At 42.9% G+C, this 57,671-nt stretch carries 51 protein-coding genes and 1 tRNA gene (1 of these 52 cut by a window edge); 19 read left to right on the forward strand and 33 right to left on the reverse strand.

Annotation, left to right across the window (positions count from 1 at the left end; translation table 11 throughout):
- Both AC19MV_RS05165 and AC19MV_RS05170 read left to right on the forward strand, forming a co-directional pair.
- Positions 1-125, forward strand: partial view of a hypothetical protein gene (locus AC19MV_RS05165; protein WP_160052593.1) — the 3' portion only. It extends 211 nt beyond the left edge of the window; only the last 125 of its 336 coding nucleotides appear in the window; its start codon lies beyond the left edge, outside the window; its stop codon occupies positions 123-125.
- 111 nt (positions 126-236) lie between these two features.
- Complete coding sequence (locus tag AC19MV_RS05170; RefSeq protein ID WP_498306134.1) at positions 237-1,064, forward strand: potassium channel family protein; 828 nt, start codon at positions 237-239, stop codon at positions 1,062-1,064.
- Positions 1,065-1,482: 418 nt separating this feature from the next.
- Here the strand turns inward: AC19MV_RS05170 and mrcB are convergent, their stop codons facing one another.
- From mrcB to pepB, 4 genes are all read right to left on the reverse strand, one after another.
- Positions 1,483-3,780, reverse strand: coding sequence for a penicillin-binding protein 1B (gene mrcB, locus AC19MV_RS05175; protein WP_498306136.1), 2,298 nt, complete (start codon positions 3,778-3,780; stop codon positions 1,483-1,485).
- 77 nt (positions 3,781-3,857) lie between these two features.
- Entirely contained in the window at positions 3,858-6,464 is a 2,607-nt protein-coding gene (gene hrpB, locus AC19MV_RS05180; RefSeq protein ID WP_498306138.1) for an ATP-dependent helicase HrpB, read from the reverse strand.
- A 68-nt stretch (positions 6,465-6,532) separates the two neighbouring features.
- Positions 6,533-8,842 (reverse strand): putative bifunctional diguanylate cyclase/phosphodiesterase, encoded by a 2,310-nt coding sequence (locus tag AC19MV_RS05185; protein WP_432399922.1) that lies wholly within the window; start codon positions 8,840-8,842, stop codon positions 6,533-6,535.
- A gap of 720 nt (positions 8,843-9,562) precedes the next feature.
- On the reverse strand, positions 9,563-10,837 hold the full coding sequence (gene pepB / locus AC19MV_RS05190; protein WP_498306140.1) for an aminopeptidase PepB: 1,275 nt from the start codon (positions 10,835-10,837) through the stop codon (positions 9,563-9,565).
- Between the two features lie 145 nt (positions 10,838-10,982).
- On the opposite strand from pepB, the gene sfsA reads away from it, so the two are divergent.
- The 8 genes from sfsA (at position 10,983) to AC19MV_RS05230 (ending at position 18,085) form a co-directional block, all read left to right on the forward strand.
- Entirely contained in the window at positions 10,983-11,687 is a 705-nt protein-coding gene (gene sfsA, locus AC19MV_RS05195; protein WP_498306142.1) for a DNA/RNA nuclease SfsA, read from the forward strand.
- A gap of 139 nt (positions 11,688-11,826) precedes the next feature.
- A complete protein-coding gene (gene dksA, locus AC19MV_RS05200) occupies positions 11,827-12,270 on the forward strand; it encodes an RNA polymerase-binding protein DksA (protein WP_188737863.1) in 444 nt (147 codons plus the stop codon).
- Positions 12,271-12,398: 128 nt separating this feature from the next.
- Positions 12,399-13,286 carry a tRNA glutamyl-Q(34) synthetase GluQRS gene (gluQRS, locus tag AC19MV_RS05205; protein WP_498306143.1) on the forward strand — a complete coding sequence of 296 codons (888 nt, stop codon included), beginning with the start codon at positions 12,399-12,401 and terminating at the stop codon, positions 13,284-13,286.
- A gap of 246 nt (positions 13,287-13,532) precedes the next feature.
- Positions 13,533-14,843 (forward strand): polynucleotide adenylyltransferase PcnB, encoded by a 1,311-nt coding sequence (locus AC19MV_RS05210; RefSeq protein WP_498306273.1) that lies wholly within the window; start codon positions 13,533-13,535, stop codon positions 14,841-14,843.
- 5 nt (positions 14,844-14,848) lie between these two features.
- On the forward strand, positions 14,849-15,334 hold the full coding sequence (gene folK, locus AC19MV_RS05215) for a 2-amino-4-hydroxy-6-hydroxymethyldihydropteridine diphosphokinase (protein ID WP_498306145.1): 486 nt from the start codon (positions 14,849-14,851) through the stop codon (positions 15,332-15,334).
- Positions 15,335-15,400: 66 nt separating this feature from the next.
- Entirely contained in the window at positions 15,401-16,195 is a 795-nt protein-coding gene (gene panB / locus AC19MV_RS05220; protein WP_498306146.1) for a 3-methyl-2-oxobutanoate hydroxymethyltransferase, read from the forward strand.
- A 71-nt stretch (positions 16,196-16,266) separates the two neighbouring features.
- Positions 16,267-17,121, forward strand: a complete 855-nt coding sequence (gene panC / locus AC19MV_RS05225) for a pantoate--beta-alanine ligase (RefSeq protein WP_498306148.1) — start codon at positions 16,267-16,269, stop codon at positions 17,119-17,121.
- 445 nt (positions 17,122-17,566) lie between these two features.
- Positions 17,567-18,085, forward strand: a complete 519-nt coding sequence (locus AC19MV_RS05230) for a DUF4124 domain-containing protein (protein WP_432399930.1) — start codon at positions 17,567-17,569, stop codon at positions 18,083-18,085.
- A 21-nt stretch (positions 18,086-18,106) separates the two neighbouring features.
- Here the strand turns inward: AC19MV_RS05230 and AC19MV_RS05235 are convergent, their stop codons facing one another.
- Positions 18,107-18,304 (reverse strand): YheV family putative zinc ribbon protein, encoded by a 198-nt coding sequence (locus AC19MV_RS05235; RefSeq protein WP_498296643.1) that lies wholly within the window; start codon positions 18,302-18,304, stop codon positions 18,107-18,109.
- Positions 18,305-18,449: 145 nt separating this feature from the next.
- On the opposite strand from AC19MV_RS05235, the gene AC19MV_RS05240 reads away from it, so the two are divergent.
- Positions 18,450-20,363, forward strand: coding sequence for an ABC transporter ATP-binding protein (locus AC19MV_RS05240; RefSeq protein WP_498306150.1), 1,914 nt, complete (start codon positions 18,450-18,452; stop codon positions 20,361-20,363).
- A 48-nt stretch (positions 20,364-20,411) separates the two neighbouring features.
- The gene (locus AC19MV_RS05245) at positions 20,412-20,873 is read left to right on the forward strand and encodes a TIGR02444 family protein (RefSeq protein WP_498306152.1); all 462 of its coding nucleotides are present in this window, start codon (positions 20,412-20,414) and stop codon (positions 20,871-20,873) included.
- An 85-nt stretch (positions 20,874-20,958) separates the two neighbouring features.
- Here the strand turns inward: AC19MV_RS05245 and AC19MV_RS05250 are convergent, their stop codons facing one another.
- From AC19MV_RS05250 to AC19MV_RS05270, 5 genes are all read right to left on the reverse strand, one after another.
- Positions 20,959-21,723 (reverse strand): hypothetical protein, encoded by a 765-nt coding sequence (locus AC19MV_RS05250; protein ID WP_498306154.1) that lies wholly within the window; start codon positions 21,721-21,723, stop codon positions 20,959-20,961.
- 74 nt (positions 21,724-21,797) lie between these two features.
- The gene (locus tag AC19MV_RS05255) at positions 21,798-23,864 is read right to left on the reverse strand and encodes an alkyl sulfatase dimerization domain-containing protein (RefSeq protein WP_498306156.1); all 2,067 of its coding nucleotides are present in this window, start codon (positions 23,862-23,864) and stop codon (positions 21,798-21,800) included.
- 121 nt (positions 23,865-23,985) lie between these two features.
- Entirely contained in the window at positions 23,986-24,882 is an 897-nt protein-coding gene (locus AC19MV_RS05260; RefSeq protein WP_498306158.1) for a LysR family transcriptional regulator, read from the reverse strand.
- A 136-nt stretch (positions 24,883-25,018) separates the two neighbouring features.
- The gene (locus tag AC19MV_RS05265) at positions 25,019-26,605 is read right to left on the reverse strand and encodes a GMC family oxidoreductase (RefSeq protein ID WP_498306160.1); all 1,587 of its coding nucleotides are present in this window, start codon (positions 26,603-26,605) and stop codon (positions 25,019-25,021) included.
- A gap of 27 nt (positions 26,606-26,632) precedes the next feature.
- Positions 26,633-27,145: a TAT leader-containing periplasmic protein gene (locus AC19MV_RS05270; RefSeq protein WP_498306162.1), complete on the reverse strand. Its 513-nt coding sequence runs from the start codon at positions 27,143-27,145 to the stop codon at positions 26,633-26,635.
- Positions 27,146-27,257: 112 nt separating this feature from the next.
- On the opposite strand from AC19MV_RS05270, the gene AC19MV_RS05275 reads away from it, so the two are divergent.
- From AC19MV_RS05275 to AC19MV_RS05285, 3 genes are all read left to right on the forward strand, one after another.
- Positions 27,258-28,271: a hydrolase gene (locus AC19MV_RS05275; RefSeq protein WP_498306164.1), complete on the forward strand. Its 1,014-nt coding sequence runs from the start codon at positions 27,258-27,260 to the stop codon at positions 28,269-28,271.
- A gap of 2 nt (positions 28,272-28,273) precedes the next feature.
- The gene (locus AC19MV_RS05280; RefSeq protein ID WP_432399940.1) at positions 28,274-28,522 is read left to right on the forward strand and encodes a YheU family protein; all 249 of its coding nucleotides are present in this window, start codon (positions 28,274-28,276) and stop codon (positions 28,520-28,522) included.
- 132 nt (positions 28,523-28,654) lie between these two features.
- The gene (locus AC19MV_RS05285; RefSeq protein ID WP_432399941.1) at positions 28,655-29,551 is read left to right on the forward strand and encodes a phosphoribulokinase; all 897 of its coding nucleotides are present in this window, start codon (positions 28,655-28,657) and stop codon (positions 29,549-29,551) included.
- A gap of 246 nt (positions 29,552-29,797) precedes the next feature.
- On the opposite strand, the gene AC19MV_RS05290 is transcribed toward AC19MV_RS05285, so the two are convergent.
- Positions 29,798-30,577: a tetratricopeptide repeat protein gene (locus tag AC19MV_RS05290; protein WP_498306166.1), complete on the reverse strand. Its 780-nt coding sequence runs from the start codon at positions 30,575-30,577 to the stop codon at positions 29,798-29,800.
- 313 nt (positions 30,578-30,890) lie between these two features.
- Here AC19MV_RS05290 and crp point away from each other — a divergent pair, with 313 nt between their 5' ends.
- The 4 genes from crp to AC19MV_RS05310 all read left to right on the forward strand — a co-directional run bounded on the left by crp (position 30,891) and on the right by AC19MV_RS05310 (position 33,973).
- Positions 30,891-31,526, forward strand: coding sequence for a cAMP-activated global transcriptional regulator CRP (gene crp, locus AC19MV_RS05295; protein WP_130598440.1), 636 nt, complete (start codon positions 30,891-30,893; stop codon positions 31,524-31,526).
- Positions 31,527-31,639: 113 nt separating this feature from the next.
- Entirely contained in the window at positions 31,640-31,987 is a 348-nt protein-coding gene (locus AC19MV_RS05300; protein ID WP_432399943.1) for a PepSY domain-containing protein, read from the forward strand.
- Positions 31,968-32,642, forward strand: a complete 675-nt coding sequence (locus tag AC19MV_RS05305; protein ID WP_188953670.1) for a response regulator transcription factor — start codon at positions 31,968-31,970, stop codon at positions 32,640-32,642. The genes AC19MV_RS05300 and AC19MV_RS05305 overlap by 20 nt, the downstream gene beginning before the upstream one ends.
- Positions 32,639-33,973: an ATP-binding protein gene (locus AC19MV_RS05310; protein ID WP_498306168.1), complete on the forward strand. Its 1,335-nt coding sequence runs from the start codon at positions 32,639-32,641 to the stop codon at positions 33,971-33,973. The genes AC19MV_RS05305 and AC19MV_RS05310 overlap by 4 nt, the downstream gene beginning before the upstream one ends.
- Before the next feature lie 134 nt (positions 33,974-34,107).
- On the opposite strand, the gene AC19MV_RS05315 is transcribed toward AC19MV_RS05310, so the two are convergent.
- From AC19MV_RS05315 to AC19MV_RS05420, 22 genes are all read right to left on the reverse strand, one after another.
- The gene (locus tag AC19MV_RS05315) at positions 34,108-34,908 is read right to left on the reverse strand and encodes a DUF1338 domain-containing protein (RefSeq protein ID WP_498306170.1); all 801 of its coding nucleotides are present in this window, start codon (positions 34,906-34,908) and stop codon (positions 34,108-34,110) included.
- Positions 34,909-34,983: 75 nt separating this feature from the next.
- The gene (astD, locus tag AC19MV_RS05320; RefSeq protein WP_498306172.1) at positions 34,984-36,444 is read right to left on the reverse strand and encodes a succinylglutamate-semialdehyde dehydrogenase; all 1,461 of its coding nucleotides are present in this window, start codon (positions 36,442-36,444) and stop codon (positions 34,984-34,986) included.
- 9 nt (positions 36,445-36,453) lie between these two features.
- Positions 36,454-37,473, reverse strand: a complete 1,020-nt coding sequence (astA, locus tag AC19MV_RS05325; RefSeq protein WP_432399948.1) for an arginine N-succinyltransferase — start codon at positions 37,471-37,473, stop codon at positions 36,454-36,456.
- A 119-nt stretch (positions 37,474-37,592) separates the two neighbouring features.
- Positions 37,593-38,810: an aspartate aminotransferase family protein gene (locus AC19MV_RS05330; RefSeq protein WP_432399950.1), complete on the reverse strand. Its 1,218-nt coding sequence runs from the start codon at positions 38,808-38,810 to the stop codon at positions 37,593-37,595.
- Positions 38,811-39,146: 336 nt separating this feature from the next.
- The gene (locus tag AC19MV_RS05335; protein WP_498306174.1) at positions 39,147-40,289 is read right to left on the reverse strand and encodes an HDOD domain-containing protein; all 1,143 of its coding nucleotides are present in this window, start codon (positions 40,287-40,289) and stop codon (positions 39,147-39,149) included.
- Between the two features lie 102 nt (positions 40,290-40,391).
- On the reverse strand, positions 40,392-42,875 hold the full coding sequence (locus AC19MV_RS05340) for a S9 family peptidase (RefSeq protein ID WP_498306176.1): 2,484 nt from the start codon (positions 42,873-42,875) through the stop codon (positions 40,392-40,394).
- 143 nt (positions 42,876-43,018) lie between these two features.
- Positions 43,019-43,588 carry an anthranilate synthase component II gene (locus AC19MV_RS05345; protein WP_498306178.1) on the reverse strand — a complete coding sequence of 190 codons (570 nt, stop codon included), beginning with the start codon at positions 43,586-43,588 and terminating at the stop codon, positions 43,019-43,021.
- A 74-nt stretch (positions 43,589-43,662) separates the two neighbouring features.
- A complete protein-coding gene (locus AC19MV_RS05350; protein ID WP_498306180.1) occupies positions 43,663-44,133 on the reverse strand; it encodes a ClpXP protease specificity-enhancing factor in 471 nt (156 codons plus the stop codon).
- Positions 44,133-44,762 (reverse strand): stringent starvation protein SspA, encoded by a 630-nt coding sequence (sspA, locus tag AC19MV_RS05355; RefSeq protein WP_432399958.1) that lies wholly within the window; start codon positions 44,760-44,762, stop codon positions 44,133-44,135. The genes AC19MV_RS05350 and sspA overlap by 1 nt, the downstream gene beginning before the upstream one ends.
- 95 nt (positions 44,763-44,857) lie before the next feature.
- A complete protein-coding gene (locus AC19MV_RS05360; protein WP_498296658.1) occupies positions 44,858-45,556 on the reverse strand; it encodes a cytochrome c1 in 699 nt (232 codons plus the stop codon).
- Positions 45,556-46,770 carry a cytochrome b gene (locus AC19MV_RS05365; protein ID WP_498296659.1) on the reverse strand — a complete coding sequence of 405 codons (1,215 nt, stop codon included), beginning with the start codon at positions 46,768-46,770 and terminating at the stop codon, positions 45,556-45,558. The genes AC19MV_RS05360 and AC19MV_RS05365 overlap by 1 nt, the downstream gene beginning before the upstream one ends.
- Positions 46,770-47,360 carry a ubiquinol-cytochrome c reductase iron-sulfur subunit gene (gene petA, locus AC19MV_RS05370; RefSeq protein WP_432399964.1) on the reverse strand — a complete coding sequence of 197 codons (591 nt, stop codon included), beginning with the start codon at positions 47,358-47,360 and terminating at the stop codon, positions 46,770-46,772. Before petA ends, AC19MV_RS05365 begins: the two co-directional genes overlap by 1 nt.
- A 407-nt stretch (positions 47,361-47,767) precedes the next feature.
- Positions 47,768-48,646, reverse strand: a complete 879-nt coding sequence (gene hflC, locus AC19MV_RS05375) for a protease modulator HflC (protein WP_432399966.1) — start codon at positions 48,644-48,646, stop codon at positions 47,768-47,770.
- 2 nt (positions 48,647-48,648) lie between these two features.
- Positions 48,649-49,809 carry an FtsH protease activity modulator HflK gene (gene hflK / locus AC19MV_RS05380; RefSeq protein ID WP_432399967.1) on the reverse strand — a complete coding sequence of 387 codons (1,161 nt, stop codon included), beginning with the start codon at positions 49,807-49,809 and terminating at the stop codon, positions 48,649-48,651.
- A 33-nt stretch (positions 49,810-49,842) separates the two neighbouring features.
- A complete protein-coding gene (gene hflX / locus AC19MV_RS05385) occupies positions 49,843-51,150 on the reverse strand; it encodes a ribosome rescue GTPase HflX (RefSeq protein ID WP_432399968.1) in 1,308 nt (435 codons plus the stop codon).
- Positions 51,151-51,169: 19 nt separating this feature from the next.
- Complete coding sequence (gene hfq / locus AC19MV_RS05390) at positions 51,170-51,427, reverse strand: RNA chaperone Hfq (protein WP_011638750.1); 258 nt, start codon at positions 51,425-51,427, stop codon at positions 51,170-51,172.
- An 84-nt stretch (positions 51,428-51,511) separates the two neighbouring features.
- The gene (gene miaA, locus AC19MV_RS05395; protein ID WP_498306182.1) at positions 51,512-52,438 is read right to left on the reverse strand and encodes a tRNA (adenosine(37)-N6)-dimethylallyltransferase MiaA; all 927 of its coding nucleotides are present in this window, start codon (positions 52,436-52,438) and stop codon (positions 51,512-51,514) included.
- 1 nt (position 52,439) lies between these two features.
- Positions 52,440-54,314: a DNA mismatch repair endonuclease MutL gene (gene mutL / locus AC19MV_RS05400; protein WP_498306184.1), complete on the reverse strand. Its 1,875-nt coding sequence runs from the start codon at positions 54,312-54,314 to the stop codon at positions 52,440-52,442.
- A 1-nt stretch (position 54,315) separates the two neighbouring features.
- Positions 54,316-55,656, reverse strand: a complete 1,341-nt coding sequence (locus tag AC19MV_RS05405; protein WP_498306186.1) for an N-acetylmuramoyl-L-alanine amidase — start codon at positions 55,654-55,656, stop codon at positions 54,316-54,318.
- A 7-nt stretch (positions 55,657-55,663) separates the two neighbouring features.
- A complete protein-coding gene (tsaE, locus tag AC19MV_RS05410; RefSeq protein WP_432399972.1) occupies positions 55,664-56,122 on the reverse strand; it encodes a tRNA (adenosine(37)-N6)-threonylcarbamoyltransferase complex ATPase subunit type 1 TsaE in 459 nt (152 codons plus the stop codon).
- A 173-nt stretch (positions 56,123-56,295) separates the two neighbouring features.
- Positions 56,296-56,751, reverse strand: coding sequence for a hypothetical protein (locus AC19MV_RS05415; RefSeq protein WP_432399973.1), 456 nt, complete (start codon positions 56,749-56,751; stop codon positions 56,296-56,298).
- A 734-nt stretch (positions 56,752-57,485) separates the two neighbouring features.
- Positions 57,486-57,561 (reverse strand) — tRNA-Gly (locus tag AC19MV_RS05420).
- Positions 57,562-57,671: the final 110 nt, after the last annotated feature.

Consider the following 57,671-nt stretch of genomic DNA (forward strand, 5'->3'; position numbering starts at 1 on the left):
TAAGCGGTGAAGACTACGTGTTATTAGCGCAAAAGTACGGTTTAGACAGCGACTCTCAATTAGAGATCAAAAAGCGTGTACTCGATGATTTAGTTCACTTTGTTGATAAAAAGTCATCAACGTAATATCCGTTATAGGTTATGTCGCTTAAAAACAACGCACTAGGCTCACGTCTTGTGCGTTTTTTGTTATGATAACGTTTATAAGTTAATAACAATGAATCAAAGCAGGCATTCATGTTTGAATCTAAACGTTGGGCACTGAAAAACGTCGATGGTCCCAGTCCATTTGAGCTAGCCATGATGGTGCTGTCATTGGTGTCTGTGGTCATTGTATTGACCATTACTTTTGGCCGTTTAGATGCTGAAACTAATAAAGTGTTGCTGTATATCGACAGTAGTATTTGTATGATTTTCTTGAGTAAGTTTTTTCATGGCTTATACAAGGCGCGTAATAAAATCTACTATATACGCCACCACTGGATTGATTTTGTCGCCAGTATTCCGGCCATTGAAGCGCTGCGTTTTGCGCGAATATTTCAAATTCTGCGTGTCATCCGTTTAATCCGCATGAGTCGCTCGTTATTGATCCCCCTGCTTCGTCAACGCAAACAAGCGACGTTAGCCAGCTTACTTGTGGCGATGGTATTAATTCTAGCTACCGCTTCGGTATTGATATTATTAGTAGAAAGCGCCGAGTCTAATGCCAATATTCAAACCGCAGAACAAGCCATTTGGTGGGCATTAGTGACCATATCCACGGTCGGCTATGGCGACTTTTATCCGGTGAGTACCATAGGCCATGTGATTGGTGGATTAGTGATTGTCAGTGGTGTGAGCTTTTTTGGGGTAATTTCAGGTTATATGGCATCGGTGTTTGTCGCACCTGATGAAAATGAACGCCAAGAAGAACAAGAAGCAAAGGAAGCGCATAAAGAACAGATCAACAGTAAACTCGAAGCCGCACTAGAACAGATGCAACAAAATCAATTGCAGATGGAACAGAATCAACAACAAATGCTCGAAGAAATCACCAAGCTCAGACAGCAGCTCGATAAGCATTAACGATAGCGTAATCGCACACCGTTTAATCCATCTGTTCATGACAGACAAAAAAGCCCAAATTCATATGAACTTGGGCTTTTGATTATGTTCGACTAATAATACCATTGCGCATTAATAAGTGACCACTCAGAATGCATCCAGCGGTTTTTGATTAAGGCGTCGCTATGTAGTAATGGTTCCCTTTCAAATAGCGAGAACACAAAGCAAAAGCGGCTGGGGCATTCCTTTCAGGCGAGTTTTAAAAGGGCTTACACTGCGTTGCATGACTTCGAAAGAGAACAACTATTCATTCAGTCATTCGCCTTGTTTAAGCCCTTTTAAATTCTCGCTGAGAGATCATTTACTAACGCGCAATGGTATAAGACATCAATTAACTAAGACGTAAGTTAATTGAGACGTAAGTTAATTAAGACGAAAATTAACCGCCCACCAGCTTTTGCCACCAGGATAATGGTTCACCGCAATTTTCTGCCGGGCGGTAGCTGGCCTCTAATGCAGGCAAACCAATAATATTGTCACAGTTGCCTTGCTTAGCCATACCGGTTGTACGATCAAAGTAGCCATTAATCACCCCATTGACTGGGATCATTCGCAAACTCAGCGGAGGACGTTGCTGTAAGAACGCCTGATACACCGCCATTGCGCCGCTACTACCATATAAGCCTGTTTTGCTGTTGTCATCTTGACCAACCCAAATGGCTGCAACGTTTCGCTCATCAAAGCCTGCAAACCAAGAATCTCGACTGTCATTACTGGTACCGGTTTTACCCGCTAAACGTACCCCGGGGAATGCAGCGCCTAAACGCTTAGCCGTACCAGAACGCACGACATGATTCATTGCATATTGCACTAAATAGTCGGTAGCTGGCGCAATGGCTTGCGAACTTGGTGCCCGGCTAACTTCTAATGCCTGGTTTTGACTGTCTAACACAGCGGTAATCGACGTTAACTTACGATAGCGACCTTCGTCAGCCAAGGTTTGATAAACCTGTGCTACCATTAATGGTGAGCCATTCACGGCGCCTAATAACACTGAAGGGTATGGTGACACAGACTCTTCCCATCCCGACTTTTGCAAGGTAGACACCACATTATCAACACCCACTGCTAACCCGACATTCACTGTTGGTACGTTCATTGAGTCTTTAATCGCGGTCAATAATGGCACTTGGCCGCTAAACTTTTTGTCGAAGTTTTTAGGTGACCAAGTTTTGCCTTGCTCATTTTTCAAAGTAATGGGTTTATCGTCAATCGGCGTAGCCAACGAAAACTTATCACTTTGATTTAATGCACTAGCATAGACAAAAGGTTTAATTAACGACCCTATAGGACGGCGAATTTCAACTGCGCGGTTAAAACCTTCATAACTAGGGACTTTGTCGCCAACCATCGCCGCAATCCCGCCGGTATATTTGTCGGTGACAACCATACCTACTTGAATATTTTTAGCGCGCTTATCTAATGATGCCAGGGTGGATGACACTGCTTTTTCGGCAGCCTCTTGCGCCATAGGATCAAGCGTGGTGTACACTTTAACCCCAGATTGCTGCAACAGCGAATCACCGTAACGCTCACGTAATTCTTGTTTTACCACAGCAAAAAATGCCGGTAGTTTTTGATGTACTGATTTTTGCGAACTGCGTAAGCCCAGCGGTGACTCCGCTGCAGCCTTATATTGCGCAACAGTCAATTTGTCATTTTCCATTAATAGGCGCAGTACCAAATCACGACGCTCCTGAGCACGCTCTGGATAACGCCAAGGGTTGTAGTAAGACGGCCCTTTGATCACAGCCACCAAAAATGCTTGCTGCGACACAGTTAACTCACCCACTGGACGACCAAAATAAAACTGCGAGGCAAGCCCCATGCCGTGTACACCACGGGCCTTATCTTGGCCCATATACACTTCATTCAGGTACGCTTCTAAAATCTCATCTTTGCTGTACCTAAAATCAATAATCAGCGCCATTAATGCTTCACGCACTTTGCGAACAATAGAGCGCTCACTGCTTAAAAAGAAATTTTTGGCTAACTGTTGCGTTAGGGTAGAACCACCTTGAACCGTGCGTCCTGCACTAATATTCACTAACGCTGCACGAGCAATCGCCAACGGATTAACCCCGTAGTGATCATAAAAGCTGCGGTCTTCAACTAAAATAAGGGCATCGACAATACTCGCAGGCATTTCTGGCGTGCGTACAAATAATCGGTCTTCACCGTCGCCCGCAATAATGCGATCAAGCAGCACAGGCTCTAAATGAAATACTGCTAACTCACGTTTATCAGACATGCGCTTAACTGAGCTGACGCCGTTTGAGTCGAAACTTATCATCACTCGCTGTTCGACTTGATTGCCCTCAGGGTGTAAAAACGGGCGACGCCATAATTCAATGCGAGTGCTAGATGCTGAGAACTCTCCAACTTGACGAGGATCTGCCACTTTGCGATAACCTAATAGCTTCAATTCGGCCATTAATTGCGGGTGGTTAACCGCTGCACCTGGGTACAACGCCATTGAGCGACTGAACATTTGTGCAGGTAGATGCCACTTTTGCCCTTCAAACTTTTGCGCAATAATTTGATCTAAATAGATCGCATAAAATGTCACTACGGCTAACCCGACAATAGCGAGTTTCCATGTTAACGACCAGAGCGAACGCCACCATGATGTGGTGGCTTTTTTAGCGCGGGGTTTCTTGGCTGTTTTTTTTGTCATAAATCAATTATTCATCTAATTTTGCACGGTAACCGATGCGTCTTATTTTATAAGCGATGAGTTTACAAGCAACGGGCTTATAAACCTGGCGTTTTCTTTTTAGTAAATTTGGTGGCGACAGTGTTCACAGGGTCGTCTGGCCATAAATGTCGAGGATAGCGGCCACGCATTTCTTTTTTTACGTCAACATAAGGTCCTTGCCAAAAACTGGCTAAGTCTGCGGTCACGGCTAATGGACGCTGTGCTGGAGACAATAACTCCATGGTCACCGTCATTTTGCCATGCAAAATGTTGGGACTTTGCGCTAAACCCAACGCCTCTTGTAAACGCACACTTAATAATGCTCGGCCTTGCTGCTCATCATTATGATAAAAATGCCCTTCTGCATCGAGTGGCATTTGATACCTTATTGGTGCCCGCGTGCCTGTTGCCATTGGCCAGTGAGTGGGCACTAACTGATCGAGCAAGGTTTGCTGCTGCCAACTTAAGCGGTTTTTCACTAAGCCATAGGCATCAATTTTAGCCAACGCTGTCAGTGAATTAACCTGTTCAATGTACGGCCCTAGCCAATCAGACAAGGTGGCCAGTAAATGCGCGTCCGTTAAGCAAGGCCAGTCATGTTGTGGGGCATAATATCGCGCCAATTCGACTCGGTATTGTAACTGGATTAAGGTCTCTTCGCGATTAAGGATTGTTAACCCTTTGACACGAACTTGTTCTAACAGGGCTGCGGTAATTTGGGCTCTTTGTGGTGCTATACCGGTTTCTGTTTTAATAATAATCTGGCCGACTTTAGTGTGTTTTTCGGCAAAAAACCGCCCTTTTGCCTCATCCCAACCGCCTTGCATCTGTCGAGTGACTAACTCGCTGAGTTCATCATCAAATAAACGCTCATCAAATCGGGCGGCTAAATACACCTGGCCGGCATTGCGGCCTTGATTCTCTTGAAAGTCAGCAATCACTAACCAAGATTCGTGTGCCAGGCTGTCGTCAGCAGCGATGACCACGCCGGTACCGTTACTCAATAAAAACCCATCATGACCACGTGCTTTAGCAATACGGTCGGGGTAAGCAAGCGCTAACAAATAACTGATGTCTCGAGTTGAAGCATGGCTTATGGCGTCTTGCACTTGGCCTGAGACGCCCAAAGATTGCTGCCATTGGCGTACTTGTTGTTTTATTTGCCCATGTTGGGCTTCGACAAGGTAATGGTAAATATCTGCGCCTTTTTTGGGTAAGCCGCGCGCTTCAATAATACCCGCTAGCACACAAGCCAACACACACAACTGCGGCTGAGATTGTTCACTGGCAATGTGTTTGGCTTTAAGTAACATGTGAGCCAAACGAGGATGGCAGCCTAAGGCATAAGCCTCATGGCCCAATGGTGTTAATTTTCGTTGGGGATCTGTTAACGCAAGCTGTTGCAATAGCTGCCATGCCACTTGCTCATGGATAACTGGCGGTGCGGTCAGTAGCGCTAATTCGTTGAGCGCCTTGGCTCCCCAACTAGCACAATCTAATACCATTGAGGTGAGTTCGCTTTGGCTAATTTCGGGCTCATCGACTTTACGCAAGCGGCCATGCTCTTCTTGACTCCATAAACGCACACAATAACCCGGCGCTAAACGCCCTGCACGACCACTTCGCTGCACGGCCGATGCTTGGCTAATGCGCTTAAGCCCTAAACGCGTCACACCGGTTTTAGGATTAAAGCTGGCTTCGCGGCGATAACCACTGTCGATAACCATCGTGATGCCTTCGATGGTGAGACTCGACTCAGCTACGTTAGTGGCTAAAACGATTTTGCGTTTCCCCGGTTCGGTCAACCCAATCGCGCGATCTTGCTCTGCTGGGCTTAAGTCACCATACAAAGGGCAAATTAGCCATGTGGGATCTAAACGTTCGCGAAGCAAGCGCGCCAGTTTGTTGATCTCCCCTTTACCGGGTAAAAATGCTAACACACTGCCGAGTTGATATTCAGCTAAGCTGGCATCATTCACAGTGTCGTTAATCACCCTTGCCATATGCATTAACCATGGTTGCTGCGCCGGACAAGGTTGATATTGATGTTGTACCTCAAAGCTACGCCCTTCACTGCTAATTTGCTGTGCAGTAGGCATTAATTCTGCCAAAGGTAAGCCAGATAAGGTGGCAGACATGGCAATAATGGTTAAGTCATCTCGTAGGGATTGCTGCACTTCAAGCGCAAGGGCCAGGCCAAGATCTGTGGGTAAATGACGCTCATGGATTTCATCAAAAATAATCACAGCAACCCCGGTAAGCTCAGGGTCGTGTTGGATCATGCGGGTTAAAATGCCTTCGGTGACAATTTCGAGCCGGGTATGTTTGCTCACTTTCGTGTCGCCACGAACCCGATGCCCCACATCCTGCCCAACCGGTTGTCCTAATTGCTTAGCAATAAATTGCGCCACGTTACGTGCAGCCACTCTTCTTGGTTCAAGCATGAGTATTTTGCCACTGATTTCGGGCCACGCTAACATGGCTAATGGCAATGCAGTTGATTTACCCGCACCGGTAGGCGCTTCTAGAATAAGCTGTGAGTGGTTATTGAGCGCGCTGCGAATATCATTTAAGACAGCATGAATAGGCAATGTGGCAGAACCCGCCTGCTGGGTGGTTAATGATGTGTCAGGCTTAGCGGTGTCAGATATGGTCAACGGCATGTACTATGGCTGTGATTTTACGCAGTATTTTATACTAATACCGCGCACATACACATAGGTTTCGAGCGCTAGATCTCTAATGCCTTTCTCTCTTCTTCAGTGATAATACTCGTCGCATCTGTTAACCAAGGGGTACGAAGACCACTGTCGAGTTCGGCGAGACGAGTCGGTTTATTAATGGCGTAACCTTGAGCATAATCGACACCGATATTTCTCAGATATTCCCCAATGTCAGTGTTTTCAACAAACTCGGCGATCACTTCAAAGTTCATGTCTTTACCCAATTGGCAAATCGCTGACACAATGGCTTTGTCGCTGCGATTGCTGCATAAATTCACCACAAACTGCCCATCAATTTTTACGTAATCAACATTAAGACATTTTAAATAGGCAAAACTGGAAAAACCAGAACCAAAATCATCTAGGGCCAATTTACAGCCAAAAGGTTTCAGTAAATCGATGAGTCCTGTGGCTTGATCTAACTGGCTAACGGCGGCGGTTTCAGTAATTTCGAAACACAATTTATCAACCAACTCAGGCTCAACCATCAGGCGCATCTCAAGCCAACTCATAAACTTTTGGTCGGCTAATGACATGGCCGATAAGTTAACCGACACCATCGACAGTTGCTGCCAAATATTGAGGTTTTCGCCACCCCATTTTAACAGATTATCTATCACCCAGCGGTCTACTCGCGGCGCCAAATTATAACGTTCTGCGGCAGGTAAAAAGACCCCAGGTGACACATAAGTACCATCACTTTGAACCATGCGCAGCAAGATTTCCATGTGTATGCCGCTTTCTTGCTTATCGAGGGGTTCAATGAGTTGGTAAAACAATTCAAATTGATTCAGCGCCAATGCACCGGCAATGTCGACAGACGCTAACATTTGGTTATACATAATGTGCATTTGCGGATCGTCTGGATTATAAAAATGCCAACGATTACGGCCATCTTCTTTTGCTAACTGACACGCTGCATCGGCTTTGCTCATTACCCCATAAATGTCGGTGTCAGCATAGTCAACTTGAGCAATACCAATACTGGCGCTGATATTGTGTTTAATGCCTTTCCACACAAACTCATGGTCAAACAATTGTTGGCAAATTCGTTTGGCAACCTGCTGCGCCGAAGACTTGTCTGAATAATGCATTAACAAGCCAAATTCATCGCCGCCTAAACGCGCCACAATATCGCCTTTGCGGAGTAATTGCTTTAAGCGCACAGCGACTTGTTGCAGTAATTGGTCACCTGCTTGATGGCCGCTAAGATCGTTAACCACCTGAAATTGATCGAGATCGAGAAACGCAATGCAGGCCGGAACATGGTCTTCATCTTTTAACAGTTCTTCGAGCATGTTTTCAAACTGCACTCGATTGGGTAAGCCCGTTAAAACATCATAATTTGAATGAAAAGACAGTTCATCAGCCAAACGGTAACGCTCGGTCACATCTTCAACCATCAGTAATAATTGTTGCTGGCGGTTTAACGCATGACAAAAACTGAATTTATACCAGTGACTTTTGACCCCGTTACGTAAAGGGATTTCGCACCAGGCCTGACGTAAAATGCCTTCGCGGACTATGTGTAAGGTATCGTTAAGCAGCGGGTGGTCTTCATCGCGCACGATATGAAATAGATTATCCCCCAGCCTTATAGGCAAAATACTTTGCCAAATATCATTTTGCAACACGACATTATTGTGTAAATCAATCAGGGCGCAGGCCATTGGCAATAACTGGAACAACTCTTGATATTGTTTATCTTTATTATCGAGCACCACCGCTAAACGGCGTAATTCTAGTGCCGACGCTAATTGATAGGCGGTATCATCAAGTAATTTAGCCACAAACGCGCAAGGATCGGGTTGATCATCGGCTACCGATTTAAGCTCAGTGACGCACAGAGCACCCAATATCACTTTAACATTACCCACACGCAATACAGGGCTGAGAGCAAAATGTTTGCAGTCGATATTGAGTGATGTAAAGGTGTGTAATAACGACGACAGATAGGGTTTATCTTCAAGCAGAGCGATATTGTCTTGCGATGCGTTGTAAAGGATGGATTGGGTATTTTCCAATAAAGAATCACACAGGACTTGATGGCTATTGATGCCTTGATTAAATAATAATTGTGCCTCGGGTGAAGCGGTAAAATGACTAACACATTGTAGTTCTGTGGTGTCGATGATGTCACTGTCGGGCGCAAACACATTGTCATATTGGCTAGTTAGTATGAATGCAGCACTGCAATCGAGTCTGTTACAGACAAGCTGAAGCGCCCGATTGAGCAGATCTAACACCGAGGTATTATTCCCTTCAATAGGTCCATTTGTGAACACACTTTTCAATAGTTGTTGGGTGCTATCTGCCATTCATCAACTCAATCAAGGTTTGCAATTCAATTTGCTTAGGGATAAAAATATGCGCTATTTTATCGTTAAGTTTGTCATTAACACTAATCTAAGTGTAGTTTAGTCACTCACAATTAACGATATTTGTTTATATCATGCTGTATTAATAATCTATTAGGCTTTGGGATTCAACTCATTACTAATTAAGGGTTAGTGAATGCATACTCGCTATTTGCAGCAATGACTTGTTGAATTTGATTTAGAGAAGACACAAAAGAAATCAAATATCAGCGCTACTGCATGGGTTTGAGCCATCTTTCCTCTTCGGTAACTCAGTGCATCTCCAGCTTGATTTTTACATGACAAGCGGCTTTTTAAGTCTCGTAGATCGGACCAGTTAGCCTAGCGTTATTGAACAAATAAGCGCTATACCTAAATGATATATCACCAATAGTTAGAGTCATTAGCATTACCGCAAGCTCTTTAAGTATTATCGCTACACGCAACCACTGGTACATAAGTAAATACCAACATGCGCGACACGTTAGCTTAATTTGCCATATTAACATGACGAATTTACTCATATTGCGATGCACACCAAAATTACAATGTGAACCTACTCATAAGCTGCTTAATGACCGACGATTTATTCCTTAAATCTTGACAACTGTAGTAATAAAAAACCGCACATAATGAACGTCATTATCTGCGGCTGTCTTTGAGTTTGTTATCGCTTGAAGGCTAGTCTTTTAGTAGCTCTGCAATTGTGAGTACACCATGAGTAGTTGCACCTGCAGCCCATAATGCTGAAGCAGAAGACTCAAATGCGCCAGCGAGGTCAACGTGTAACCAATTAGCTTGTGGTGACACAAAGCGCCATAAGAAACCAGCTGCATTAGATGCGCCACCCGCGCCGCCACCTTTAACAGGACGACTGTTTGCCGTGTCTGCATAAGCCGATGGGCACATATCTTTGTGCCATGGATCTAATGGCAGTGGCCATACATTTTCAGATACTGCAGCTGCACGTTTTTGAGCAAGTTGTAGCGTGGCAGTTTGTGGCGAGAAAATCGCATTGTAATTTGACCCCACAGCCATAACTGCTGCACCTGTTAAGGTTGCTGCGTCAATAATCAATGGCGCGCCAGTGTCAGAAGCGGCCTGTAAACCATCGGCTAACACTAAACGACCTTCAGCATCGGTATTAACGATTTCAACTGTGGTGCCATTTTTATAAGTTAAAATATCACCTAATTTAAATGCACGGCCGCTTACCAGGTTTTCTGCGCAACATAAAAACAGTTTTACACGCTTATTTAAGCCCGCTTTCATCGCTAAGCCTAATGCCGCGGTAACTGTTGCCGCCCCGCCCATGTCGCATTTCATTGCCAACATGCCTTCTGATGACTTAAGGCTATAGCCGCCTGAGTCAAAAGTAATCCCTTTGCCCACTAATGCAACCGATACCGGAGCATCTGCTGCAAGCGGATTAAAATCAAGCTCAAGCAATGCCGGTGGACGCTCACTGCCGCGACCGACCGCATGAATACCAACCCATTTCTTTTCTAATAACTCTTGGCCTTCAACAATAGTAAAACTTACCTTGTCGCCACCGATGTTTTTTATCCAGGCTGCAGCTTGCGTCGCTAATCCCACTGGCGATAAATCTTCTGGGGTATCATTAATTAACTTACGCGCAAATTGAGCCGCTTCAGCGCGCTGAGTTAAGGTCGCTTGATCTACATCACTGCCACACCAAAGCACTTGATAACCCGCTTTAGCAGTGGCAAAACCTTGTGCAAAAGCCCACTGAGAATGCAGATTCCATAAGTCGCCAGTAAGCTGTACAGCGTTAACGCCTTGATTACGTATTTTTCTCGCGGCCATTTGCACCTGACGCAGCTCATCGCTGCCAGATAAATGGATCAGTGTTTGCGCGCCTTGATAAGTCACATCTGCTTTGCCCCAATGCGCTGCTGGTGCGTCATTAGTAAGCGTTACCGTCATAATATCCATAGTCATTCCTTGTTGTGCGCCAGGCGGCGCAAATACCCTAGCCTAAACACGAGCTAATGGCAGTAGTGTAGACAAAACACAATCGATAAACCAAGCTAAAATTTGTTAACATTGTTGTAAATCAACCCAAGACATAGTTATACACATGCTATTTGAACCAAAATTAGAAACAGGTGTATTGTTAAAACGCTATAAACGCTTTTTGGCCGACGTTGCCCTACCCGACGGACAGGTCATCACTATTCATTGCCCTAACACTGGCTCAATGAAAAACTGTTTGTTTCCAGGAGAGCCTGTTTGGTTTTCAACCTCAGATAACCCTAAACGAAAATATCCCCATACTTGGGAGATTATGCAAACAGATCAACAACATTTTATTGGCATCAATACTGGTCGCGCCAATGCATTAGCTGAAGAAGCAATTAACCAACAGGTTATTACTGAGCTTCAAGGATATGACACCCTAAAGCGCGAAGTAAAATATGGTCATGAAAATAGCAGAATCGATATCTTGCTCACTAGCCAAAACCGCCCAGAGTGCTATATTGAAGTGAAAAGTTGTACCTTGCTAGAAGACCAAGTGGGCTACTTTCCAGATGCCGTCACAACGCGGGGACAAAAGCATCTACGCGAACTTATCCAAATGGTCACCATGGGCCACCGAGCGGTATTATTGTTTGTGGTGCAGCACAGTGGCATATCGACCGTAAAACCCGCGCGACATATCGACCCACAATACGCAGACTTACTTGAACAAGCCGTTGTTAAGGGTGTTGAAGTGTTAGCCTATAAAACAGCACTTACCGCACAGGGAAGCCAAATAGTCGAACCCTGTAAAGTGATGCTTTAGATAAAAAAACACTGAAATACTACGTAAAAAATTTGCCTAGCTATAGAGTTTCTGGTATAGATAGCGGCCGTAAAAATAAGACACAGCGGCCGTAAATTTAAGACGCCCTTAAAACGCAAGAGATTACAGGAGATGCGTTATGCCTGAAGGCACTAAAAAACTTGGCGTACTCGCTATTGCTGGTGTAGATCCTTACCAGGAGTCAGCTGGTGAAGAGTATATGAATAGCAAGCAACGAGGTCACTTTAAACGGATCCTCGAAGCATGGCGTAACCAATTGCGTGAAGAAGTCGACCGTACGTTAACTCACATGCAAGATGAAGCTGCTAACTTTCCTGATCCTGTAGACCGTGCAGCCCAAGAAGAAGAATTCAGCTTAGAATTACGTGCTCGTGATAGAGAACGTAAACTGATCAAGAAGATTGAAAAGACATTACAGAAAATTGAAGAAGATGATTTCGGTTTCTGTGATTCTTGTGGTGTCGAAATCGGCATCCGTCGTCTTGAAGCTCGTCCAACAGCCGATCAATGTATCGACTGTAAGACGCTAGCAGAGATTAAAGAAAAACAGATGGCGGGTTAACCCGTTATTCATAAGGGCGAGATTATCTCGCCTTTTTGTTTTCTAAAATCTAAAAATAAATAACATAGTCACGTGCCATGATAAGTTGGTGTCGTCTATGTAACTTAGCGACTAAAAAATTCACCGCTATGAGCACTACTCAATATATCGGCCGATTTGCGCCATCCCCTTCAGGACCTTTACACTTTGGTTCGCTTATTGCTGCCCTAGGCAGTTACCTTCGCGCCCACAGCCAGCAAGGCCAATGGCTCGTCCGCATTGAAGATATTGATCCCCCACGTGAAGTTGCCGGTGCCAGCGATGATATTCTGCGCACACTTGATGCCTATGGCTTACATTGGCATGGCACTGCGTTATATCAACATCAACGTTATGACGCCTATCAACAACAAATTGATCAGTTAATTAGCCACGATAAAGCCTATTTTTGCCAATGCACTCGCAAAATTATTCAAGCCAGTGGTGGGCTATACGACGGCCGATGCGGAAAATGCCAACCAAGGTTATCTCAAGGTGCAATTCGGATCCGCAATCAGGAAAAAGTCGATAATTTTACCGACTTACTTCAAGGCAAGGTAAGCGTCGATAGCCACTTTGCTGCCGAAGACTTTATGATTAAACGCAGTGACGGTTTATATGCTTATCAACTTGCCGTAGTGTTAGATGACGCTTATCAAGGTATTACAGAGGTTGTTCGAGGCTGTGATTTACTCGAAGCGAGCTGCCGACAAATCAGTTTATTCTTGCAACTAGGCCTAAGCACACCTAACTGGCTGCATTTGCCATTAGCCTGTGCCGAAAAAGGCTTTAAGTTATCAAAGCAAAATCATGCTCCGGCGATTGACACTCAACGTCCTCAAGCCAGCATTAATGCTGCATTAGCATTTTTGGGTCAAGCGAGTGTCGATATCGATTCGGTCGAAGTGATGCTGCAACAGGCAGTGGCACAATTTTGCTTAGATCGGATCCCAAAACACAAAGAAATCGTATTAGCAGCAACAAACCTGGCAACATAGTCGATACAGAGTTCATAAATGCAGTCGTGGTTGTGGATTAAGGGCTTTTAGCCGCTTAGCACATATACTCATTTATCAACATTTAATGTATTATACCCGCCAGATTTTTAATCAATTTATTCAAGTATTACGAGGTGTATTATTTTTCGCCGTATTAGCCAATTCTGTAAACAGCTATTTGAAGACAACAAAGTAGCTCCAGTCCTTGAAGAGCCCATTCAAGAAGATGGCTTACGTCTGGATATCATCTCCAGAGATGGTCATTCAATCTCACGTCGCCAAATTAGTGAAAATGCACTAAAAGTGCTTTATCGTCTGAATAAGTCTGGCTACAAAGCTTACTTAGTTGGCGGCGGCGTACGCGATATTTTACTTGGTTTACAACCCAAAGATTTTGACGTTGTCACCAATGCGACTCCAGAAGACATTAAGAAGTTATTTCGCAATTGTCGTTTAGTTGGCCGTCGTTTTAGACTGGCACATATTGTGTTTGGTCGTGACGTCATTGAAGTGGCAACATTTCGCGGTCACCACGGTGAAACCGACGATAAAATATCAAAATCAAATGCTGAAGGCCGTTTGTTACGTGACAACGTATATGGCGAGATTGACGAAGACGCCGAGCGCCGCGATTTCACCATCAATGCGCTTTATTATGATATCAGCGACTACTCTATTCGCAGCTATGGCGGCGGTATTAACGATCTTAATAACCGCACTATTAAGTTAATTGGCGATCCAGATACACGTTACCGTGAAGATCCTGTGCGTATGCTACGTGCCGTTCGTTTTGCCACTAAGTTAGACATGCAAATCGATGCCACTACAGCCGCGCCAATAGAAGCCTTAGCCCCTTTGTTAAGCGATATTCCAGCAGCCCGCATGTATGAAGAAGTGTTAAAGCTATTCTTTGCAGGCAAAGCTGAAGCCAATTATCACATGATGCAAAGTTTTGGTTTGTTTGCGCCGTTATTTCCGCAAGTGAGCGCATTAATTAGCGAATCGCCTAAAGGTCATGCCGCTAAAATGTTGCAAGCTGTGATGAACAGTACCGACTTACGCGTTAGCCAAGACAAGCCTGTTACCCCAGCATTTTTCTATGCGGCAATATTATGGTACCCGCTTAAACAGCGTGCCGATGATATTGCTATCGAAAGTGGGCTAACTCATTACGACGCTCACGTTGCCGCGATGGGCGATGTGATGGAACAACAATGTCGTACTATTAGTCTTCCACGTCGATTTAGCACCCCAGCCAAAGATATTTGGCAACTGCAGCTTCGTTTAGAGCGTAGCCAAGGGACTCGAGCATTTAAAATGTTAGAGAACCCTAAGTTTAGAGCCGGTTACGATTTATTGCTGCTTCGTGGTGAAGTTGAATCAGGTAATATTGCTAAAATTGCTGATTGGTGGAAAAGCTTTGTTGAAGCAGATGAAACTGAACGTAGCGAAATAGCCAAAAGTGGCAGTAAAAGTGGTAGCAGTCGTAACCGAAATGCGCCGCAGCGCAAGCGTCGCCGTAAACCTGCTGCTAAAGCTAATCCGACAGCTGAGTAATTACAGTGGCAATTCAAGTGTATGTGGCTCTGGGGGCAAACCTAGCTAATCCGACACTGCAACTCGACGATGCAGTTAGTGCACTAGGTGCACTAGCCATTGGCGATTCATTGCGTGTGTCTGGTTATTACGCCTCTAAACCCATGGGTGAAGTGTTACAGCCTGACTACGTTAACGCCGTAGCGGGCTTTGAAACAGCATTAACCCCCATTGAGTTACTTGATGCTTTGCAAGGCATTGAGCAACAGCAGGGCCGAGTAAGACTGCAACATTGGGGGCCTCGTACCCTAGATTTAGACATACTCCTTTACGGCCAACAGCAAATATCATTGCCACGACTCACTGTGCCACATTACGGCATGAAACAACGTAGCTTTGTGTTAATACCGTTAGCAGACATTGCGCCAACCCTCACACTGCCCTGTAATACCAGCCTTGAAAGCCTAATTAGTGTGACTATGCGCGATGAATTGCAAAAGCTTATCGAGTAAAGTTGATCTTAATCGGCAGCACATTAAGCTCAGCTTTTAGTATTTTAATTTTTTTAAGAGTCTACTATGTCAAAAGTCACCAGTTCGACCCTAATCAAGTTCAAAAAAGAAGGCAAAAAATTCACTGCACTTACCGCCTATGACGCCAGTTTTGCAGGTGCATTTGACAGCGAAGGTGTTGATGTATTGCTTGTTGGCGACTCTCTGGGCATGGTATTGCAAGGGCATGGCGACACTTTACCCGTGACAATTGCAGATATCGCTTATCACACTGCTTGTGTTAAACGCGGTATTGCTCGTGCGTTATTGATCGCCGATATGCCATTTATGAGCTACAGCACACCAGAACAAACAATGACAAACGCCGCAATACTCATGCAAGCGGGTGCCAGCATGGTTAAAGTAGAAGGTGGACATTGGTTACTTGAAAGCGTGAAAATGCTAACAGAACGTGGCATCCCAGTTTGTGCTCACTTAGGCTTAACCCCTCAGTCAGTCAATGTATTTGGTGGTTTTAAAGTGCAAGGTCGTGATGCTGAAAATGCCCAGCGAATTCTTGACGAAGCCAAAGCATTACAAGCCGCGGGAGCGCAGTTGCTCGTGGTTGAATGCATTCCACCACAATTGGCTAAAGCCATTACTGAAGCACTTACCATTCCAGTTATTGGTATTGGCGCAGGCGCCGACACCGACGGTCAAATTTTGGTCATGCATGATGTATTAGGTATTTCGAGCGGTTATATTCCCCGTTTTTCTAAAAACTACCTCAAGCAAACAGGCGAAATTCGCTCAGCAATTAGAGCGTATATTGACGAAGTAGCTGACGGAACCTTCCCAGCAGAAGAACATACATTTAACTAACTGTTAGTGCTGCGATGTTATTTTACCAAGCAGCACTCATAAACCATTTTTGAGTAAGGTTCGACAATAACATGATAACCACCGCTGTCATTTCAACGATCCGTGAACAAGTAAAGACTTGGCGTGCAAAAGGCGAAACCGTTGCTTTTGTGCCTACCATGGGTAACTTACACCAAGGTCATATTACCTTAGTTAATGAAGCGAAAAGCCGTGCTGATCACGTGGTGGTGTCTATTTTTGTCAACCCAATGCAATTTGGTCCTAAAGAAGATCTAGACGGATATCCACGTACATTAGCTCAAGACAGCGAAAAGCTGGAAAGCGCTGGCGCGGAACTGTTATTTACACCAACACCAGAGATTATTTACCCTAAAGGTTTAGCGCAGCAAACCTTTATTGAAGTACCCCATATTGGTGATGAATTATGTGGCGCAAGTCGCCCTGGGCATTTTCGTGGTGTGGCCACTATTGTCGCTAAACTATTTAATATTGTTCAGCCGGACATGGCATTATTTGGTCGTAAAGACTTTCAACAATTAATGATCATTAAAACCATGGTTGACGATTTATCAATGCCAATCGAGGTGATTGGTATTGAAACCATTCGCGAAGCATCAGGCTTGGCAATGAGTTCACGTAATGGCTATTTAACCGCAGATGAAAAAAACAACGCAGCAGCATTAAAACGCGCAATAGACAGTGTTATTCATGCCGTTCAGCACAACAAATCCCCGCAACATGCTATTGAGCAAGCTGTGCAACAATTAATAACTGCAGGCTTTACGCCTGATTACTTTGAACTGAGAAATGCCGATACGTTACGTCAAGCAACCGCTGACGATAACCAGCTTGTTGTTATTGCGGCGGCTTACTTAGGCAAAGCACGTTTGATTGATAACGCGTCATTTTCCCGTCACCCCGTATAACAATCATGGGAACAATCATTTAATTTTTTGCTAAGTTAATAAAATAAAAAACAAAGATTGTTCTTATCAGTAAAATTTGATTGTCAAAAAACTGGTTTTATCGATAAACTTGACCCATATTTAATCAGTGCTATGCCCCCATAAAAGGGCAAGCCTTGTACAATTGAGCAAATATGGTGCAACTATAGTGAATATCCGGTAGCGAGAATGGCGAATGTCTTACTTGAGTACGGTAAAACTATGATAATCTGCTCAATCAAATATATTGTTATCACAATCTTAACAATAGGTTGTTAACGTGTAGCTAAACGAGCCGTTATTGCCACTTAACATGACGACTAGATAATGTGATGTACGACCAAGCACTGTGGTCAATTACTTAACATCTGTAGTGTTAAATGAGTGAATTAAATCAAACTAGTATCGCAAAAGGACGTGTGGCCGCATGGCAAAAAGACTGTTATTCATGTTGTTTGCATTGAGCGCTTTTGGGGCTCAGGCTAATACTATTTACAAATGCATGAAAGACGAAAAAGTCGTGTTCAGCCAAACCGTTTGCCCGCAAGAATTTCGCCAACATAAAATTGAATATCAACTTGGTATTACTACCGAAGTCGACTCGGACAAGCGTGAGTTAAAAGAAGATCCGCTTAAAGCGTTATTAAACAAACAAACCATTTCCAAAGAAAAACTTTTACAGTTGTTAGACGGAGAAATCTATCGTCTTAAACAAGAAAACAGCTATTTTGAGATCCTTCGAGCCAGCGAAATTCAAAAGCTAGACCGTAAACGTTATTGGCAAACCAAGCCAAAAGACGACCCGAGCTATGGCTTAGAGTTACAAGAAATCACCGATCGTTTTAACGAGCTTACCAAAAATAACATTAATGTCATCAGGGTGTTGAATCAGCATAAAATGAAAATATCAGCTGAAACTCCCCCTGATGAATACATGAGCAATTAAGTTTAGAAGCTTAGCGCCCCATTAATCTGGCTTAAACACCCCAATCATACTGCCACTGGCCTTTTTAGGCACTTCGATATCCGTTTGTAATGCACGGTAATCACAATCAGTACATTCAACGGTTTCGATACCATTTTCTTTGAATAACAAAATGCTGTCTTTCGCACCACATTTAGGGCATTTAGCGCCAGCAACAAAGCGTTTTTTGATTTTAGTCATGATGTTCTCTTAATAAATACCTTTTAAATATATACGTCTATTTTGCCTTATTCACCCACATGAGTCCCGTGATTGTGGGAAATAAATTGCAGATGCGATATCATCTACACCATTATTCTATTGTTAAGCAATCAAGTTGTAATTAATGATCAACATTAGCCAAGCTCAATTAGTTCGCGGCAGTAAAACCCTTCTCGATGAAACCTCACTCACTATCTACCCTGGCCATAAAGTCGGACTCGTAGGCGCTAACGGTACCGGTAAATCATCATTGCTTGCACTAATATTGGGCCACTTACATCTTGATAAAGGCGACTTTAGTTTGCCTGCCGGTTGGCAAATTGCCACCGTAGCCCAGGAAACGCCAGCGCTTGACGTATCAGCACTGGAATACGTGCTCGATGGCGATGTTGAATTTCGCCAACTCGAAAACCAACTAAACCAGGCTCAACATGACAATGACGGCAATGCCATTGCCCTTATCCACGGTAAAATTGATGCCATTGGTGGTTATGCCATTCGCGCACGCGCTGGAGCATTGCTTGCCGGTTTAGGCTTTGGTGAAGCAGAACAAAGTAACCCCGTAAAAAGCTTCTCGGGTGGCTGGCGTATGCGCCTTAACTTAGCCCAGGCACTGTTGTGTCGTTCCGATTTATTACTGCTCGATGAACCCACCAACCACTTAGATTTAGACACCATGTACTGGCTAGAAGGTTGGATTAAATCTTATCAAGGCACATTAATCCTTATCAGTCACGACCGCGACTTTATTGATGGTATTGTTGATGAGATTGTTCATGTCGAAAATCATAAATTAAATTTCTACAAAGGTAATTACAGTGCCTTTGAACGTGTTCGTGCAGAACGTATGGCGCAACAACAAGTTGCGTTTGAACGCCAACAAAAAGAACGGTCGCACATGCAATCATTTGTTGACAGGTTCCGTTACAAAGCCAGTAAAGCGAAACAGGCACAAAGCCGCTTAAAAGCACTTGAGCGTATGGCAGAGTTATTACCGTCACAAGTTGATAACCCATTCCAAATGGCGTTTAGAGAACCAGAAGCATTACCTAACCCACTCGTGGCGATGGAAAATGTCTCGATTGGTTACGATGACAACACTATTTTAAAACAAGTGCAGCTCAACCTAGTCCCTGGCGCACGGATTGGATTATTAGGCCGTAATGGCGCGGGTAAATCGACTTTAATTAAGCTGTTATCTGGGCAACTCCACGCTAAAACCGGTAAGTACGAGCCTAACCCCGGGCTTAATATTGGTTACTTTGCCCAGCACCAAATCGAATTTTTAAGCCTAGACGACTCACCACTACAGCACTTAGTACGCTTAGCTCCGGCCAGTACCCGCGAGCAAGAATTGCGTAATTTTTTAGGCGGTTTTGGCTTTAATGGCGATATGGCTTTAGCACCAGTGAGACCCTTTTCTGGTGGCGAGAAAGCACGTTTAGTATTGGCATTATTGGTGTGGCAACGCCCTAACTTGCTGTTACTCGATGAGCCGACCAACCACTTAGACTTAGAAATGCGTCATGCGTTAACCATGGCATTACAAAGCTTTGAAGGGGCTATGGTTATTGTATCGCATGACCGTCATTTATTGCGTCTAAGCTGCAGTGACTACTACTTGGTTGATCAGGGCGTGGTGAAGCCTTTCGAAGGCGATTTAGACGATTATCATCAATGGTTACTCGATGCAGCAAAAGCCGCTCAAGCCAGCAATAAAAGTGAATCTCAAGCTGTTAATGGCGATCAAATCGATAAAAAACAGCAAAAACGCATTGAAGCAGAACTAAGACAAAAAACCTCACCGCTTAAAAAGCAGCAAGCTAAATTAGAAACACAGCAACAAAAGATATCACAACGATTGGCAGAGCTAGAAACCGAACTGGCCGATGGCAGCTTATACGAAGCTGAGAACAAAGCCAAAATGACTCAAGTGCTTAACGAGCGTACCAGCCTAACCCAGGAGATGGACGAAAGTGAAATGAACTGGTTAGAGCTGCAAGAACAAATTGAAGAGATTGAACAAGCGGTTCAATAACAGAATGTTGACTGTGGCGTTTATTCGTAAACGCCTTAGGAAAAACCAATGCCAACACCAATAAATCGTCCCACATTTACGCCCAATTTATGGCGCGAGTGCGAACAAGCTTATGCTCAAAATCCTCGCGCTTATATCCTATTACAAGACAGTCACAAGATTAATGTTAACTTATTATTGTTAGCCCAATATCTTGATGAAAAAGCGTATTTGTTAACTCAATCGCAATGGGAAATACTCATCAGTACCACCGCGCAGTGGGAAGAAAGCGTATTGCAGCCATATCGAAAGTTACGTCGTATTGCCAAACAACACTTAGCAGAAGATGAATATCAAAAAATGCTTGATGTTGAATTGATAATGGAGCGAAAGTCACAACAGCTTTTATTACAAAGGCTCAATAGCTTGGTTGGTGAGACATTCAATTTAAAACATGCTGATTACTCAAATACACAACATTATTTAAGTTTATTGGGTTTAGATGAGCATGTCATGGCGACGGTAAAGTAAACTCAATACACAAAGCTCATTACAGGCTAAAACTGCACCCAGTACATTGTTTCAAATGAGTGCAGTTTTTAACCTTACTGATTACTTAAAATTGATAGTTAAACTCTATTCGGTGGTCACCACTTTTAAAGCTATCGTGTTCAGTCCAATTCGCGTAATAACGAATATTTGATCTTGGTGCCAACTGGTAAGACACAATAAACTCATGAGCAAAGGCAGAAGATTCCCCAGAGAATCCCTGATCTTTATAGGTATCTGACCCAGACAAACTCGACATCCACATTGGATTATAATTTAACCAAATGTTATCTGTAATATCGAGTTTACTGTAAAGCCCCACCATACCGAATGTGCCAGGGACCGAATAACCACTGGTCATTTGATCGTCATCTCCAACAACATTATTCCCAAAAGCGGCTCCTACACCAACAAGCGGGTACAACTGCAAAGGACCATATGCTGGAAGCGCTTGGATCAAGCTATATGAAATGGCCCCACTCTCATTGTTAAAGTCATAATTAACATCGAGTTGCGAGCCTCTTCCGTTAGTTAAATCAACGCCAAAATTACGAAAGCGCATACTATCAACACTATTGTTAGCCTCATCTCGCCAACCGAAAGTCTCTCCCATTAAGCCTTTAAACTCGAAAACATTCATGCCCATGGTGGTGTCGCTTCCAGTATCAAAAGACTGACCCAATTTAATATTGACGCCTTTATCGGTTGTCCCGACACCCATTTGTGTATAAACCGCCAAAGGATCTGACATATCTTGGATTTCGCTGTTTTCATCAGCCACAACCTGACTCGAAAAAAGCACTGCGATTGCTAAGTAAATATTTTTTTGCATGACTTAATCTCCAACACTAACTGAATAAGAGCACCCACTCCAAACAAGCTGGGTGCTACCTCAAATGACATAAATTACCTTGTGACTATCGGTACTTGCTTGCCATACGGCGATTCGATGTGCTCGATAAGTACCTTAAGAACAGGCTCTTCTGTTGTTAGTGTGTTAAAGAAAAATAAGTCGTAGAACGCTTTACGGGATATGACCTTCGGCAAATTACCCGCGCTATGACCAAGCTCATGCACCATTACCCCAGAGCGAATGCCAAACGTATAATCAACACCATCGAGAATTACGTTAGTCAACAGGGTATCTTCTGGCGTACTACTGAGTTTTTCAGAGTTAAGCCTAGTGCGAAGAATTTTAAATAAGTCGTCCATTTCCATCTCGTCCATGGTGTTTTCGGACAGATTTATCATCATATCTGACATCACAAATGCACCATTTTCCAACTCCATTGCACCAGTGAGAGCCCAGTTTCTCCAACCAGGGGTTGATTGCGAATAGCCCCACTCTTTCATTGCATCTGCTTTAAGCTGTTTCATTTGTTGGTCTTCAGGGTTAGCCCGCACAGCCCAGGTCGTAATATCCATCGTCCAGCCGTAATTACCGGCTTTAAATGCTTTTTCAGCAGTCTCATAGATATTGTCTCGCCCGCCTAACGCCTCAACATACAGCTCAGCTCGGTCTTCAAAATTAGGTTTTGCAAATTCAGTAGGGTCACCCTGATACCAGCCCATATATCCGTTGTAAATATTGCGAACATTTTGCTCTACAGAGCCCCGTAATGGTCGGTGATATTCATGATCGCTGATGTGTTCCGGTAGTGTGATATGCAGTTCTATCTCATCACGAGTCATACCTTTGTTCATCAAACGGATCGTTTCATCATATTGATACTGTAAAGAGTCACGCCATACGCTAAACACAGATTCAACATAGTCTTCACCGGTTACTGGGCGTCCATGATGATTGGTGAAGCTTTTCGCATGATATGAGCGCATGCGATCGACACTGTCTTTCCACTCTTCCATATCACGATATTGTGCTCCTCGAATAGTGTAAACATTCGGTATCGTTTCTCCCTGAATAGAATCCCCTAATAACATTTCACCGTTTTCAGGCATGTAAATTGCGATATGATCGCTAGACTCACCCGGCACATGGAAAAGTTCCATCTCAACCCCATCGATGACCATAATTTGCTGATCATCAAGTGTGATATTGGGCTTTGCCGTAAACGTGGTTCTTGGGTCATAGACTTCTTTTGGTACATAACCAATGCCTTGGCCTACATAACCTTCCGCTCCCACTTCTAATGGAGCACCAAAAGCATACATACCGCGATGAGACATTAATGGCGATAAAAAGCCTGATTCTAAGGCAAACATTTCAAACAGCTTTTCATGTGCAATCACATTGATTTCACCAGCGGTAACCTGTTCTGGCGTGACATAAGCGCCGGTACCAGACAATTGATCAGGGTGGTGATGAGAATAGATAATGGTATGGAACGGCAAATCTATCCCCGTTGCTTCACGAAATTTTTCAATGGCCACTTCTGCAATTTCGTTAGAGTAATGAGTGTCAAATGCGATTAAGCCTGTGTCACCCACAACAATAGTTGAGTTGGTCATTTCAAACCCGTATATCTGATATACCCGATCAGAGAGTTTATAAATGGTGGGCTTCATGATGCCATGCATACGTTTTAGCTCAGGATGTACTGAATCACTCGCTTGGATATTACTATTGCGCAGCTTTGCTTCATCTTCTGATTCAAATATGTTGTAGTCAGCACTCCATATCACTTCAGGAAGATTAACGGTGCTTTTTAAATCATTCAGCACCTTGTAGTTATCTTTAGCATGCGAGCCAGATTTATAATCGACTTTAACTAAGGCGTTTTCTGGTGAGCCAGCAATAAAGACGTCAAGATCTTTTGGGTAGCCTCGAGTGTCATGATTATGCACTTGAGTTGCCGCAATATAACCGGCAATAGAATCATCGTCATGTTTAACTTCTACATGCGAATGACCATTAACTTTAAGTGTGTCACCTAAAGTAAGATGATTATGATGTTGAGCATTTGCGGTTAAGCTAACCAGACCAATTGCTACTGCAAGTAAGTTCTTTTTCATGTTGTTACCTCTACAATTTAATAAACGGCTATTCGTTTATTTGTTGAGGTAATAATAAGAACTTGGAGTGATTAAATATATTAATGATAACTAATGTCGATCATTCGATTTTTTTATCACGTTAAGGTGAGGAGAGCACTTCTTTAAAGAGGCTAATTAGCCACAATGTGAGGGGATCTTTATCATTTTTATAATGATAATAAGTACATATGTTAGGTGTTGAAATCGGTATATTTTCTTCGAGTGTGAAGGAGCGGTATACATCTTGATCCATAAATCGATATAACGTCGAGCAAGGAAAAATCATATCGGTATTTTGTACAACCTCCAAAATGCCTTCCGGTAATTCTGAACGATAACCGATATCTATTTTCAACCCTAATGCATCAAACGCTTGTTCTGCATGAGATATTTTTGAGTTCCAATCGCTCGAAATAATCGTAGTAAAAGGGTACTTTGCCGCTTCTGCCATACTCACGACATTAGCTTTTATCGGATGATCTTTTCTAATTAAACAGCGAAAACTGTCTTTTGCAATACCCACTTCCCTTATCTGTTTATCCTGGCTGGTAATTTGATAATGCACCCCAATGTGGATTTGATCTGACCTAATCAGCTCTAAGGTATGTTGAGACCATTGGTGAATATGTATGCTTAAATTAGGCGCTTCGTCTGTGATTTTTTTTAAAAAGCGATGCCCTAATAATGGTGCAAGTAAAGGCGATACCGCTAATGAAATGGTTTGATTAATATGTTGAGGATTAAAGTCGCTTGTCTGGGTGACAGACTGCTCAAGTTGATGAAAAGTTTCATATGAATTTTGATACAGTTTATCGGCGAAAGACGTTGGCTCAAGCCCCTGCGGTACTTTGACAAACAGTTCATCATTAAACTGATGCCTTAACTTTGATAACTGCTGACTTAAAGAAGGTTGTGAGCTGTGCAATCGCTCTGCAGCACGGCGCATGTTCTTTTCTTGGTATAAAACGAAGAATATTTTTAGTCTATTTAAATCCATGTAGACCTCAGCACTCGTGTTGTAAACAGATAACGAGCCATAACATAATGGACCATGATGAAAGGCACGCTTTATTCTATACCGTTAACCGCACTATAGAGACATAAAATGGCACTCATTCATCATATAAGCCTAATTATTTCGCTGTCAGCTTTTGCGCTAATGCTGTCGCATTACGGGCCACAATGCCATAAATAGTCAATTGTGGGTTAGCGCCTAGGCTGGTTGGAAATACTGATCCATCCATCACTGATAAGTTTTCAAAATAGTGTGAATTACCATAACTGTCGACCATCGCCTGGGTTTTGTCTTCACCCATAGGGCACCCGCCCATCACATGCGCTGAAGCCACAATCGTCTTAATTAAACCCAAATCTAATTGATTAATGCTTTGTTTCGCATCATTCCAGGACTCAAAAAAACTTAGGCCATCGTGCATCGGCAATACCTTTTTAGCTCCTGCGGCAAACTGCAATTCCGCCATCGATAAAAATGCCCGACGCGCAGCCCCCCAAAAACCATCGGTTAAGGGGTAATCAAGGGCAAAGCTGTTATCGGTTAACCGCACTTGTCCGCCAGGGCTTTGTTCATTAAAACCGTCACGGATTAATGCTATGGTGACCTGCATTTGATTAAAATTAGCCATTAGCTGTGCGTGACTAACGCCATAACCTATAGTTTTAGAGGCAATAAGCACAGGATGCACAGGCGCGACTTCGAGCTTATAACCTAACTCGCCAGCAGCACCATCGCGCCAAACAAACTCATCAGAATATATCGATTGCGGCGCACCACTGTGACCATTAATTTGTTCGGCAAACATACCGCCAGATAATAACGACGGATGCAAAAAGGTTTTACCAAGTTGCTTGTGAGGATCGGGCGTATTTGAACGCATTAAAATGGTTGGCGTATGAATGGCGCCAGCACTTAAAATATAGTGTTTGGCACTGAATGTAATTTTTAATGCTGTGGGTTTCAACCCTTCTGTCATCGCTTGTGCGGTTAATCCAACGACCTTGTCGCCTTTATGTTCAAGCTTGACGACTTTTGCCCGTGAGATTAATGTCGCACCTTGCTCAAGTGCGCTAGGGATAGTGGTTACCAGCATCGATTGTTTAGCATTAACTGGGCAACCCATTCCGCAATAACCGGTATTCCAACAGCCTTTAACATTGCGTTTTATGACCGTGTATTCCCAACCCAATTTTTCACAGCCATCACGTAATGCGCCGTTGTTACGGTTTGCGTCGTATTGCCATTGCTCGATATTGAGTCGCTTCTCCATTTTTTCAAACCAAGGCTGTAACTCCGTCGCCGATAATCCTTTAACCGATTTAGCTTGCTGCCAAAAATCCAATGTCGGCTCAGGTGTGCGTATCGAGGTGGTCCAGTTAACCGTTGTTGAACCGCCAACCGTGCGGCCTTGAAAAATGCCAATGCCTTTATCTGCGGTTTTTAATGCCGCGGCTTGTTGGTATAAATTAGGGTAAGCATGGCGCTCTTCCATATCAAAATGCGTTGACGACTTTAACGCGCCGCCTTCAATCATAATGACTTTAAGCCCAGCTTGAGACAATATTTCAGCCGCTGTTCCGCCACCAGCACCCGTGCCGACAATAACCACATCGGCCTCAAAATGACGGTCTTTCTCTAATGTGCTGGCATCAATATGGTGCCAACCCGCATTCAGTCCTGTGATAATAGGATCAATAATAGCCACGAGAATACTCCTTTATACACAGGGTGATTAGTTTGAGTTACTCACCAAGAAAGTGGGCTTGGCATAACGCAAGTTACCCCAATGTTCAGGGCAAGCATAATAATTGGCCATAATGAGCTCACGCAGCCCTGAATAGGCTGTTTTTAACATATCGAGAAAGTTGTAACGCCAAAATTCTAGCATATCGATCAATTGCTGCGGTTCACGCCCCAATAACGGCGTCATACTGCCACTGAGCAACAACAAACCAAAACGGCCTTCAAGTAAGTCTAATAGCTCCATCAACTCATCTTGCTGGGCTTGTGGTAAATGGGTAATCGACTGCGAAATAGCATCTAAGGTTCGATTGATCGCCATCTCCCTGTGATTAGCCACTTCAGGCAAGCTACCGTCGAGAAAAATAGGAATAAACACACTAAACAACACTCGATGGTGGATATCATCTATTGCTGTTGAGGATGTTGGCACATACAGATTAACACCTAATGCCAGTGCAGCCGTTCCTGCAAAAGCACCGGTGAGAAAGGTACGACGCTTCATTTACTTCCCCTTTGAGTTATTGTTGTCGGTAATTTTTATATGCTAAAGTGACATGGGTAACATTTAAACACACGTTTAAATATTCACAAACAATTGCAGAACGATTCCCTTTATGAAAAAGATGTTTTCTCCTCCTTGGTGGGCTGCTAGTCCGCACGTACAAACGATTCTACCGTTTATTTTTAAAGTGGCCAAACCAGCTACGTTTAGGCAAAGACAAGAGCTGCCTGACGGTGATTTCATTGATTTAGACTGGTTAGGCCAAGCTCAAAATGGTGAACCCATTTTAGTGATTATTCACGGACTTGAAGGGAACACTGAATCACATTACGCACGCAGAATGTTACTAGAGGCTAAAAAGGCCAACATTGCTGCGGTAGTGCATCATCACAGAGGCTGTTCAGGCGAGCCTAATCGGTTAGCACGCAGTTATCATAGCGGTGATGTCAATGACTTAGCATATACCTTGTCACAGTTAAAACAATACTACCCTGAATCACGCCTCTACGCTGTCGGCTACAGTTTAGGCGGCAATGTACTGGCAAAATACCAGGGAAGTGAGCAACAAGATAGCCTGTTAGAAAGGGCTGTCGTGGTGTCGGCGCCATTAACATTAGCCGCGTGTGCAAAACGTTTAGAGAGTGGTTTTTCGACCGTATATCAGCGCTTTTTAATTAAACGCTTGCAGCGTAAAATGCTCGATAAAATCAATACGGCCGATCTCACAGCGCAAATGCCCATCAATAAAAAACAACTTAAAATGCTCAACACATTTTATTTATTTGATGATCAAGTCACAGCACCTTTGCATGGTTTTACTGGGGTGAACGATTACTATCAAAAATCGAGTGGGATGAACTATTTAAAACACATTACTAAGCCAACGCTAGTGATCCATGCTCAAGACGACCCTTTTATGACTGACGATGTGATCCCTAGCAAAGATCAGTTATCGCCAATGGTAGAATATGAGCTACATCAATGTGGTGGCCATGTTGGCTTTGTGGATGGCGGGTGGCCGTGGAAACCTAAATTCTATTTAGAAGATCGGATCATTAACTTTTTACTCGCTGACGATAATAAAACATTAGCGCAACATGCTGTCGCTGCGACAGAAAAGGAATAACCATGCTTGTCCCGTATGAGGCATTATTGTCATTGCCCCAAGAAACACTTCAAGGAATGATTAAAGAGTATTTATTATCGCAACTTGAAGATGGCAGCTTTAGTGATGTTGACGAGCAGCAGCTGGCTTATGCTACGGAGCGTTGTAAACTCGCCCTTAAAAAAGGCGAACTGGTGGTTGAGTACAGTGAAGATGATGAATCTATCGCGATCCGTCAGCGCGAACATATTTCAGCAAGAGTTAATGATTAACCTGCATGCTTAAGCAATAATTCTATATAAATATTAACGTTATGACCTGTGATTAATTGACCCATAGGTGATGATTACCGTATAACTAGTGATTCGATTTTCTTTGGTGAATCACAAACGTAGGCGAATAACATGTCAGCAAAACATCCTATTATTGCTGTAACCGGTTCATCTGGTGCTGGCACTACCACCACGACAACCGCCTTTACTCATATATTCAGGCAACTTGGTGTTAATGCCGCATTTGTAGAAGGCGACAGTTTTCATCATTTCACTCGCGCAGAAATGGAAGTATTAATCCGTAAGTCGCAAGCTGAAAATCGTAATATTAGCTATTTTGGTCCTGAAGCCAACAACTTTAAAAAACTAGAAGAATGCTTCATTAGCTATGGCGATACCGGTAATGGACAAACCCGCAGTTATTTACATACCTTTGATGAAGCGGTGCCTTTTAACCAAATGCCAGGTACTTTCACGCAATGGCGTGACTTGCCAGAAAACACCGACATGCTGTATTACGAAGGCTTACATGGTGGAGTGGTAACCGATGATGCTGACGTGGCAAAACACGTCGATTTACTGATTGGTATGGTGCCCATTGTTAACTTAGAGTGGATTCAAAAAATCATTAGGGACACCACTGAACGTGGTCACAGCCGTGAAAAAGTCATGGGCTCTATTGTGCGCAGTATGGACGATTATATTAATCACATGACACCGCAGTTCTCACGCACTCATATCAACTTTCAACGAGTGCCTACCGTTGACACATCTAACCCATTTAGCGCTAAAGATATTCCCAGTCTTGACGAAAGCTTTGTAGTGATCCGCTTTCGCGGCATTAATAACGTCGACTTCCCTTATTACCTGAACATGATCCAGGGATCGTTCATGTCGCGAGTTAATACGCTAGTGGTACCGGGAGGTAAAATGTCCTTAGCCATGGAGCTTATCTTAACGCCACTGATTAAAGACTTAATCGACAAACGAATAGAGTTACAAAACATCAATGATATCAAGCCCGATTAAGCTTGATTTAAGTCAATAGCACTAAGATTGTTTTATCGTGATTTCAAGCGAAATAACGGCAGTTGATGTGCTTGGGGCGCTAATTCCCCCTTTTTTCTGTTAGCGTGTTAAGCACATCAACGATTACCTAGCACTCGCGCTTTTAATCATGCTCACCCATTCAGTTACTCGCAACTACACTCTCGGAGCCACATTCTCGGAACATCATTCTCGACACACCAACAAGACTGACTTATGGCAGAACAATTACATTAACGGGATAATTTCACGGTATGCTTGGTTATTCTGGTATTGCTTTAAGCGCTGTATAAACTCATCACTGTGCGCAAGTGCAGGGTTTTGTTTTAAAGCCTCGATGGCTTTCTTTTGTGCATCGATTGCAGAAGTAAAATCACCAATCTCTGCATAACCAGCGGCTAAATTGTCTAGCACGGTTGGATCATTTTGATTTTGCTCTAACAGTTTAAGTGACATAGACACTGCACGTGAACCGTCACGATACTCAGCTTCTGGGCAAGTTGCTAAAATCCACGCTACATTCCCCATAGATACGGTATCACCAGCAGTATTAAACTGCACCATAGCCTTGCCACAGTTACGAACTACGCCATCGCCACCAGCAGAATAGATAAAGCCTAAACGAAAATTAGCCCACTTATCGCCTTGTTCGGCCATCACTAAATACCATTTCTCCGCTAAGGCCAAATCACGAGGAAATAATTTACCTTCAAAGGCCAAATCTGCAACGGTTTGCTGGGCTTTAATATGGTTTTGTGCTGCAGCTTGTGTCACCCAGGTTAATCCTGCGTTGGTATCTTGGCTCACAAACCGACCCGATAAATACATCAAACCTAAAAGAAATTGTGCATCGGCATCGCCTTGTTTGGCTTTTATTTGTATATGCACCAGTTTACTGGCGGCTTGAGACTCAATGGTTGGCGGTACATAAAATGCTTGAGAGGGTAAACTTAATACGCTAAACGCCACTAAGCATGCAGCCGTTGTTATTTGACTCAATTTTTTCACGCACACCTCTACAACAATTTGTGGTATTAATAAATAACAGTAGCTAACTCGCCTAGCCAATTCAATAGACAGCCCGTGAAGCGAATAATTCAATAGACTTGACGGTTAAAACAATACGATAGAGTATGGCGTATAAAATAAAAAGCTGACGTTGATCACAAACAAAAGAAATTTAATCAACTATTTAACAAGTTAATATACACTACTGACACTTCTAAATACGATCTCTATCAAAGTTTTTACGATTGTAATAGCGTAGAATGCTTAATTAGACATTACTTACTTTCATTTTTAATCAATCGAGGAATATCGTATGGCTCTGATTGGTAAGCCAAAACCTGACCCAACATTAGAATGGTTTCTTTCACATTGTCACATTCACAAGTACCCAGCAAAGAGCACATTGATCCACGCGGGTGAAGATTCTGACACGTTATATTACATCGTAAAAGGTTCTGTTGCTGTATTGATCAAAGATGAAGAAGGTAAAGAAATGATCCTTTCTTATCTTAATCAAGGCGACTTCATCGGTGAACTTGGTTTATTTGAAGAACAAGCAGAACGTACTGCTTGGGTTCGCGCTAAACAAGCGTGTGAAATTGCCGAAATTTCGTATAAGAAATTTAAGCAATTGATTCAAGTTAACCCAGAAATCTTAATGAAGCTTTCTGCGCAAATGGCCTATCGCTTACAAAGCACAAGTCAAAAAGTCGGTGATTTAGCCTTCTTAGACGTTGCGGGACGCATTGCACAAACACTATTGCACCTAGCAAAACAACCCGATGCTATGACACATCCTGACGGAATGCAGATTAAAATAACCCGTCAAGAAATTGGTCAAATTGTAGGTTGTTCACGTGAAACTGTTGGCCGTATTTTGAAGATGCTTGAAGAGCAAAACTTAATCCAAGCACACGGTAAAACAATAGTGGTTTACGGTACACGCTAACCCTATAGGCGCGATTTAAGCGTCAATCATGCTCTACTTCAGCTTGATTTAAGCCTAGATTATTAAAGTGGTGTTCATACTCTGAACGCCACTTTTTTTATTTGGGAGCGAACATGAATAGCTTGTTCATCGCCACAATCAGCTTAATGGCCCTGTCCATTAATCAGCAAGATATTTCTGTTACCGAATTCCCGCTTGATCATGATAAAGTCCAAAAATTAGTGACTTCTGGTAATATACGTCCATTAGATGACTATTTAACTTGGGTGTCGCAATATTGTGATGGCCATTTAGTCGATGCTCAGCTTTACCAATATCAAGATAAGTGGCGTTATGATTTACAATTTAAACTCGCCCAAGGACATGTTATTAATCTGCAGTTAGATGCAGTTAATGGCATGCAAGACCCGTTGCCACAATTACCGAGCGAATGTACTAAACATGAAACTGTTACTCGTTGAAGATAACCCATTACTGGTCGCCGAGCTTGAAAAACAACTCAAGCAGGCAGGTTATATTACTGACGTTACCGATAAAGCGGTTGAAGCCGATTATCTAATGAAAGAAACGGAATACGATTGCGTTATTTTAGATATTGGCTTACCCGATGGTAATGGTTTATCGCTGGTAACCCAGTGGCGCGAACGTGGCGTAAGTACGCCAGTTATCATGCTCACGGCCCGCAGCCAGTGGCATGAGAAAGTAGAAGGGTTTAACGCTGGAGCTGATGATTACTTAGGCAAACCATTTCATGCACAAGAATTACTTGCCCGTATTCAGGCATTAATTCATCGAGCCCATGGTCGTGCAAACTCAGCGTCTAAACTGTTGTGCTATGGTGGTGTTAACTTAGATGAAAACGAACAGAAAGTGACCGTTGGTGAGCAAGAATATGAGCTAACATCGATGGAGTTTAGGCTATTAAAGATTTTTTTAATGTCGCCTAAAAAGCTACTGTCAAAGTCTCAACTTACCGATAAGCTGTATCAATTTGACGATGAGAAAGAAAGTAATGTAGTCGAAGTTTACGTTACCCATTTACGTAAAAAGCTGGGTAAAACCACCATTGAAACGCGTCGCGGACAAGGTTATATCTTTCACGGTTTAGTGGAATGATGTCGATTCGCTTTAAGCTCAGCCTGTGGCTGAGTGGCCTTATTATCATCGCAACCTTGATTGGTTTATTTCTGTTCGAATCAATGTTGCGTGATGCCTTTCATGACTCAATCATTAATCGTCTAGAAGAAGATTTAGAACACATCATTATTGCTACACGCTTAGAAGACGGCGAATTGGTAATAGACCAAAATCAATTATCCAGTTTTTATCGACCCGCTTACTCTGGTCGTTACTTCCAATTAAACCTGCCAAACCAAACCATTCGCTCGCGATCCTTGTGGGATGCTGAGCTACACATTGTTAATTTAGAGGCTCAGCAAAAGCGCGTTTGGCAAGCCAAAGGCCCGAAAAACAATGATATGCAATTATTATCGATTGGCATCGGTGCGCCAGATAGTGATAACACTGCAACGCTTACTGTAGCGCAAGATCTCAGTATTGGACGTCGTGTATTTAGTGAAATTTTTGGCACCAAACTGGCCATTAATATTGGCATGTTACTGGCAATGATTGCCGGGATTTTCATTATCTTGCGCCAATCGTTTAAACCTGTTAATCAAATCCAAGGAGCCCTAGCCAAGCTTCGTGAAGGTGATATAGCCTCACTTGAAATAGCTCAAATTCCAGCTGAAATTCGCCCATTAGCTGAAACCTACAACCAATTATTAGATTACACAGCCAAGCAAATAGAGCGCAGTCGTAATAACTTAGGCAACTTAAGCCATGGCTTAAAAACACCTCTAGCGGTGATGCAGCAACAAGTCGAAGCCTTAGGGTTATCTCACCCAGAAGCGGCAATGGCGATGCAGCAGCAATTAGACTTAGTGCACAAAATGATTGAACGTAAGTTAGCAGCGGCGCGCATTACTGGCGATATGTTGCCTGCCGCGCAATTGGCCGTGCCCAAAGATTTCGACAGTTTAATTAATACCCTGCATAAAGTGCATCGCCAGCGTGATATTCACTGTGTGGTCATTAATCCAGATAACATTAGCAGGCTCCCCATCCATCGTGAAGATGGAATGGAGCTATTTGGAAATTTGCTCGACAATGCCTTTAAATGGACAAATACCCAGGTTAATGTGCACATTAAGCAAATGCAGAATGGCGATATTTCGCTACAAATTGAAGACGACGGCAATGGAGTAGAACAAGATAAAATGGCATCGTTGACAGCCAGAGGCACCCGCTTAGATGAAGCGACAATGGGCCATGGCTTAGGGTTATCTATTGTTAAAGAGATTTGCGAACAATATGGTTTTAGTTTGCAATTTAGCCGAAGTGAGACGCTAAACGGACTGGGTGTCACCATTGTCATGGGGCAATAGCCATGTGGCAATAGCCATCAACCCATCGTCATGAAGCAATCGTCATGAAGCAATCGTCATGACCCCATCGTTATGAATCCATAAAAAAGACCTGCTTGATTGCTCAAGCAGGTCTTTTTTTGACGCTACTGACACTACATCATTGCGTTGGTACTTTCGAAAATTTTATCAGCAGATGCCGCAACGAAACCGGTATACAGCTTGCCGTTTTCCATTGGGTAACGACGAGCAAACTCGTAGAAACAACTTGGAATTTCAGCATCGCCATCCGTGAAGTTAACCACTACTTTATCGGCCATGGTAGATGACTGCTCTAACAACACCTCTGGTGTGCCTTTAATTTCGCCACCCGACCCATTAAGTACAAAACCGGCATCTTTAAGTGCCTGGTTAACATCTTCAATGCGTTCAAACTGCGGTAAATCGTTAATCGATACCGTAAAGTGATTAGCACGGTAACCTAAAGCGGCAACCCAAGCAGCATATTCACTCTCAGCCAACAACGCTTTGTAAGTTGATTTATCCAGGCTCCAGTGGCGACCAGAATAAATAAAATTATCTGCGGTTGTGGCGGCAACATCAACTTGCTCAATTAAACCATGAATGGTTTTTTGCAGTTCGGGGCTAAACTCTTCTACCAGCAACTCAGAGATAAATACCTTAGGCTGAGTTGGGTCTGGGTGCTCAAAATGTTTAGCGACTAGCTTTTTTTGCTCAAACTTGTAATCGCCACAGTCAACATAACCCATTGAAGTAAAATGCTCAGCCAATACACTGAGATTAACTTTGGCGATATTAAACGTGCGCAGTGCAATATGATCATTAATGATCGCGGCGCCGTGGCCAAGCAATTGATGAATTTTCGCCGCTGAAGGTGTCATCTTAATATAGTCTTGCCATAACTCGGCAAACAAAGCATTAACGTCAGTATGCATGGTTAAATCCTTATAATAAGGCTGGTGATATCATGTCAATATCACCAGCACCAATCATGCGATGGACTTATCAACTTAAATTGATAAACCAGGGCTTAAAGTGGCAGGTAGGCTGACAGAGTCAGCTTCCATTGAAGCAACAGGATAAGCACAGTAGTCAGCAGCATAAAATGCACTGGCACGGTGGTTACCCGATGCCCCAACACCACCAAACGGTGCAGCGCCTGATGCGCCAGTGATTTGCTTATTCCAGTTAACAATACCAGCACGAATGCGGGCTAAGAAATAATCATAATCTTCACGGCTGTCAGCTAATAAACCAGCAGATAAACCATAACGCGTTGCATTGGCTAAATGGATTGCTTGGTCAAAGTCGCGATAACGAACAAGTTGCAATAACGGACCAAAGTATTCTTCATCTGGTAAGTCGGCAATAGGCGTTACGTCAATCAAACCAGGTGTCACAATCCCTTTACCGGCTTCAACTTGTGTCAATTCAATTAACGATACACCGCCAAGCGATTGCAATGTGGCTTGCGCAGCAACCATGCCACGAGCGGCCGTTTCAGAGATCATCGATCCCATAAATGGTTGCGGCTGTACATTCCAAGCGCCCACTTTGATTTGCTTAATCGCAGTGACAAGTTCAGCAATTAGCGCATCACCCTGTGCACCTTCTTCTATGTATAAACGACGGGCACAGGTACAACGCTGACCAGACGAAATATAAGCAGATTGAATGATGTCATGTACTGCAGCCTTGGTGTCGGTAACGCCTTTAACGATAAGCGGGTTATTGCCGCCCATTTCTAAGGCTAAAATCTTACCAGGATGACCTGCATATTGTTGATGTAAAATGTGTCCAGTGCGCGAGCTACCAGTAAAGAATAAGCCATCAATTTGCGGGTGAGAAGCCAGTGCTTTACCGGTTTCGACTTCACCTTGAACAAGGTTAACAACACCTTGAGGCAAACCTGCTTTATCCCAGCATTTCAGCATTAACTCAGCGACTTTGGGTGTTAGCTCAGACGGCTTAAACACCACGGTGTTACCGGCAAGCAATGCTGGCACAATGTGGCCATTAGGCAAATGCCCTGGGAAGTTATAAGGGCCAAATACTGCCACGACACCATGCGGTTTATGACGTAATACAGCACGCCCTGCGGGTAAGTCGTTTGTTTCTGTTCCTGTACGTTTGTCATGCGCTTTAGCAGACAAACCAATTTTACCAATCATCGCGCCCACTTCTGTGGCCGTTTCCCATTGTGGCTTACCGGTTTCTTGGGCGATTGTTTCAGCGATTTCATCTTTATTTGCTTCTAGTTGTGCACGATACGCTTCGACAATGGCCAAGCGAGCTTCATAGCCCAACATAAACCAATCAAACTGGGCTGCACGGGCAGCATCAACCGCAGCATTAACCTGGCTTGGTGTGGCGGTTTTACCTTGCCAAATCACTTCACCGTTTGCTGGATTGCTTGAGTTAACATCATGACCTTCGCCAGCTAACCACTGACCTTGAATATATTGTGTCATTTCTTACTCCTACATTGCTAAAACACGAATTTGCTCGCCATCGCTAACCAGTAAACCAGCTGCAATTTCTGGGCTAAGAACAACATCGTCGTGTTCATCAGAGACCAACAGTTTGGCCGCTGATGCACGATAATCAGCCAGCGACGTGTTGGAAATAATAAAATGATGATCTGCGTGTGGCATTTTGCCAATCGACACCGTGAGTAAGCGGCTTTTTTTAACCGAGCGAATTTCGCTCAGAGCGCACTCAACCGTTGGACCACCATCAAAAATATCGACGTAATTACGGAATTTAAAGCCTTCGGCTTGTAATAATCGCAGTGCTGGCTTGGTATTTTTATGGACTTCGCCAATCACTTTTTGTGCCTTTTTAGGCAACATGCAAACATACACAGGATTGCGTGGCATCATTTCGGCCATAAACGCTTTTTTGCCTAAACCAGACAAATAGTCTGCTTCAACAAAATCGATGCCTAAAAAATGATGTTGTAGCCATTCGTAAAACGGAGACTCACCATGGTCATCACTTACGCCGCGCATTTCAGCAATGACAGTTTCGCCAAAACGCTGTGGATGCTGAGCTAATAATAGAAAACGCGAACGCGACAGCATGCGGCCATTATTGCCTTTTCGATATGCGTCTTTTAAAAACAGAGTGCACACTTCTGCAGCGCCAGTATAGTCATGGCATAACGTGAGGGTTTCAACTTCATTGCGCACAGAAATTTGCTGAGAGTGATAAACCTCAGTACCTAAACGGTAATGATAGAAAGCATCTTGCATGCCGACGGCAGCTTCAACACCACAAGTACCAACAACTTCATTGGTTTTGGTGTCTTCAAGCACCATTAAGTAGCCTTCGTCAAAAGGCTTATCAATTTGCTTAGTAAAAGATGCTTCTGCCCTAGCGATCTTTGAACGCAGTAACTCTTCGTTTACTGGTAAAGATGTGAAACCGTGGCCTGACTCAACTGCGATACTATAAAGTGCATCGTAATCACTAGCACGGATAGGACGTATGATTAACATCTTAATCTCCTCATTGCACCACTAGCTTGCAGCGCTGATAGTTTACCCACCAACGCAACAAACCATTATGGCGAACCCAAACAACTAGAGTGCAAGCCACGCTTGCACTCAGTTGTTCATTAACCAGCTACTACTTTTGCAACAGCACGTTCAAAACGCGCTAAGCCTTCAGCAATATCAGCTTCTGGGATCACTAATGATGGAGCAAAACGCACCACGTTTGCACCAGCAATTAAGCTCATTAATCCTTCGGCAACTGATGCAACTAAAAATTCGCGGCTACGGCCTTCGTATTTTTCGTTTAATACCGCACCAAGCAACAAACCTTTACCACGCACTTCACTAAATACGTTGTATTTAGCATTAATGGCCGCTAAACCATCACGGAATAACTGTTCACGATGCTTAACGCCATCAAGCACTTCTTTGGTGTTTACTACGTTCATTACTGCGTTACCCACGGCACACGCCAATGGATTACCACCATAAGTAGAACCATGCGTGCCAACCTTTAAGTGAGCAGCAATTTTAGCCGTTGTTAGCATGGCTGCGATTGGGAAACCGCCACCTAATGCTTTAGCACTGGTTAAAATATCAGGCACGATGTCGGTACCCATGTAAGCAAATAGCTCACCAGTACGGCCCACACCGGTTTGTACTTCATCAAAAATAACCAAAGCATCATGCTTATCCGCTAAACGGCGCACAGCTTTTAAGAACTCAGGGTCACCATTGATAATTCCGCCTTCGCCTTGTAATGGCTCGAGCATAATGGCGCAAGTTTTGTCTGAAATTACCGCTTCTAGTGCAGCAATATCATTAAATGGTACGTGAGTAATACTTTGTGGCTTAGGGCCGAAACCGTCTGAATAAGCAGCTTGTCCGCCAACGGTTACAGTAAAGAATGTACGGCCGTGGAATGCTTTGTCGAAAGCAATAATTTGGTCTTTGTCAGCACTATGGTTATCTAATGCATAACGACGGGCTAATTTAAGCGCGGCTTCGTTTGCTTCTGCGCCAGAGTTGGCAAAATAAACTCGTTCAGCAAAGGTTGAGTTAACCAATTTAGTGGCTAATTCAAGCGCTGGCTCGTTGGTCATGACGTTTGATAAGTGCCACAGCTTTTCGCCCTGCTCTTTTAATGCAGACACTAAAGCAGGGTGGCAATGACCTAAACAATTAACTGCAATACCACCAGCAAAATCGATGAATTCATTGCCTTCTTGATCCCATACACGGCTACCCGCTCCGCGAACAGGAATAACGGCTGCAGGCGCATAATTAGGCACCATGACTTCATCGAATTGGGCACGGGTTAGATTCATTTCTAGACTCATTGCATTTCATCCTTCAGGTTATAAGCAGCTTGAAAGCCGCTGTTTCCGCTGTTTGCTTTATATTCTGTAAGTGCATTGGCGGAAGCTTGTGTTATTTATGGGACATTATTAGCGAAAATGTGATCAAAATACCAGTTCTGTACAATTAACTTCTGCAGGCGACAGGTCTATTCTGCATAAAGATTGAAAAATATGACTAAATAAAGCGTTTATTGGGGGGCTAACAAGCATAAATAGTCATAAAAAAAGTTATTTCAACGTATTTTGTGTACCTATTCACCAAAAGTGAATAACTACACAAATTTAACATTTAGCAATATTGGATATTTGGTTCGCTTAAAGTAAATCAAGCTTACGAAAGTTTTGCGCTTTCAGTCGCAGCAGTTCTTGGGGAGAAAACTCGTAATAATCAAACATGATGCGTCTCTCTTGCGGGTCGATTAGCTGCTGCTCTTCTAATAATAGCACTTTGGCATAACAACTTGCTTTGGCCACAATGGCTGCATCGGCTGATAACTCAGAAAAATGATAATCATGATCAAGTTCTTTCAACACACAGGTCATTTTCGAATCTTCAAACTTCAATAAATTGAGCAACTGCCAATTTAACGTATGGCCATGTTGCATCACCTGTTCAAATACAGATTCTGCCGGAAAGTCGGTGGCCATAATCGCGTCATACACTTGTTTATCTCGACTTTGACTTGCCTCTCTTAGCCAAGTTCCCCATGTTTTATCGAAAATCTGGCCACTTTGACTCAAAATAATTGAGGTCGCAAATTGGTACATTAGCGCGCAAGTATATGTCAGACTTGGCTCTTTATTATGCAGCTCAGCTAAGGCTTGTGCCGCAATTGCGCTCATGATGCTGTAGCGCCATAACTTGCGGGTTATCCATAATAAGTTGGCATTCCCTGACGGTAACCAGTTACGTAAACAAAAATACGGGATCAATAAGCGAAGGTTTTCTAAACCAATGTAATTTATCACCAATTTGATATCGGTAACTTGTACATCTGAGTTTTTCGGGCGCCTGTGTCGTGAGGTTGGACTGTTGATCAAATTAATTAAATCGCGGCATAACCAGCTATTATCTTCAATAATCGGTCGCAAACGGTTTAAGTTTAGATCCGGGCTTAACAGTAAATCTAATAACAACACTTGGCTTTCGGTAATGCCCGCTGACTCAATAATAGACAGAGGGTTTATCATTTGATGTTCAACAGCATTATTGACGGTATGCGTTAAGTGACTAGAAACTTCGAAGTATATATGGCGTTCTTGCACTTGTTTTTCTATGCGCAGTTTTAACGCTTTACGTTCTATATCAAGTTTATTGGCACTTTCTTCTATTTCGGTATTCAGTTCATCTAACATTGAACCCACAACGTGTTTACCCACAATAAGCTGATTGTAGAGTCGACGTTCTATTTCGATGACTTTTCCGGGTCTTACGCCACCCGCGACTGATATTGCCACTCAACACTACCCTTGAATATGATGTTAGGAGTAATCATAAAAATTAAGGCTCTCCAAAGAAAGCCTTAATACGATTTTATTTACTAATTTGGAACTCAGTAGCTATTTTAGCTCTTGCTCAAATAATTTATAAATACGACGGTATTCATCTAACCAGCTAGACGGTTGCACAAACCCGTGCGGTTCAACCGGATAAATAGCGGTTTCAAACATCGGTTTTTCAAGTTCAATTAACCGTTGTACCATGCGCACGCTATCTTGGAAAAACACGTTGTCATCTAATACGCCACTCATAATTAACAATGGTTTTTGTAATCCGTGAGCATGCTCTATTGGTGAGCTACGCTCATAAGCAATAGGATCAACGTCAGGCGTATTTAAAATGTTAGCCGTATAAGGCGCATTATAATGAGCCCAATCGCTTACAGGGCGTAATGCGGCGCCTGCTTGGAATAGCTCAGGTTCATTAAATAAAGCCATAAAGGTTAAGAAACCACCGTAAGAACCGCCGTAAGTGCCCACACGTTTTGCATCCACATTGGCGTTACTCGCCAACCAAGCAACACCATCTTTTAAATCTTCAACTTCAGGATGGCCCATGTTGCGATAAACCGCAGTGCGCCAATCACGTCCATAACCTTTTGAACCGCGGTAATCCATGTCCATGACCACATAACCTTGTTGGGTTAATAAGTTATGGAACATAAACTCACGAAAATACCCAGAAAATCCATAATGCGCATTTTGTAAATAACCCGCGCCATGGTTAAACACTACCGCGGGATATTTATCGGCTTGCTTAGCATCATAACCTTGCGGCAAATACACTCGGGCGTAAACTTGCCCTGCTCCGTGGCTTGATGGTACGGCAACAACCTGTGGCGCTTGCCAAGGGTATTGTTTAAATGTGTCGCTGGTATAGTGAGTCAGCGGTTTAATTCCCCCCCCAATCGGTTGAATAAATAACTCATCGGGGCTTGTTGTCGCTGAGGCCGTTAACAATAATGCGCTACCGTCTGGGCTTAAGCTGTAATCTAATGTGCCAAACCATTGGGTTAATTGCTCACTTTTACCCGTAGCGACCGCTACTCGATAAACATTGTAGCTCCCTGGATGATCTTTGTTGGCACGATAATAAATGTGCTTACCATCAGGAGATAAGGTCACATTATCAACCACATATTTACCGCTTGTTAGCGCAGTAATCTTACCTGAGGCCGATTTAGTATATAAATGAGAAAAACCTGACTCCTCAGACAAATAATAAACAGAGTCTGTCCCGGTTATCCAACCAAACTGATTATAGTTATAGTTAACCCATGCATTATCGTGTAAACGATGTTCGGTAATGAGTTTGCCCTTTTGCAGGTCTACACGCGCAATCCAGCGATCTTTGTTATCAACAGCTTCAACCATCACCATCAACTGGTTATCGGTTTCACGCCACTGCATAGCGCTTTGACTCCACTCCCAATCTTGCATCAGTTGGATTAAACGTGGGGCTTTGACACTTTTATAGCTTTTGCCTTGGGCTTTAGCATTTTCGGCTTTAACACTGGCTAATACATCTTCATCAAACCCTGTTAAGCCTTCGATAGTGATGTCTTTTTTAGTGTGTTCAATAAGATCAAGTAACACTAAACGTTGGCCAGGAAAGGCATCTTCAGCGACACGCGCTCGTGCAGGAACGGCATCAACATAACCGTCTTTACCTAAATAATTAGGCATAATGTCGTGCTCTGCTCGCCAGGTATAATTTTTGTCGGTGAGAGCCAACATCACATAACGACCATCTGGCGATAGGCTCATTTCTGAGACCGTTTCAGAGTCACCTAAATACCATGGTTGAGCTGAAAATGTGGGATCTGCTTTAGCCAATGATTCACGATAATCTTCACGGGCCTTGTCATTGTTATGTTGCAGCGCAACATAACCCATTAAACGATGTTGTTGCTTGGCAATATAACTACTTGGCTCTTCTGTGCCTGTCGGCTCATTAACCATTTGAATCGCTGCAATTTGCTCAACCATGCCAGTGGTTTGATGCAGGCGGAAAATATTGTTGCCTTGCCAATAAGCAAGATCGCCATTATTCAAAAAACGCACGCCACTTATCGCATCATTTTGACGAGTTATTTGACTAATATCACCACTTTGAAGGTTTTTAACAAACACATTGCCTTGGTAAATATACGCCTTTTGAGATTTGGCTTGGTTAATCACACCATTACGTTGGTCAGCTAAATGCAGCTGAGAAAGTTCAAGCTGGTTGGCCGTTGTTGCTGTAATACTTTGCTGATAATAATCACGAACAGGTGACTGATGAGCTTGGCGACTAAAATACACTGACTGACTGTCGTCACTCCAATAAGCACCCTGGGCTAAAATGCCCATCCAATCTGGATTAGCCATTATTTGCTTGAGTGTTAGCGCCTGTTCAGCTTGAACAGGTGTAGCTAGTGCTACGGTAATTTGTGCAGGTATCGCAGTGGTTGTCACCGTTGTGGAGTCGACAGTGGCAGCACAGCCACCCATCATGGCCAATGAAACTGCACTAATGGCAAAGTGTCGCAAAAAGCTGTTCATGTTCGTCCCTTTTATTATTTTTAAGCGCTATTTATAGCATATTATACGTAAGATTGACCGGGGGTGAATGTCTGAAGTTGTAACATAAAATACGCTCAACATATCAAAAACTTGAAGTGTATGCTTATTGATATAACGATAGATTACGCACGTAAAAAGTTAGCCAGTAACTCATGGCCTTGCTGGGTTAAAATCGATTCTGGATGAAACTGTACGCTGTATATACCTAACGACTGATTACTCATGGCCATAATTTCACGACCGTGGATCGGATCATCATACCAAGCATCGAGTTCAAATCCCTTGGGAATACTGTCAATGAGCAGTGAATGGTAACGGGTAACTTGTAAAGGTAGTGCTAGCTCAGAAAATAAGCCTTGTTGATTATGTTGTATTAAACTGGTTTTACCATGCATCACACGCTTAGCACGGATCACATTAGCACCAAAGACTTGCGCTATCGCTTGATGACCTAAACACACCCCTAAAATTGGAATTTTCCCGGCAAAATGGGCGATTGCAGCAAGTGATATACCCGCTTCGTTTGGGGTGCAAGGGCCGGGTGAAATCACTAAATGGCTAGGCGCTAATGCTTCAATTTGTTCAAGAGTAATGTCGTCATTGCGTTTAACGATGATCGCTTGCTCCAGTGTTTGAAAATACTGAACCAGGTTAAACGTAAATGAATCATAATTATCAATCATCAATAACATTATCGATACTCGTCACTTTTTTTAGCTTAAAAAAAACCAGCCTTGCGACTGGTTTTATGTCCTAACATGGATAATTACTTAACCACGGTTAGGTGACTTCTGCGTTTCGCTTTATCGTCTGAACTGCTCGACTTAGTTGTTTTAGGCGCAGTTGTAGGCTCTTCAACAGACTTAATCGAAGATGGCACTGATAAAAGCTCATCATGCTCATCTTCAATCATGTAAGCATCTTCCATATCAAACACCGTACCTGCACCGTTTTCACGTGCATAAATGGCTACGATAGAGGCCATAGGTAAAAACACATTTTGTGGTACACCACCAAAACGTGCATTAAACTCTACGGCATCATTAGTCATATGAAGATTTGCCACAGCTCCAGTTGCAATGTTTAATACGATTTGACCGTCTTTAACAAATTGCTGCGGAACTTGAGTACCTTTAACAAAAGCGTCCACGACTACATGCGGTGTTAAATGGTTATCCATCAACCATTCATAATAAGCGCGCAATAAATACGGACGATTAGGTGTTATTGGTTTCATTACATTCCCATGCGCATTTCGCGCTCAGGCTCAGTTAATGACGCTTTAAACGATTCGCGCTCAAAAATACGAGTCATATAAGCATTGATTTCTTTTGCTGTACGAGGGTCTAAGTTAATCCCTAATACTGGTAAGCGCCATAATAATGGGCCTAAGTAGCAATCAGACAAACCAAATTCTTCGCTCATGAAATATGGCATTTCTGCAAATACCGGCGCTAAAGCAACTAAGCTTTCAGTTAACTCTTTACGCGCTGCATCAGCTTTTTCACCTTTACGGATACGCTCAACAAGCGCATACCAGTCGGTGTCGATTCTGTGCATCATCAAACGGCTTTGACCACGAGATACCGGGTAAACAGGCATTAATGGAGGATGCGGAAAACGCTCATCCAAGTATTCCATAATAATACGAGATTCATACAATACTAATTCGCGATCAACTAAGGTCGGTACTGAGTTGTATGGATTAACTTCAAGTAAATCTTCAGGCATTTCACTTGGGTCTACCTGCAAAACATCAACGGTAACCCCTTTTTCAGCCAATACGATACGTACTTGGTGACTATATAAATCATCGGCACCAGAAAAAAGTGTCATGATAGAGCGCTTGTTGGCAGCAACAGCCATTGATACTCTCCAGAATCTAAAAAAAACAAAACAAACGAGGGGCTAAGCCCCCCGTTTACAATATGCGGATAATGTATAATAACCGTTATTGCTAGCTAGTGTACATCTTTCCAGTACTCTTTCTTCAACAAATACGCAATGATGAAGAAAATAAACAAGAATCCAAGTACCCACATACCAAGAGCTTTACGCTCTAACTGTACAGGTTCAGCTGAGTAAACTAAGAAACCCGTGATATCACGAACTGCTTGGTCATACTCTTCTGCCGTCATTTTGCCACCAGTGGTAACAAAAGTGCCGTCTTCTTGTTTTACTGCAAGACCTTGTAAGTCTTGTAATACATGAGGCATACCCACTAATGGGAACACTGTGTTATTTACACCAAATGGACGAGTCTCATCAGCATAAAAACCTTTAAGGTATGAATATACCCAATCTTCACCACGTACACGAGCAACCAATGTTAAATCTGGAGGCGCAGCACCAAACCATTTAGCAGCATCGGCGGTAGGAATTGCGTTTTCCATTAAATCGCCAATTTTTGCATTGTTAAGAATGTACTTACTACGCATATCATCGGTAGAAATACCGAGATCTGTAGCAACACGTTCGTAACGCTGGTATTGAGTGCTATGACAACCAGAACAGTAGTGTTGAAATAAATCAACACCACGCACTAGCGACTCTTTATCATGCAAGTCAACGTTAGCACTTTCTAAGTGAACATTGTGTCCACTCGCTGCCATCGCCAAAGATGGCAACAATGTAACTAATGCAATTAATAACTTTTTCATTAGTGTGTCACCCTCGTTGGGACTTCTTTTGTTTTCTCATTTTTACTGTAAACCCATAAGGCTACGAAGAAAGCAAAGTAAGTGAAAGTGAAAATACGTGCCGCAATAGTTAACTCAGGCGTTGCAGGAACCACACCTAAATAACCAAGAATAATGAACGACACAGTAAACTGAGCAATGTTGATCTTGTGGATCGTGCTGCGATAGCGAATAGACTTCACTTTACAACGGTCAAGCCAAGGCAGAATAAATAACACTGCAATTGACAGACCCATACCAATAACACCCACTAACTTATCAGGGATAGCACGTAAAATGGCATAGAAAGGTGTGAAGTACCAAACTGGCGCAATGTGTTCTGGAGTTTTCATTGGGTTAGCCGCTTCAAAGTTTGGCTTTTCAAGGAAGTATCCACCGCCTTCAGGCATGAAGAACAACACATAACAGAACACAATTAAGAAGCCCGCTACACCCATAATATCTTTTACGGTGTAATAAGGGTGGAATGGAATAGCATCAACAGGCCAACCGTTCTCATCTTTGTTCTTTTTAATCTCAACACCATCAGGGTTATTTGAGCCAACTTCATGCAGTGCAATTAAGTGTAAGAACACTAATACAACTAACACAAGTGGCAGCGCAATAACGTGTAATGCAAAGAAACGGTTTAGCGTTGCACCCGAAATAACGTAGTCACCACGGATCCACAATGTTAGGTCATCACCAATGATAGGGATAGCGCCAAACAAAGAGATAATTACCTGTGCGCCCCAGTAAGACATTTGTCCCCAAGGTAGCAAGTAACCCATGAATGCTTCAGCCATTAGCACAAGGAAAATCAACATACCAAACAGCCATAACAGCTCTCTTGGTTTTTGATAGGAACCGTAGATTAATCCGCGGAACATGTGCATATAGATAACAAAGAAAAACGCCGATGCACCCGTTGAGTGCATATAACGTAATAACCAACCGTACTCAACATCACGCATGATGTACTCAACAGAAGCAAATGCGCCTTCTGCTGTTGGTACGTAATTCATGGTTAACCAAATACCCGTAAGTAACTGGTTAACTAAAACTAATAGCGCTAATGAACCAAAGAAATACCAAAAGTTGAAATTCTTTGGTGTCGCATATTGGCCCACGTGACGGTTATAAGTTGCCGTCATTGGGATGCGCGCATCAATCCAATCAATAATATTCTTAACCATTACGCCGCTCCTGTGTCTTCACCGATAATCACGGTAGCGTCATCGACATATTTGTGTGGCGGGATAACGAGGTTCAATGGTGCTGGAACACCCTGGAACACACGACCGGCCATGTCGAATTTAGAACCGTGACAAGGACAGAAGAAACCAGATGGTACACCTTCAACCTGCTCACCGAATGAATCGGGCAAATAAGTTGGTGAACAACCTAAGTGAGTACAGATACCGACTGCAATGAAGAATTCAGGCTTAATAGAACGTGCAGGGTTAGTTGCATATTCTGGTTGCTGCATTTCTTCAGAAGCAGGATCGCGTAATTGACCGTCTAAAGATTTAAGATTCTCTAATACAGCTTCTGTACGACGAACGACCCAAACCGGTTTTCCGCGCCATTCGACACGAATTAACTGACCTGGTTCTACTTTACTAATATTTACTTCGACCGGCGCACCTGCAGCTTTCGCCTTGGCGCTCGGATTCCATGACTTGATGAAAGGAACCGCTACAGCGACGGCACCAGCACCACCTACTACGGCGGTTGCGGCTGTCAGGAATCTGCGACGTCCGGTATCGACTGGCGCATTGCTCATCCACTTATCTCCCAGAGGGTGTTGGAATTTTTATATTTCAATACTTTAGCGACCATAATGGTAAAACGCTAAAATCATAGTTTGAGGCGGTGCTCATTATAGCGAAAAATTAGAACTAGATCATAGTGAAAACACGCATCTAAGTTGAGGATATTAACATTTTTTTCAAAATAGCATATAAATCAGCATCTTTTTAACAATCTTATCGATATTAACTTATAAAATAGTTTGATTTATTCCTATACCTAATCAACTGCTTATATACGTTTTAATCTAAAAACAGTAAAAAGTAGTCATCTGATACTAAAGAAAGGGATTTTTCGAAAAACTGAATTTGAATTGCAGATACAAAAAAGCTCAGTATTAACTGAGCTTTTTGTCTTTTTTGCACTAAAGCTAATTAACGATTATTTACCGCTAGACGATTTCATGTACTTAAAGAAATCACCTTCTGGCTCTAACACCATCACGTCGTTTTTACCTGCAAAACTTTCTTTATAGGCTTCTAAACTGCGTAAAAAGTTATAAAACTCAGCATCTTTGCTGTAAGTATCAGCGTAAATCTTGGCAGCAAGTGCATCACCTTCACCACGTACGGTAAGGGCTTTACGTTCAGCTTCAGCAATCTTCACTGTTACGTTAGCATCAATCGTTGCGCGAATAATTTCAGCTTGTTCTTTACCTTGTGCACGATGCTCTTTCGCCACAGCTTGACGTTCAGCACGCATACGTTGGTAAATACTGTTACTCACATTAGCAGGTAAGTTAATTTGCTTAACTCGTACGTCAACAACTTCAATACCTAAGTTTTCAGCGCTTTCAGATGCATTTTGTAGTGCATCGGTTTGCAACTCGTCACGCTTACCGGATACGATTTCTTTAATCGTACGGCGACCAAACTCAGTACGTAAATCGTTATTGATTTTGGCTTGTAATAAGCTTTCTGCATTGGCTTTAATACCGCCGTTGGTAGAAAGATAATACTTTTCAAAATCATGAATACGCCACTTAACATACGAATCAACCATTAAGTCTTTCTTTTCAGAAGTCACAAAACGATCGGCTGCGCCGTCTAATGTTTGAATACGCGCATCTAGGTATCGCACTTTATCAACAACGGGTAGCTTAAAGTGTAAACCTGGAGCAAACACTTTAGTCACGTCATCGTCTTTCAGGACTTTACCAAAGCGAGCAACGATTGCACGTTCGCCTTCGTTAACCACCATTAAAGATGAAAAACCAACGCCTAAGATGACAATCAAAATGATCAGAGCAAATCTACCCATGATTAGTTCCTCCCTTGGCGAAGACGCTCTTCGCGGCTGAGACGTCCATCAGACGACATGCTAGTGATCGGTGTATTTACGCCGGTGTTTGATACTGAGTTAACATGACGTTCAGCTTCTGGCTCAGCTTCTTGGCGCGAGCTTTTAGACGCATCCATTAACTTATCCAAAGGCAAGTACATCAAGTTGCCATTATTTTTAGCATCAATTAACACTTTGTTCGTATCAGACATGACCGCTTGCATCGCATCTAAATATAAACGATTACGTGTTACTGCAGGCGCAGCGTTGTACTCTGGTAATAGCTTTTCAAAACGAGCAACTTTACCTTGAGCTTCTAACACTTCACGTTGTTTATATGCATTAGCTTGTTGCGCCATACGTTCAACTTGACCACGAGCTTTTGGTTCAATTTCACGAGCATAAGCTTCAGCTTCACGGATAAAGCGCTGTTCATCTTCCTGAGCAGAAATTGCATCATCAAATGCATCTTTCACTTCTTCAGGTGGACGGGCAGGTAAAAAGTTAACGTCGCGGATCTGTAAACCTAGTTTATAAGGTTCAATGATACGCTCTAACTCTTTCCAGGTGTCACGACGAATCGCATCACGGCCAGTCGTTAGAATGTCATCCATGCGGTTATGACCAATCACGTAACGTAATGCACTGTCTGTCGCTTCACGTAAACTTTCGTTAGCTTCAACTGCACTAAATAAGTACGAATACGCGTCAGATACACTGTACTGAACCACTAATTCGACTTTTACTACGTTTTCATCGGACGTCAACATACTGCCAGAAGCAGGAATCGAACGGAACGTTTCTACGTCTACGGTATACACTTCATCAATAAAAGTGGCTTTCCAGTGTAAACCAGAGCTCACTTCACCAATGTGTTGACCAAAACGAAGTAACACGCCGCGCTCAGCTTCTTTGACTGTATATAATCCCGATAAGCCCCAAATAATTAAGGCAATAACAGCGATTACAATCAATATCGATGAGTTGAATGGTTGGCCAGATGCGGAGTTACCGCCTTTACCACCAAAACGTTTTGATAAGTTACGAAAAACTTCGTCGAGATCCGGTGGCCCTTTATCGTTACCACCTTTATTTCCCCAAGGGTCTTTATTACCCTTGTTACCGGGCTCATTCCAAGCCATTTAGCACTCCATAATTGGATGAAATAAATGAGATTAACAAGTGACGTCTATTTCTGAAGGTTCAAAAATAAATGCCTCTAATTCCCCCTGACTCTGTTTAGCTAATCGGCGCCAATTGGCATCCGATAAACGAACAGATAAAATACAGTTCCCCAGATCGTCATAGTCTTTCTGCTGTATTGCATCCAGTCGATAAAACTGGCCAAGATAATGTCCTGCTGATGCAGGTATTTTCAATGTAAGCTCGCGGATAACCTCACCGATTAACTCGGTAATGGCTTTCAGCAGCAAATCAAATCCAATGCGTTTTTGCGCAGAAACCCATACTCGCTCAGGTTTTCCGTCTTCACCGTAGTCAATACGAGGCGCAAAATCTTCAAGTAGGTCAATTTTATTACAAACCACTAATTGAGTGATTTCATCAGCATCAATTTCTTCCAGTACGCGTTGTACTTGGTCAAAATTTTCTGTCATGTTTTCATCAGCACAATCAACAACATGTAGCAATATTTCTGCTTGACGAGTTTCTTGCAATGTGGCCTTAAACGCCGCCACTAAGTCATGCGGTAGATGACGAATAAACCCCACGGTATCGGCTAAAATCACAGCTCCGTCAGGTAGCGCTAATTTACGCAATGTCGGATCTAATGTGGCAAACAACTGATCGGCTGCATACACATCCGAAGACGTCAGCGAATTAAACAACGTTGATTTACCCGCGTTGGTATATCCCACCAATGATACTGTGGCTAAGTCACTTCGCTTACGTGCACGACGACTTTGCTCGCGTTGTTTGTCTACTTTATCGAGACGACGATTAATGTTTTTAATTCGCCCACGAAGTAAACGACGGTCTGTTTCAAGCTGGGTTTCACCCGGCCCGCGCATCCCGATACCACCTTTTTGCCTTTCTAAGTGAGTCCAACCACGAATTAAGCGCGTTGACATGTGGCGCAATTGCGCTAGCTCCACTTGCATCTTACCTTCATGAGTTCTCGCTCGTTGAGCAAAAATATCAAGAATCAACGTAGTTCGATCTAAAACTCGGCACTGACACACAACTTCAAGATTACGTTCTTGAGCAGGGCTCAAAGCATGATTAAAAATCACTACATTGGCTTCAGTTGCAGCGACCATAGCAGCAAGTTCTTCTGCTTTACCGGAACCAATAAAAAACTTTCGGTCCGGAGAGCGTCTGCTGCCAGTAATCACTCCAACAGAGCGAGCACCAGCAGATTCAACTAACAACTGTAATTCAATTAGATCTTCTCGACGCTCTTCGTCAGAAAAGTCTATGTGAACTAATACAGCTGTTTCACCCGCTTCATAACGATCAAACAAAAATTATATTCCTTTTCAATTATTCAGCATCGCTTTCTTCACCATGGGCAGTACCCTGATGAGCAGAAACATTAAATGGGCGTGCTGGTACTACGGTAGAAATAGCGTGTTTGTAAACCATTTGGCTCACAGTATTTTTAAGTAAGATCACAAATTGATCGAAAGATTCAACCTGGCCTTGTAACTTAATACCATTCACTAAATAGATAGAGACTGGTACACGCTCTCGACGCAATGCGTTCAAAAATGGGTCTTGTAAAGATTGCCCCTTAGCCATTTTCAATTTCCTTTTTTATTTTATAAATATGTTGAATTAAGTTTTATTGTTTAGTTTTAGTATTATACAGCAACGGCTAATAAGCTAGCGGCTTTGTCGCATAAGCGTAACTAAATTCCCTTCTACACCACTTTCAAGCCACTGTAAATCAGGCCAACTCCTCAACCATGTTAATTGACGTTTGGCCAATTGCCTAGTGGCTGCGGTAGCTTTTTCGACCATAGTCGCATGATCAAATTCATTATCAAGGTATTGCCAACACTGTCTGTAACCGACACAGCGCATTGATGGCATCTCTAAATGCAAGTCTCCACGTGCTTTTAAACGCGTGACTTCATCGATAAAACCTTGTTCAAGCATGATATTAAACCGCTTAGCGATTAAATCATGTAATACTTTTCTGTCAGTCGGTGCAATAGCAAATTGTACTACATCATACGGCAAAGCAGCCGACTTAGTCTTCGTTAACTCTGTCATCGTTTTGCCGCTTATACGGTAAACTTCCAAAGCACGCGACAAACGTTGCGGATCATTTGGATGAATACGCTCCCCAGCTACAGGGTCAATACGACACAACTCTTGGTGTAATGCGTCCCAACCTTGGTTTTCTGCCTGCAACAAAATCTGTTGTCTGATAGCTTCATCGGCACTGGGTAAAGGCGATAATCCTTCTAACAATGCCTTAAAATACATCATGGTACCACCTACAAGTAACGGTGTTTTACCACGAGCAATAATATCTTCTATGGCCACAAGTGCATCGCGGCGGAAATCTGCGGCAGAATAGCTTTCGCTTGGATCGAGAATATCAATCAATCTGTGCGGCGCTAAGGCCAATTCTTGTGCTGAAGGCTTAGCAGAGCCAACATCCATACCACGATAAATTAACGCTGAATCAACTGAAATAATTTCACAGTCATGCTGTGTGGCCATGTCGATAGCCAATGCCGTTTTGCCTGACGCCGTAGGCCCCATCAAAAATATCACTTTCGGCCGGTTGATAGTGTTCACGTTAATTATCTTTCATCCAAGTTTGCCAAGGTAAATCAGTAGCCTGAGCATAAACTGTTTGTTTTATTGTATCGTCTAATGAACAAAACTGCTGCCAAACACTTTGCGCAGACTCAAATTGCACTAGGCTTTGTTTCGCTAACCAGTCCGCTATCGCGCTGTCGTTTGGCTGCTCTAGCGCTATCCATTGTAAAAACTCAGGGATAACAATTGCTAATTGGCTCTCCCTCAAATATGGGGGCACTTTTTTAATTATCAACTGCTGATAGCGAATACTTAGTTCAATACCCATTTGACGCAGTAATTGATCACGTGCTGATAATGTTTCACTCCAATCCGGGTCGACAGCAATCGCAATTGGCATCAGTAAGGGTTGTGACACTAAACCATTAGCTAATTTTGCAATGATTTCAGCTTTTCTCACCGCAAACAATACCACTTTAAATGGTAATAATGACAAGGTATCGTCTTGGCAAATAACCCAATGAGCACCTGAAAGTAAAGGTGGCATACTCGTTTGTAAACTGACTTCACTAACGTGTTTTTCATAATGGCCAGCAGGGGTTTGTAATAATTGCCCATAATTAGCAATGGCAGTTTTGGTTATCCCTGTTGAAGCGTTTGCTATAGGCTTTTTATCATAACTTGGCTTAACTGCAGCTGAAGAACCACCAAAAGACGCACCATTCTTACCCGGAACATGCATTGTACCAAAAGGGCTGGCACTATTTATCGGCCGCTGAGCAGCTGGTGTGAATAAATCTGCCTTTGTCTTTGTAAAAATATCATCTGTTGCCGATGTGATTGCCGGTTCATGCATTGCAGCATTGTGGACAGCTTCATGCGGTTCAGGCTCTGTTAGCGCCTCGGTTAACACCAATTGCGGCATTTGTAATAATGCCGACTGTATCGCTTGTAAAATAAAATCATGTACATAACGAGATTGATGAAACCGCACCTCATGTTTCGCGGGATGCACATTAACATCCACTTGATGTGGGTCAAGCGCTAACATCAGCACATAGCCGGGTTGATGATCGATACCATGCTCTGCGAATGCTTGTTTTACTGCATGATTAACCAAACGGTCTCTGACTAATCTGCCATTTACATAGAAAAAGCTGGTATCGGTTATCACGCTATCATGAGGTGATTGTAGGTAACCACTTAACGATAATCCATCATGTTCACACGCAATACTTAACGCTTGCTCGGCAAATGCGCGACCACAGATTTGAGCAAGGCGTTGTTGAGTCTGGATTTCGGTGTTTGCCGGACGATATTGGCGCACTAATTTACCATTGTGCGTGAGTGCAAAATGAATATCACTACGAGCAATGGCTATCCGCTTTAGCCATTCATCAATATGAGTAAACTCAGTTTTATCGCTTTTAAGAAATCGACGACGTGCGGGTGTATTAAAAAATAAATCCACTACTTCGATAGTAGAACCTTGTGGATGCGCAGCCGGCGTCACTTTGACATCCATTTGCGAACCTTCGGCATAGGCTTGCCAAGCTTCAGATTGCTCAGCGGTTTTTGACGTCAATGTTAATCGAGAAACGGAACTAATACTGGCTAATGCTTCACCACGAAATCCAAAACTAAGAATGGCTTCTAAGTCGTCCAGAGTATGCACTTTAGAGGTAGCATGTCGAGACAGCGCCAAGGCCAATTCGTCCTTGGCAATACCAGCGCCGTTGTCACGGATACGGATGAGCTTACTGCCGCCTTTATCAATATCTATATCAACACGGGTCGCTCCGGCATCTAAACTGTTCTCTACCAGTTCTTTAACCACAGACGCAGGCCGTTCAACTACTTCGCCAGCAGCTATTTGGTTAGCTAATTGTGGTGGGAGTAGTTGAATAGCCATGTTAAGCCCTAGGGATTACCAGTGTTTGGCCAATGCGCACCACATCAGATTTTAAATTATTGGCTCGTTTAAGGCTGCTCACAGACACCCTATAACGCTGTGCAATAATCGATAACGATTCACCACGCTTTACACTGTGCTTGGTATTAGACGAACTCGTCGTTTTGGCCATTAAGGTATCAGCAGGCGGGTTATTCTCAAAGTAACGCAACACGCCTTTATAAATGGCATTAGCAAGCTTCTCTTGGTGATTACCGTTAGACAATAAGCGTTCTTCACCAGGATTAGAAATAAAGCCAGTTTCGACCAAAATTGACGGAATGTCTGGCGACTTAAGCACTGCAAAACTGGCTGATTCAGGTTTTCTCTTATGCAAATGCGTAATTGAATCTAGGTCTCGTAAAATATCACCGGCAACAGAATGACTAATTGCCATTGAGCTGTTCATCGACATATCCAGTAACGTCATCGCAAGATACTGTTCGCTGTCAGAGTTTTGAATAATCTCACCAGCACCGCCCAATAACTCCGAGTGTTTTTCTTTTTGCTCTAACCATCGACCAATTTCGCTGTTTGCACGGCGCATAGATAACACCCACACCGACGCGCCACGAGGTTGCGGAGAAGTAAAGGCATCAGCATGGATTGAAATTAATAAGTCAGCTTTACTGTTGCGCGCAAGCTCAGAACGTTTGTTTAAATTCACAAAATAATCACCGCTGCGCGTCATGACAGCACGCATACCCGGTGTAGAGTCCACTTTACGAGCCAAGCGTTTAGCGATTTCGAGCACCACACGTTTTTCGTGCATGCCTGAGGGACCGATAGAACCAGGGTCTTCACCGCCATGACCAGCATCGATAGCAACAATAATATTTCGAGAAGACGGATTTGCAGAACGACTCACAGACGGTTGCGTATTCGATGAACTACCAGCAGCATCTTCTAAATCGACAACTAAACGATTGCCATAAGGTGCGGTAGGAGGAAGGGTAAACAAACTCGATTTAACCGGTTTGGTTAAATCCATCACTAAACGTAGCATGCCCTTTTTAGGCGGAGTGCTAAAACGTATCTTTTTAATAATACTGCTGTTATTGGCAATTTTATCTAAATTTATTTTTGAGCCAGCATCTTGGATATCAACCACTAAACGATGAGGGCCCGTTAAACTAAAGCTGTCATATTTGGGAGCTTGAGTTAAATCAAACACCACTCGTGTTGATTCAGGCGCAGCCCAAATACGCACGCTATCAAGTTGATTTGCTGCCCAACTGGTATTAGGCAACAAAAGCACTAGCGTGGTTACTACACAGGTAAAAAACGTATGTTTAAAATTCATTATTATTTTATTTAATTTTATTTAAAATGGCCTGCCCAGCAGGGGATAAGGCTTGTAATTCGATTTCTCTTTGAGATTCTTTATAACGTAAATGCAAATGGATGTCAGCCTTAGGTAACAAGCCGTGACCATTATCTGGCCACTCTACTAAGCACACACTTCTGTCAGTAAAGTAATCTCGAATACCCATAAACTCCAACTCTTCAGGATCGCTCAAACGATACAAGTCAAAATGGAATACATCCATATTTGCAAACTCGTAAGGCTCAACCAAGGTGTAGGTTGGACTTTTTACAGCGCCTTGATGACCTAAGCTTTGAATAATCCCTCGGCTAAACGTCGTTTTGCCTGCCCCTAAATCACCCGTAAGGTAAAGGGTTAATGGAGGCATCATCCACTGCGCAATTTGTTGCCCTAGCGCAACAGTAGCTTGTTCATTTTCAAGGGTTTTAAACAGGGATGTCATGTGTAAAGTCAGCTTCCGTAAAAAAGAGTTACAAGAATGCTAAATATACCAGAAGTTATGGGTTAACTCCCACTGTTATGGCGGTTATTTTTTGTTAATAAAAAAAACCAGCTATTGGGGATAGCTGGCGAATTCACACTTCAGGAAGTTATTTCAAATTATCAATGCGTCGATTAAATGTCATCCATACGAATTGTGCTATGAACAAGACGTTTTTGCTGCGTTTGTGCCACACGGACTAAATCCATTAATGTGCTCTTAATTTCTTCAGTTGGGCTACTATTTGCCGTTTTTTCAAGTAATGCAATCAAACGGTTTTCGAGATCAAGATGTAACTCGAGCACCTGGTCTTCATGCATATTGGCTGGCAGAGATGCTTCAGCACAACGTTTACTAAAGTCTTCAAAAGTAATGTCTTTATACCAGGTATTTAAAATTCTAGATGGCGCATCTTCTATGTAACTCTCTAGTGTCTCGTAGATATGTCTCTGATGTTGTTGAAAATATGTCAGCATCATTTTAACGCGAGATGAGTCAGCATTACGATCTAAGCGCTTATACAACTTCTCCATATCGAGATGACATTTGGCCACATAATCAAGTAGTTCGCTCAATTGTTGAATACGCATAGCACTTACCTCGTTTAAAGCTCTAACAGCTTAAAAAATTATCTTGAATTGATTATCAAAGATTTCGAGCACAAATTACTTGAGCAATGTCATGTTTTTCATTCTCCAAAGGCTTCTAATTTAGAGATTCATGAAGAAGTGAGCGATAGATCACGCGTTTTGTTGATTGCACAGTATTTTTCTTCACATCTGAAAGCAATAAATAACAACTGAAGAAATGTTGCAGACGAATATGCAGCAGAAATTTGGTATAACTCTTGGGTCTTGGAATATGGAGTAAATAGACATGTAAGCAGGCGTTTCTGAATTGAAGATTGATTTGGATCGACCTTTCTTTTACAAAAAGAGGTTCAAACTGATGACGCTGTTATCACTTCTAGCTTGGCAAACATAAAGGTATCGCATTTTTAAGGGCGCAACTGAGCTAATATTGCAAATCGCAAAATTGAATAGCTTTGAAGATAGAGATTTTAGAGGGTGGGATTTTAAAACAATAAGATTGATTTGGAGTAAGAAAAGTGATTTGGAGCGACATATCTTTTAACAAACAAAGAGAGGTTCGAACTGATGACCGCTTTATGACTTCTAGCTTGGCAAACAAAAAGGTATCGCATTTTCTAAGAGCGCAACTGAGCTAATATTGCAAATCGCAAAATTTGATAACTTTGAAGCTAGAGATTTTAGAGTATGGTATGTTGAAACAATAAGAGAGATTTGGAGTAAGAAAGGTGATTTGGAGCGACATATCAGGTTCGAACTGATGACCTATACCTTGGCAAGGTATCGCTCTACCAACTGAGCTAATGTCGCATATCTAAATCATATTGTAATTTGGAGCTATCTTCTCTAAATAAAGAGAAGTTCGAACTGATGACCTATACCTTAGCAAAAAAGATTGGTATCAACTCTTACAATTAACT

It is taken from the genome of Shewanella sp. MF05913 (assembly GCF_059758095.1).

Bases quoted from the DNA above. Each gene is read 5' to 3' on its own strand.
- AC19MV_RS05360 (WP_498296658.1), bottom strand. From the start codon at position 45,556: ATGAAAAAGTTATTAATTGCATTAGTTACATTGTTGCCATCTTTGGCG.
- tsaE (WP_432399972.1), bottom strand. From the start codon at position 56,122: ATGACATCCCTGTTTAAAACCCTTGAAAATGAACAAGCTACTGTTGCG.
- sspA (WP_432399958.1), bottom strand. From the start codon at position 44,762: ATGGCTGTTGCTGCCAACAAGCGCTCTATCATGACACTTTTTTCTGGT.
- AC19MV_RS05280 (WP_432399940.1), top strand. From the start codon at position 28,274: ATGCTTGTCCCGTATGAGGCATTATTGTCATTGCCCCAAGAAACACTT.
- mrcB (WP_498306136.1), bottom strand. From the start codon at position 3,780: ATGACAAAAAAAACAGCCAAGAAACCCCGCGCTAAAAAAGCCACCACA.
- AC19MV_RS05230 (WP_432399930.1), top strand. From the start codon at position 17,567: ATGGCAAAAAGACTGTTATTCATGTTGTTTGCATTGAGCGCTTTTGGG.
- sfsA (WP_498306142.1), top strand. From the start codon at position 10,983: ATGCTATTTGAACCAAAATTAGAAACAGGTGTATTGTTAAAACGCTAT.
- panC (WP_498306148.1), top strand. From the start codon at position 16,267: ATGATAACCACCGCTGTCATTTCAACGATCCGTGAACAAGTAAAGACT.
- hflC (WP_432399966.1), bottom strand. From the start codon at position 48,646: ATGGGTAGATTTGCTCTGATCATTTTGATTGTCATCTTAGGCGTTGGT.
- AC19MV_RS05305 (WP_188953670.1), top strand. From the start codon at position 31,968: ATGAAACTGTTACTCGTTGAAGATAACCCATTACTGGTCGCCGAGCTT.
- AC19MV_RS05185 (WP_432399922.1), bottom strand. From the start codon at position 8,842: ATGGCAGATAGCACCCAACAACTATTGAAAAGTGTGTTCACAAATGGA.
- AC19MV_RS05365 (WP_498296659.1), bottom strand. From the start codon at position 46,770: ATGGTTAAGAATATTATTGATTGGATTGATGCGCGCATCCCAATGACG.
- astA (WP_432399948.1), bottom strand. From the start codon at position 37,473: ATGTTAATCATACGTCCTATCCGTGCTAGTGATTACGATGCACTTTAT.
- hflK (WP_432399967.1), bottom strand. From the start codon at position 49,809: ATGGCTTGGAATGAGCCCGGTAACAAGGGTAATAAAGACCCTTGGGGA.
- AC19MV_RS05275 (WP_498306164.1), top strand. From the start codon at position 27,258: ATGAAAAAGATGTTTTCTCCTCCTTGGTGGGCTGCTAGTCCGCACGTA.
- pepB (WP_498306140.1), bottom strand. From the start codon at position 10,837: ATGGATATTATGACGGTAACGCTTACTAATGACGCACCAGCAGCGCAT.
- AC19MV_RS05255 (WP_498306156.1), bottom strand. From the start codon at position 23,864: ATGAAAAAGAACTTACTTGCAGTAGCAATTGGTCTGGTTAGCTTAACC.
- AC19MV_RS05240 (WP_498306150.1), top strand. From the start codon at position 18,450: ATGATCAACATTAGCCAAGCTCAATTAGTTCGCGGCAGTAAAACCCTT.
- AC19MV_RS05235 (WP_498296643.1), bottom strand. From the start codon at position 18,304: ATGACTAAAATCAAAAAACGCTTTGTTGCTGGCGCTAAATGCCCTAAA.
- AC19MV_RS05270 (WP_498306162.1), bottom strand. From the start codon at position 27,145: ATGAAGCGTCGTACCTTTCTCACCGGTGCTTTTGCAGGAACGGCTGCA.
- AC19MV_RS05260 (WP_498306158.1), bottom strand. From the start codon at position 24,882: ATGGATTTAAATAGACTAAAAATATTCTTCGTTTTATACCAAGAAAAG.
- hfq (WP_011638750.1), bottom strand. From the start codon at position 51,427: ATGGCTAAGGGGCAATCTTTACAAGACCCATTTTTGAACGCATTGCGT.
- astD (WP_498306172.1), bottom strand. From the start codon at position 36,444: ATGACACAATATATTCAAGGTCAGTGGTTAGCTGGCGAAGGTCATGAT.
- petA (WP_432399964.1), bottom strand. From the start codon at position 47,360: ATGAGCAATGCGCCAGTCGATACCGGACGTCGCAGATTCCTGACAGCC.
- dksA (WP_188737863.1), top strand. From the start codon at position 11,827: ATGCCTGAAGGCACTAAAAAACTTGGCGTACTCGCTATTGCTGGTGTA.
- AC19MV_RS05300 (WP_432399943.1), top strand. From the start codon at position 31,640: ATGAATAGCTTGTTCATCGCCACAATCAGCTTAATGGCCCTGTCCATT.
- AC19MV_RS05350 (WP_498306180.1), bottom strand. From the start codon at position 44,133: ATGAAACCAATAACACCTAATCGTCCGTATTTATTGCGCGCTTATTAT.
- AC19MV_RS05345 (WP_498306178.1), bottom strand. From the start codon at position 43,588: ATGTTATTGATGATTGATAATTATGATTCATTTACGTTTAACCTGGTT.
- AC19MV_RS05170 (WP_498306134.1), top strand. From the start codon at position 237: ATGTTTGAATCTAAACGTTGGGCACTGAAAAACGTCGATGGTCCCAGT.
- mutL (WP_498306184.1), bottom strand. From the start codon at position 54,314: ATGGCTATTCAACTACTCCCACCACAATTAGCTAACCAAATAGCTGCT.
- crp (WP_130598440.1), top strand. From the start codon at position 30,891: ATGGCTCTGATTGGTAAGCCAAAACCTGACCCAACATTAGAATGGTTT.
- AC19MV_RS05310 (WP_498306168.1), top strand. From the start codon at position 32,639: ATGATGTCGATTCGCTTTAAGCTCAGCCTGTGGCTGAGTGGCCTTATT.
- panB (WP_498306146.1), top strand. From the start codon at position 15,401: ATGTCAAAAGTCACCAGTTCGACCCTAATCAAGTTCAAAAAAGAAGGC.
- AC19MV_RS05415 (WP_432399973.1), bottom strand. From the start codon at position 56,751: ATGCGTATTCAACAATTGAGCGAACTACTTGATTATGTGGCCAAATGT.
- AC19MV_RS05405 (WP_498306186.1), bottom strand. From the start codon at position 55,656: ATGAATTTTAAACATACGTTTTTTACCTGTGTAGTAACCACGCTAGTG.
- gluQRS (WP_498306143.1), top strand. From the start codon at position 12,399: ATGAGCACTACTCAATATATCGGCCGATTTGCGCCATCCCCTTCAGGA.
- hrpB (WP_498306138.1), bottom strand. From the start codon at position 6,464: ATGCCGTTGACCATATCTGACACCGCTAAGCCTGACACATCATTAACC.
- AC19MV_RS05315 (WP_498306170.1), bottom strand. From the start codon at position 34,908: ATGCATACTGACGTTAATGCTTTGTTTGCCGAGTTATGGCAAGACTAT.
- AC19MV_RS05340 (WP_498306176.1), bottom strand. From the start codon at position 42,875: ATGAACAGCTTTTTGCGACACTTTGCCATTAGTGCAGTTTCATTGGCC.
- AC19MV_RS05245 (WP_498306152.1), top strand. From the start codon at position 20,412: ATGCCAACACCAATAAATCGTCCCACATTTACGCCCAATTTATGGCGC.
- AC19MV_RS05285 (WP_432399941.1), top strand. From the start codon at position 28,655: ATGTCAGCAAAACATCCTATTATTGCTGTAACCGGTTCATCTGGTGCT.
- AC19MV_RS05330 (WP_432399950.1), bottom strand. From the start codon at position 38,810: ATGAGTCTAGAAATGAATCTAACCCGTGCCCAATTCGATGAAGTCATG.
- AC19MV_RS05250 (WP_498306154.1), bottom strand. From the start codon at position 21,723: ATGCAAAAAAATATTTACTTAGCAATCGCAGTGCTTTTTTCGAGTCAG.